Here is a 57,022-nt window from a genome sequence, read left to right as displayed (position 1 = left end):
AATCGTCGCATCCAGCGCCGAACACAAGGTCAGGCGCACTTCACCGACAAACTTCAGGACGAAGGTCCCGTCTTGCTCGGCGAATTGGATTCTTCCGGTACTCATCAAAGATTCCTGCTCAACACCAATAGGGCGATATCATCCGGCATCTCCCCTAGCGTGGCCAATCCAAAAACCTGCCGCAGGCCATCCAGGCTGCCGCCCGCCGACTTGACCTTCTGGGGCAAGGCGGCTTCTTTCTCTTTGAGTGTAGGCTCTGGAAGAAGGTCCAGGATGCCGTCGGACATCAGCGTCAGGCTGAACGTCGGCGGCAGCTCCAGGATGTGGTCTTCGTAGGTGGCTTCATTGAACAAGCCTACGGGTAGGCCACGCCCTTCCAGGTAACGCACACTGTCGGGAGTGTATAAAACAGGCATCGGCAGGTGGCCGCCGATGCTGTAGGTCAAAAGACCGGTTTCTTCATCAATCACGCCACCCACCATCGTCACGTGCTTGCCCAGCTTGCAGCTGATCAAGCCACGGTTGATGTGACCCAGTACCTCGGAGGGGGTGAACTCCGGCAAGGTGCCATTGCGCTTGGATTCGAACAACAGCCGTGTGGTCATGAACTTCAACAACACGGTGACAAAAGCAGAGGAAGCACCATGGCCGGAGACATCGGCCAGGTAGAACGCGACACGCCGCTCGTCTACTCGGAAATAGTCGACAAAATCACCCGACAGGTACAGCGACGGGATGATCTGGTGGGCAAACTGGAATTCGTCGATGGTCCAGGGGCTGACCGGCAGCATGTTCATCTGCACCTGGCGACCGGCGTTCTGGTCTTCCTGGAGCAGGTTAAGGCTGGCTTCGAGTTCGCGGTTGGCGGTTTCGAGCTTTTCGCGGTAGCGCTGGTTCTCGACCAGCAGGCGCGCACGATCCAAGGCGCGGCGCACAGAGTGCTCCAGTACCGCCAGGTCTTCGAGGGGCTTGATCAGGTAGTCGGCAGCGCCCAGACGCAAGGCCTCGACGGCATCGTTCATGACGCCGGCACCGGACACGACAATCACCGGCGTCTGCGGGGCAAGCTCGGTCACCTGGCGAATCAGCTCCAGGCCGCCCATCTGGGGCATGCGCAGGTCGCAGATCACGAGGTCGGGCTGGTCGCGCTCGAATACCTGGAGACCCTGTTGGCCATTACTGGCCTGCAGGACGCTGAAGCCACTGTCTTCCAAATAGGCCGCAAGGCTCGCGCGCACTACTTCGTCGTCATCGATTATCAGCAGCGTGGCACTGGTTTTTTGCATGTGGGCAAACGGCGCCAGAATTAGGTTGGCGTAGGTGGCTCGGCAATGGCCGGGCTCACGTACTGGATTCGCTTTCTAGCCTCTCTGTACTACAACGCAATGGGATTTTTCCCATGCACAACTGTAAAGCAGAGGTGCCCTTCTAAGGCGCAGACGGTACTCCCATCCGCCGGGGGTTTCAAGCTCATGCCGATGGTCGCCGGGCGTCTTTACATCGCAAATCACCGGGAGTTATAAGAACAGCCAAGACCACAACACAAAGTAAGGATGGAACCGATGGGCGAACACGAGCGCGACTACGCCGAAAAACGCGATTTCATCCGCATGCGGGTGGATGCCGAAGTATCTTTGCTCCACGAAGGCCAGGAGTTTGCCGGCGTTTGCGTGGACCTTTCCAGCTCCGGGATGCAGGTGCAGGCACCGCGCCAGTTCGCGGTGGGAGACCTGCTCACCGTGCGCATTGATTCAGAGCACGCGGCGCTCAAGGGCCTGGAGGCTGACACGGAAGTGGTCTGGACCAAAACCGTGGGCGACGAGCAACAACTCGGGCTTAGGATCCTGAAAATGCGCTGAAACCCGCGCACAAAACAGGCGACCGCCAGGGTCGCCTTTTTTTCATTTCAAAACATCACAGCTTAAAAGTCGTCGACGACCTTGCCATCCTTGACCTTGAACTCGCGGTTCTGCAGGTAGGCATTGCGGATAAAGGTGTACTTGTCGCCGGTGATCAGTTTCTCGCTGTCGAGCAGGCTGGCACGGGTGTCAACGATGTTCAGGCCCATGGTGCTGTTGCGCCAGCCGATATCGTTCATATAGCGGTACGGTTGGGTGTAGCTGTCCACGTATTTGGACGGTGCATCACGCAAGGTGCTCGGGCCCAGCAGCGGGATCATCACGTAGGGACCGCTGCCCACGCCCCAGTAACCGAGGGTCTGGCCAAAGTCTTCATCACTGCGTTGCAGCCCCATTTTGGTGCCGACGTCGATAAAGCCCAGCACGCCGAACGTGGTGTTAACCAGCAAGCGCGCAGTGTCGACCCCGGCATTGTGGGGTTTGAGCTGCAGCACGTTGTTGGCCAGGTTGCCGACGTCACCGATATTGCGGAAGAAGTTATGGATACCATCTTCGACAAATTGCGGGGTGATCCACTGATAGCCTTGGGCCAATGGCTTGAGGGCGTAGGTATCAACGGTGTCGTTGAAGGTGAAGATCGGGCGGTTGACGCTTTCCCATGGATCATCTTCCGATGCAGCCTGTGCAGCGAAAGGCGCCAGCAGGACAGTGGCACACACCGATAGCTGAGCGAAGTAGTGGCTCCAGCGCATAGCTTTTGCTCCTTGAATGGTCTGTCATGGGCGCTATGCCCTGAATAAGGCCGTCAGTATATGACGGAAGTACCCAATTAGGCAGCTGCCAGGAATCGTCCTAACACAAATGGACAATTTTCCTACAATTACCCCGCTGTCATCTGCTTGTCATCCTGCCCCGATAGCGTCACAGCTATTTCAGGGATGTCGACATGCCTCACGCCGAGATAGCCATCGCCAACGCGCCCGCCTTGACTGCTGTTCTGTTTGGCCTGAGTGGTTGCCTGGTGGACTTTGGTTCCCGGGCGCGCACCGATTCCCCCTCCCCGGACTCCCAAGCCACACCCGGCGCCCTGAAAATCCTGCGCAGCCTCAAGGAACAAGGCGTCCCCTGTGCCTGGCTGGATGAACTGCCGCCGTCGGTAACCACACCACTGGCCGCCGTACTGCCCAACTGGCTCAAGGCCGCATCCCCCTCCTCCATCCGCTGGCCCGCCCCTCATGCCTGCTGGCAAGCCTTGATGGAACTCAACATTGAACGCCTGGAAGGTTGCGTACTGGTCAGCGGCGAGCCGCGCCTGTTGCAATCGGGCCTGAATGCCGGCTTGTGGACCATTGGCCTGGCCTCCTGTGGTTCGCTGTGCGGCCTGGCGCCCGAGCAGTGGCAGGCGCTGAGCGACAAGGAACGCGAGCACAAGCGCGGCAAAGCCACCGTTGAGCTCTATGGCCTGGGGGTCCACTCGGTGATCGATCACCTCGGTGAACTCGGCACCTGCCTGGCCGACATCAGCCTGCGTCAGCTCAAAGGCGAGAAGCCCTGATCGAGATCATGCACAGTCGGCGCCCGTGGATTAATCTACAGGTCAGTCCGTAGACCTTTCACGGCGTGCCGTGGTCTATGCCAGTGCCTATCGATAAAAGGAAGAACGTCATGCCTGATCGCAAAAAACTGGAAGAACAGGTCGAGATCCTGCGCGGGCAGCTGGAACAGGAACCGCCGCTGTCGGAAGAAAAACGTGAAGCGCTGCAAGCCTTGATTGCCAAGTTTGAATTGCAACTTGAACTTGAACCGGCCACTCAGACGCCGAGTATTTCCGACGATGTGAGCCAAGCTGCCATAGAGTTCGACGCTGAGCACCCGGTGATTTCCGGGACACTGCGCAATATCATGATCACCTTGGGCAATATGGGGATCTGACCCGAGCCCAAGCCAGGCGCAGAACCAAAAGGTAGGAGAGGGCTCGCCCCCTCCCATCTTTGTTTACTGACGGGCCAGGCGCACGTTCTGGAACGCCACATCTTCAGTGCTGCGGTAAGGGTTGATATCCAACCCGCCGCGCCGCACGTAGCGCGCATACACCGTCAACTTTTCCGGCTTCAGCAAACGCTGCAGGTCAAGGAAGATGCGCTCCACGCACTGTTCATGGAAATCCGAGTGCTGGCGAAAGCTCACCAGGTATTCCAGCAAACTCCCGTGATCCAACGCCGAACCACGGTACTCCACCACCACGCTGCCCCAGTCGGGCTGGCTGGTCACCGGGCAGTTGGACTTGAGCAGGTGGCTGTGCACGCTCTCCTCGACAATGCGCGAGTCATCGCAACGCAGCAGCTCCGGGCGCGGGTGTTCGTAGTTGCTGACACTGATATCCAGATCGTCAACACACGTGCCCGGCAACGCCATCACGCCTTCGGCCTCAATGTCGGCCAAGCTGCGGATACGCACGGTAACAGGCTTGCCGGCGGCGGCGCTGAGGTCGGTGCGCAGGGTCGCTTCCAGGCTTTGCACATCGGCAAACGCTGTCTGGTTGAGCGAGTTGAGATACAGCTTGAACGACTTGGACTCGATGATGTTCGGCGAGTCGGCCGGGATGCTGAACTCACCGATGGCCACCACCGGCTTGCCCGACGGCAGCAGCCAGGACAACTCGAAGCAGTTCCAGAAGTCCACGCCCTTGTACGGCAGGGTCTCGGCGCTCAGGCCCAGCTCGGCCCACTTGGCGGCGCGTGGAATCGGGAACAGCAACGAAGGGGTGTAGGTGGAAATGTATTCACTGGACTTGCCCAGCGGCGAATGTTCGGCTGCGGGATGCATGGCGGAAAACCTGGCTAAATAAACCGCGCCAGTCTACCAGCCTTTGCCCCCGCCCTTAAGAAACGCCTTACTCAACGGTCAGCTTGCCGACCATGCCCGCCTGGTAATGCCCGGGGAGGTTGCAGGCAAACTCCAGGCCGGTGGCCTTGGTGAACGTCCAGGTCAGCTCAGCAGTCTTGCCGGGTTCCACCAGCACGCTGTTGGGATCGTCGTGTTTCATGCCGCCCATTTCACCGTGGCCCATGGCGCTGTGATCCATCTTGCCCATACCCGTGGAGGTGAGCATGCCGCTGGCCTGCATCTGCAGCATTTCCTTCTGGTGTTCGGCGTGCATCGCCGCGTCACCGAGGTTGAATTCATGCAGCAACTGGCCTTTGTTGACCAGTACAAAGCGCACCGTCTCACCGGCCTTGACGTCCAGGGATTTGGGCGAAAAGGAAATGTCCTGCAGCGTCACCTCCACGGTGCGTGTGGCCTTATCCGCCGGTGCCGGCTGGCCGAACGCGTAGGTATGGGCCGCATCCGCCATTGCATTGAAACTCAACGCCAACAGGCAGCCCGCCAACAACAGGGGTGTACGCAATGCCATCTCGATTCTCCAAAAAGTGTGCAACCTGCTTGGACAGCACTCTAAGAATGCGCCGCTGCCAGCCAGCTGACTGCTAGATTACAACTTTGTCAGGTTGCGCCCTTCCCCTGGCACCCAGGGTATAAAGCCCCTCGTGAACTGTTGCCAAGAGCCGCCCATGAAATTGCTGATCGTCGAAGACCAACCGAAAACCGGCCACTATCTGCGCCAAGGCCTGGCCGAGGCGGGCTTTACCACCGAACTGGTGGCCGACGGCACCAGCGGCCAGCACCTGGCGCTGACCGGCGATTATGACCTGTTGATCCTGGATGTGATGCTGCCCGGTCGCGACGGTTGGCAAATCCTGCAAGCAGTGCGCAGTGCCGGCCTGGAGATCCCGGTGCTGTTTCTGACCGCCCGGGATGCCGTGGAAGACCGGGTGCACGGCCTGGAACTGGGTGCCGACGATTACCTGGTCAAGCCCTTTGCCTTCTCCGAACTGCTGGCGCGGGTACGCAGCCTGTTGCGCCGTGGCAGCAGCACGCCGCAGGAAACCGCCCTGCAACTGGCCGACCTGCGCCTGGACCTGCTCCGCCGCCGCGTCGAACGGGACGGCCAGCGCATCGACCTCACCGCCAAGGAATTCTCCCTGCTGGAACTGCTGCTGCGCCGCCAGGGCGAAGTCCTGCCCAAGTCGCTGATTGCCTCCCAGGTGTGGGACATGAATTTCGACAGTGACACCAACATCATCGAAGTCGCGATCCGGCGCTTGCGCCTGAAAGTCGACGATCCTTTCCCCACCAAGCTGATCCATACCGTGCGCGGCATGGGTTATGTGCTGGAGGAGCGCAGCCATTGATCCAGCGTCTGTCCCTGGCCAGCCGCCTGGCCCTGCTGTTTGCGGCGTGCACCGCGGTGGTCTCGTTGTTCGCGGGCGTGCTGTTCAACCGTGCCAGCGAGGCGCACTTCATTGAGCTGGACCAACAGCAACTCGACAGCAAGCTGGTGGCGCTGCGCAGCACCTTGCAGGGCGTCGAATCACTGGACTCATTCGCTCAACGCGAAGCGCAGCTGCGAGCCGAACTCAATCGCCAGCCTGATCTGACATTGCGCATCACCGCCGCCGGCCAGCGCTGGCTGGACGATGCGCCAAGCGTCAGCCTGCCCGAGGCGCCTGGCCTGCACACCCTGCAGAACGCCGGCACCGACTACCGCGTCTACAACGCCCCCTTGAGGCCCGGCCAGCCCGCCTCACCGCAACTGACCCTGATGCTCGACATCACCCATCACCAGCACTTCCTGCAACGCATGCAACATTTGATCTGGCTCACCGTCGGCCTGTCGGCCCTGGCCACCGCGCTGCTGGGCGCCTGGGCTGCACGCAGTGGCTTGCGGCCGTTGCGGCGCATGGGCGAAGTGGCTGCCAGTGTATCGGCCCACTCCTTGACCCAACGCCTGCCTCAACAGCAAATGCCGGCGGAACTGGCCGAATTGGCCCAGGCCTTCAATGCCATGCTCGGGCGATTGGACGACGCCTTCCAACGCCTGTCGGCCTTCTCCGCCGACATTGCCCATGAACTGCGCACGCCCCTGTCGAACCTGCTGACCCAGACCCAGGTCATCCTGACCCAACCGCGCCCCCTGGAGGATTACCGCGAAGCGCTGCACAGCAACCTGGAAGAGCTGCAATGGATGGCGCAGTTGGTGAATGACATGCTGTACCTGGCCAAGGCGGACCACGGCTTGCTGGTGCCCAAGCGCGAGCCGTTGGTACTGGCGGATGAAGTGGAGACGTTGCTGGAGTTTTTCGCGTTGCTGGCAGAAGACGCACAGGTCTCGCTGGTACGCGAAGGCGGCGCGCAAACCGCCGGCGATTGCGGCATGCTGCGCCGGGCCCTGTCGAACCTGCTGGATAACGCCCTCAGGTTCACCCCGGCCGGCGGCCAAGTGCGCGTGCGGATGGTTGAAGGCGCACGGGGCGTGACACTGACGGTAGAAAACAGCGGGGAAGGTATTCCAGCGCACGTGTTGCCGAGGCTGTTCGACCGGTTCTACCGAGCCGACCCGGCGCGCCATGAGGGCAGCAGCGAGCATGCGGGGCTGGGATTGGCGATTACCCAGTCGATTGTGCGAGCCCATGGGGGGAGGATTTTTTGTGAATCCGCGGCGGGGTGGACAAGGTTTGTGATTGAGTTGCCCAGGGGAAATTGATGCAAGCCGGGCCGGCCCTATCGGGGGCTTGCCCCCGATAGCGGTCTTAAAGACTACGAATACCTAAGGGCATGCGCCGGCTCAATCTTCGCCGCCCGATACGCCGGGTAAATCGTCGCCAGGAAGCTCAACACAAACCCGGCCGTACAAATCAGCACCACATCGCCACTTTGCAGCTCGGAAGGCAGGTTGCTGACGAAGTACACATCCGAACTGAAGATATGCTGCCCGCTCACCCGTTCCAGCCAGCCCACCAGCTCACTCACGTTCAGCGCCGCAATCACCCCCAGCACACCGCCGATCAAGGTGCCGACAATGCCGATCACCGTGCCCTGCACCATGAAGATCGCCATGATCTGCCGTGGCGTGGCGCCGATGGTACGCAGGATCGCGATGTCCGCGCCCTTGTCGTTCACCACCATGATCAGCGTGGCGATGATGTTGAACGCCGCGACGGCGACGATCATCAGCAACAACAGGCCGATCATGGTCTTTTCCATCTTCATCGCGCTGAACAGGCTGCCCTGGGTGTGGGTCCAGTCATCGGGCTTGTAGCCGCTGCCGAGGCTGGCGGCGATGTCCGCCGAGACCTTGGGCGCTGCGTACAGGTCTTTCAACGCCAGGCGCACGCTCTGCACCTGGTTCGGCTGCCAATGCTGTATCTCGGCGGCGTCAGCCATGTGGATCAAGGCCATGGAGCCATCCAGCTCGGCGCCGACCTTGAAGATACCCACTACGTTCAGACGCTGCATGCGCGGGGTGATACCACCGGGTGCACTGCTGATCTCCGGGACGATCAGGGTCAATTTGTCGCCCACATTCAGGCGAAAACGCCGGGCGGTGATTTCGCCGACCACCACGCCGAACTCACCGGGCTTCAGGTCTTCCAGTTTGCCCTGCACGATATGCTGGGCCACGATCGACACCTTGCCTTCCTGGGCCGGGTCAACACCGCTGATCTCAATCGGCTGCATCGCGCCCTTGTAGGAGAACATGCCGTCCATCTGCGTGAACGGTACGGCGGCAGTCACTTGCGGATTTTTCATCGCCGCAGCGGCCAGCGGCTGCCAATCGTCGATCGGGTTCACCCCGACGATAGTGGCGTGGGGCACCATGCCAAGGATGCGCGAGCTCATTTCACGCTGGAAGCCGTTCATCACCGACAGCACCACGATCATCGCCAGCACGCCCAGGGCGAGGCCAATCATCGAGGTCATCGAGATGAACGAAACAAAACGGTTGCGGCGCTTGGCGCGGGTATAGCGCGTGCCGATGAAAATCGATAACGGTCTGAACATTCGCGGGCACCGTTGGAAAAATAGAAAACCCGGCGTCAGGCACCGGGCTTGAAACAGGTCAGATGGCGACCAGATGACCTTCCTGCAGGTGCAGCACGCGGTCCATCTGGCGGGCCATGCTCATGTCATGGGTCACCACCAGGAACGCGGTGCGCATCTGGGTGCTCAGTTCCAGCATCAAGTCCTTGATGCCCTGGGCGGTGTGGGAGTCGAGGTTGCCGGTGGGCTCGTCGAGCATCACCAGGCCCGGGTTGTTCACCAGGGCACGGGCAATCGCCACACGCTGGCGCTCACCGCCGGACAGTTCGGCCGGCTTGTGTTCCAGGCGATGGCCGAGGCCGACGCGCTCGAGCAACGCCTTGGCACGCTGGCGCGCTTCCGGGATCGCGGTCTTGCCGATCAACAGCGGCATGCACACGTTTTCCAGGGCGGTGAATTCCGGCAACAGGTGGTGGAACTGGTACACAAAGCCCAACGAGCGGTTGCGCAACTGGCCACGGGCCTTTTCATTCAGGGCCGACAGTTCTTCACCGGCCAGCCATACGCTGCCCTGGGACGGCGTATCGAGGCCGCCCAACAGGTTGAGCAAGGTACTTTTGCCGGAACCGGAACTGCCGACGATCGCCACGCGCTCGCCGGGATGCAGTTCCAGTTGCAGGTTGGACAGCACCACGACCGACTCCGGGCCTTCCTCGTAGGATTTGCCCAGGTTGCGGCAGCTCAGGATTGCTTTTTCACTCATGCCCGATTCACTCATAACGTAAGGCCTGTGCTGGCTGGGTACGTGCCGCGCGCCAGGCTGGATACAGGGTGGCAAGGAAACTCAGGACCAACGCGGCGCCGCCCACCATCAGCACGTCCTGGGCTTGCACCTGGGACGGCAGGTAATCGATGAAGTAGACGTCGGCGTTGAGGAACTTGTGGCCGATCACCTTTTCAAGCAAGGCGATGGCGGCACTGACGTTCAGCGCGGCCAAAATGCCTACCGCAGTGCCGATCAAGGTGCCGACCACGCCGATCACGGTGCCCTGCACCATGAAGATCGCCATGATCTGCCCCGGCGTGGCGCCGAGGGTGCGCAGGATGGCGATGTCGCCCTTCTTGTCATTCACCACCATCACCAGCGTGGAGATGATGTTGAAGGCCGCGACCGCGACGATCAGCAGCAACAGCAGGCCGATCATGGCTTTTTCCATGCGGATGGCCTGGTACAGGTTGCCGTGGGTGCGGGTCCAGTCGCGGGCGTAGTACTGGCTTTCACCCAGGTGCTGGGCGATTTCCCAGGCGCCACGCGGGGCATCGAACAGGTCGTTGAACTTCAGGCGCAGGCCTTGCACCTGGTCCGGCTGCCAGCGATGCAGGCGGGCCAGGTCGGTGAGGTTGGTCAGGCCGAGGTAGCCGTCGATCTCGCCGGCGCCGACGTGGAAGGTGCCGACCACGGTAAAGCGCTTCATGCGCGGGAACATGCCGGCCGGCGTCACGGTGACTTCCGGCGCGACGAAGGTCAGTTTGTCGCCGATGCCTACGCCGAGCTTGGCCGCCGCCTTGTCACCGATGACAATGCCAAAACTGCCGGGGGCCAGATCGTCGAGCTTGCCCTGCAACATGAACTTGTCGATGATCGAGACGTTGCGTTCCTGGGCCGGATCGATGGCATTGAGCAGGATTTTCTGCACCTTGCCGTCGTTGGTCAGCAGCCCCTGCATCTGGGTAAACGGCGCCACGGCCACTACCTTGGGGTTCTGCTTGACCTTGGCGGCCAGGCTTTGCCAGTCGCTGATGGGCGCATCGCCCTCGATGGTCGCGTGGGGCACCATGCCCAGCACGCGGGTGCGCATTTCATGATCGAAGCCGTTCATCACCGACAGCACCACGATCATCACGACCACACCAAGGGCGAGACCGATCATCGAGGTCAAGGAAATGAACGACACAAAATGATTGCGACGCTTTGCACGGGTATAACGCGTGCCAATAAATACGAAGAGAGGTCTGAACATGTCGGGGCTTGTTCGGAGGAAAAGAAGACGTCCCGGTGGCGGGGTCTGGTAAGCAGCTTTACACTCAGACCATTACCGTTACCTGGGGTTCGCCATGTCGACATTAGATGAAGAAGAGCGCCGCGAATACTACCGTATCGACGACATGATCGCACTCCAAATCAAAAGCCTGTCTGCCCCCGAAGCGGCGAGCAAGGAAGTGTTGCTGGATGATTCACCGCTGTTCAATCTGCTCAGTGAACTGCACCTGAGCGAATTTGAAGCCCAGCACCTGCTGCGCCAGCTCAGCGAGAAGGATCGCACCCTCGTCGCCTTTCTCCGCGTGCAGAACAAACGCCTGGATTTGCTCAGCCAAATCATGGCCCGCGGCCTGCTGGATGAGGTCGGCGCCCCGCAGCCGGTGATCATTTCCGAAGGCGGCATCGATTTCCAACACCCCTCCCCCCTGACGGTGGGTGCGCACCTGGCGGTCAAGCTGGTGCTGATGCCCCAGGCGCTCGGCCTGCTGCTGCGCGCGCGGGTCACCCATTGCGATTCCAAGGGCACAGGCTTCGACGTCGGCACGGAATTCGAAGCCATGACCGATGCCCAACGCCAGCTCCTGGCGCGCTACATCCTGCAGAAACAGGCGCAGGAACGGCGCCTGGCACGGGAACAGAGCGACGCCCAAGACACCTGAATTCGTATTTACCCTGCCAGACAACCTGGCGTAAAGGAGCAACTGTGACCCTGATCTACGGCCACCGCGGTGCCAAAGGCGAAGCACCGGAAAACACCCTGACCAGCTTCCAGGCGTGTCTCAAGCACGGTGTACGCCGCTGCGAACTGGATTTGCACCTGTCCATGGACGGCGAACTGATGGTCATCCACGACCCGACCCTCAAGCGCACCACCGACCGGCGCGGCAAAGTCGTCGAGTATTCGGCGGCAGACCTGGTGAAGATGGACGCGCGCAAAGGCGGCCCGGGCTGGGTCAAGCCTTGCCCGATTCCGCGCCTGGAAGAGCTGTTCGAACAGTGCGACTTCGATCACTGGCAACTGGAAGTCAAAAGCGCCTCGCGCACCCGCGCCGCGACCACCGTGCTGGCCATTCGTGAGATGGCCGTGCGTTTCGGCCTGATGGACAAGGTCACCGTGACCTCAAGCTCGCGGGAAGTGTTGAAGGCGGCGGTTGAACTCACCCCCGACCTGTCACGCGGGCTGGTCGCCGAATATGCGTGGCTCGACCCGCTGAAGGTCGCGCAAAACTACGGCTGTGAGATGCTGGCGTTGAACTGGACGTTGTGCACCCCCGAACGCCTGGAAAAAGCCCAGCGCCAGGGCCTGCACGTGTCCGTGTGGACAGTCAACGAACCTGCGCTGATGCGCAGGCTCGCCGACTTCGGCGTAGATAGCCTGATTACAGACTTTCCCGGTTTGGCCACTGCCACCCTCGAGAATTACTGAAATCGGTCTCCCCGGCCGGCTCAGGCCACCGGCCGGAGCCGCTCAAAAAAGCCGGTTGAGGCCGTCGTAGGCCGCTACCCGATAGGCTTCGGCCATGGTCGGGTAGTTGAACGTGGTGTTGACGAAATACTTGAGGGTATTTTGCTCACCCGGCTGGTTCATGATCGCCTGGCCGATGTGCACGATCTCCGAAGCCTGGTAGCCGAAGCAATGCACGCCGAGGACTTCCAGGGTTTCGCGGTGGAACAGGATCTTGAGCATGCCTTGCGGCTCACCGGCAATCTGCGCACGCGCCATGCTCTTGAAGAACGCCTTGCCCACTTCGTAAGGCACCTTAGCCTTGGTCAGTTCGTGCTCGTTCTTGCCGATCGAGCTGATCTCGGGAATCGTGTAGATCCCGGTCGGCACGTCGTTCACATAACGCCAGCTGCCGTTGTCGACAATGCTGCCGGCGGCCGAACGGCCCTGGTCATGCGCCGCACTGGCCAGGCTTGGCCAGCCGATCACGTCACCGGCACCGTAGATGTTGGTCACGCAGGTGCGATAGTTCTCGTCCACTTCGATCTGGCCACGGCTGTTGACCTTGACCCCGATGTTTTCCATGCCGAGCTTGTCGGTGTTGCCGGTACGGCCGTTGCACCAAAGCAAGGCATCGGCCTTGATCTTCTTGCCGGACTTGAGGTGCAGGATCACGCCGTTGTCCAGGCCTTCGACCCGCTCGTATTCTTCGTTGTGACGCACGGTGATGTTGTTGTTGCTGAAGTGGTAGCTCAACGCCTGGGAAATTTCCGAGTCGAGGAAGCTCAGCAACTGGTCGCGGTTGTCCACCAGCTCCACCAGCACGCCCAGGCCGCTGAAGATCGAGGCGTATTCACAGCCGATCACGCCGGCGCCGTAGATGATCAACTTGCGCGGGGTATGGCCCAGGCTGAGGATGGTGTCGCTATCGTAGATACGCGGGTGGTGGAAATCGATGTCCGCCGGGCGATACGGGCGCGAACCGGTGGCGATGATGATGTGCTTGGCCACCAGCTTCTCGACCACGCCGTTGGCGCACACCACTTCGACGGTTTGCTCGTCGGCGAAGCTGCCGGTGCCGAAGAACAGGTCGACACGGTTACGGGCGTAGTAGCCGGTGCGCGAAGCGACTTGCTTGGAGATGACCTTCTCGGCGCTTTTCAACACGTCCGGGAACGAGAACCAGCGCGGCTCACCAATGGCCCGGAACATCGGGTTGGTGTTGAACTGCATGATCTGGCGCACCGAGTGACGCAAAGCCTTGGACGGGATGGTACCCAGGTGGGTGCAGTTACCGCCGACCTGGCGACGGCTATCGACCATCGCCACCTTGCGCCCTGCCTTCGCGGCGTTCATCGCCGCACCTTCTCCAGCCGGGCCGGAACCCAGTACCACCACGTCGTAGTTGTAGACAGCCATGCGTACTCCTCAGAACAGGCCAGGCGCACGGTTGGACGCCTGGCTAAATCATGCCGCGGCCAGCGGTCATGAAGGACAATTTGGCTCAAGTGTGTGAACCGGGGCACAGTCTATATAAGGCTCAACGCCGCGCACATTAACCCTTGGTCGCGTCGTAGGCCAGTTTTGCCTTTACTACAGGAACAGGAAACGGGCATTACACTGCTGACACGCACCTTTGCAGGACGGGCCATTATGCGGCATGTCGTTTTCTGTTTAATGATGATTTTTTCGGTTGTGGTGCATGCAAGTGAGGCAGACCGGCTCCGGCAAGCCGATTTTCCTGCGCAAGCCCATGGACTGGCGCTGAAAAACCAGACGGTGTTCACCTACCTCTGGGCGGATGTGTACGCGGCTGCGCTGTATGCCCCGCAGACTGTGAGCGCCAGGCAGGCATGGGACTCGCAACAGCCGCTGCGCCTTGTGCTGTATTACTTTCGCGACATCGACCGCAACGATGTGATCAAGGCGGCGACGGCCACCTTGGAGCGCCAGCAAGCCAGCCCTCGCCTGAGGATTGAAGTCGACCAGTTGCACGCCAGCTTTCGTAACATCCGCAGCGGTGATCGCTACGCCCTGGACTTTCGCCCCGGCCGTGGCCTGAATCTGGAGATCAATGGGCAGGTGGTATTCAGCAGCCGCAATGACGCGCTGGCAAGGGCCTACCTGGGTATTTGGCTGGCGCCCAAGGGTTTGTCCGATGATTTGCGCGGCAAACTGCTGAAATGAGTATGCATCCTCTGAACGATCGCTATCGGGGGCAAGCCCTAATGCCAGTCAGTTAAGCGTACATCGCCTCCTGTAGGAGCGAGCTTGCTCGCGAAAAACGCCAACGATAACGCGTGCTTCCTGAATGAACGCGGCGCCTGTGAGTTTTTCGCGAGCAAGCTCGCTCCTACAAAAAGCCTCAACTGACTGGCATTAGCCCCCTCCCACATGTCGACTTGTGAATACATTCAAATGTGGGAGGGAGCCTGCTGCCGATGAGGCCCAGCTCGACAACACAAAACCCGCTGCCATGAAAAAGCCCCGAACCAGTCGGGGCTTTTTCATTCAGTGCTAAGGCTTAGCGCGGGAACGCAGGCGGGTTGACCCCGGCCATGTCTTCCATCACGCGAACCACCTGGCAGCTGTAGCCGAACTCGTTGTCGTACCAGACGTACAGCACAACGCGGTTGTCCTGGCTGATGGTCGCTTCCGCGTCCACCACACCGGCGTGGCGCGAGCCAACGAAGTCGGTGGACACCACTTCCTGGGAATTGACGAAGTCGATTTGCTTATGCAGGTCGGAGTGCAGCGCCATGTAGCGCAGGTACTCGTTCATCTCTTCGCGGGTAGCGGCTTTCTCAAGGTTCAGGTTGAGAATGGCCATCGACACGTTCGGCGTCGGCACACGGATCGCGTTACCGGTCAGCTTGCCGGCCAGCTCAGGCAAGGCCTTGGCAGCGGCGGTGGCGGCACCGGTCTCGGTGATGACCATGTTCAGCGCAGCGCTGCGACCACGGCGATCGCCCTTGTGGAAGTTGTCGATCAGGTTCTGGTCGTTGGTGTACGAGTGAACGGTTTCAACGTGGCCGTTGACGATGCCGAACTTGTCATTCACAGCCTTGAGCACCGGCACGATGGCGTTGGTGGTGCAGGAGGCGGCGGACACGATCTTGTCGTCAGCGGTGATTTCACCGTGGTTGATGCCGTGCACGATGTTCTTGAGCTTGCCTTTGCCAGGCGCGGTCAGCACGACGCGGTCGATACCCGGGCAGGCCAGGTGCTGGCCCAGGCCTTCGGCATCACGCCATACGCCGGTGTTGTCCACCAGCAGGGCGTCCTTGATGCCGTACTGGGTGTAATCCACCTCGGTCGGGTTCTTCGCGTAGATCACCTGGATCAGGTTACCGTTGGCGGTGATGGTGTTGTTTTCTTCGTCGATGGTGATGGTGCCGTTGAACGAACCGTGTACCGAATCGCGACGCAGCAGGCTGGCGCGTTTGGTCAAGTCGTTCTCGGCGCCTTTGCGCACCACGATGGCACGCAGGCGCAGGCCGTCGCCGCCACCGGTTTTTTCGATCAGGATGCGCGCCAGCAGGCGGCCGATACGACCGAAACCGTACAGGACAACGTCGGTGCCTTTGCGGGCAGCGGCGTTTTGCTGGCCCACCACATCGGCCATTTCTTCACGCACGAACTGCTCGGCGCTGCGGCCGGCACCTTCCTTGCGGAATTTGTAGGCCAGCTTGCCCAGGTCTACCGAAGCCGCGCCGAGCTTGAGCTCGCTCATGGCCTTGAGCAGGGGGAATGTTTCGTGGACGGAGAGTTCGCTGTCGTCGGCGGAACGATGGCGAGCAAAGCGATGCGCCTTGAGAATCGCGATGACTGATTGGTTGATCAGGCTGCGGCCATAGATCGAGCTCACCACATTGTTATTGCGGTACAGCTGACCGATAAGCGGGATCATCGCTTCTGCGAGTGCTTCACGGTCGATCCATTCACCAAGACACTGGTCGGGCTTCTGAGTCACGGGAACCTTCCACATGTAGGGGCTGAAAAAAGGGGCTACATTATGTCGTCCGACCGCCCGTTGAGCAATGCGCCAACCACAACAAAAAGCCCTTGCAAAAAAATACCACCCCGCTACAGGCCAGGAAACACGCGGGTTTCAGAAGGCCACCAATGGCGCAGTGCCGCCAACTTGTCCGTAACTCTCCGAAACATCCGTGCAAAACGGCACTACATAATGAGTCAAAAGGCTGCTTTGTTTGTCTTAGCCACTACATTTCCTACAAACCGTAATAGGCTCAGTCAGCAACTGACAGGCGGCACCTCGGGCCGTTACAATTACCGACTTTGTCGCAACGCTTGGAGCTCAACCTTCCGTGCCCGTTCTGCGTCTACCGCTTCTCCCTGCCGCGGCAGGTAAACAGCACTGGGGCAACCTGCCCGGTGCCGCCCTGAGCCTGGCCATTGCCGAGGCTGCCAGCGCAGCCAAGCGCTTTACCCTGCTGCTTACCGCCGACAGCCAAAGCGCCGAACGGTTGGAGCAGGAGCTGAGCTTCTTCGCCCCCGATTTGCCGGTGCTGCATTTTCCCGACTGGGAAACCCTGCCCTACGACCTGTTCTCGCCGCACCAGGACATCATCTCCCAGCGCATCGCCAGCCTGTACCGCCTGCCGGAACTGGCCCACGGTGTATTGGTGGTGCCGATCACCACCGCCCTGCACCGCCTGGCGCCGACCAAGTTCCTGCTGGGCAGCAGCCTGGTGCTGGATATCGGCCAGAAACTCGACGTGGAACAGATGCGCACGCGCCTCGAAGCCAGCGGCTACCGCTGTGTCGACACGGTGTATGAGCACGGTGAATTCGCCGTGCGTGGTGCGCTGATCGACCTGTTCCCCATGGGCAGCAAGTTGCCGTACCGCATCGACCTGTTCGATGACGAAATCGAGACCCTGCGCACCTTCGATCCGGAAAACCAGCGGTCCATCGACAAGGTCGAGTCGATCAAGCTGCTGCCGGCGCGGGAGTTCCCGCTGCAAAAGGACGCGGTCACGCGCTTCAAGGCGCGCTTCCGTGAACGCTTTGATGTGGACTTCCGCCGCTGCCCGATCTTCCAGGACTTGAGCAGCGGGATTACCCCGGCCGGTATCGAGTACTACCTGCCGCTGTTCTTCGACGAAACCTCGACCCTGTTCGACTACCTGCCCCAGGACACCCAGGTGTTCTCGTTGCCGGGCATCGAACAGGCGGCGGAAAACTTCTGGAACGACGTGCGCAACCGCTATGAAGAGCGCCGCGTCGATCCTTCCCGGCCTTTATTGCCGCCCGCCGAGCTGTTCCTGCCGGTGGAAGACTGCTTCGCCCGCCTGAAAAACTGGCCGCGCGTGGTCGCCAGCCAACAGGATGTGGATACCGGCAGCGGTCGCGAGCGTTTCCCGGCGGCGACGCTGCCGGACCTGGCGATCCAGGCCAAAGCCACGCAACCCCTGGAAGCACTCTCGAACTTCCTCGGCGACTTCCCCGGCCGCGTGCTGTTCACCGCAGAGTCCGCCGGGCGCCGTGAAGTGCTGCTGGAGCTGCTGGAACGCCTGAAGCTGCGGCCGAAAACCGTCGACAGCTGGCCGGATTTTGTCGCCAGCAAAGAGCGCCTGGCGATCACCATCGCGCCACTGGACGAAGGCCTGCTGCTGGATGACCCGGCGCTCGCGCTGATCGCCGAAAGCCCGCTGTTCGGCCAGCGCGTGATGCAGCGTCGCCGCCGTGAAAAACGCGCCGACGCCAACAACGATGCGGTGATCAAAAACCTCACGGAACTGCGCGAAGGCGCGCCGGTGGTGCATATCGACCACGGTGTCGGCCGCTACCTGGGCCTGCAGACCCTGGAGATCGACAACCAGGCCGCCGAATTCCTCACCATGGAATACGCCGAGGGCGCCAAGCTCTACGTGCCGGTGGCCAACCTGCACCTGATCGCCCGCTACACCGGCAGCGACGACGCCCTGGCGCCGTTGCACCGCCTGGGCTCCGAGACCTGGCAGAAAGCCAAGCGCAAGGCCGCCGAACAGGTGCGCGATGTCGCCGCCGAACTGCTCGACATCTATGCCCGTCGTGCGGCGCGCGAAGGGTATGCCTTCGCCGACCCGAAAGCCGACTACGCCACCTTCAGTGCCGGCTTCGCCTTCGAAGAAACCCCGGACCAGCAAACCACCATCGAAGCGGTGCGCGCCGACATGCTCGCGCCCAAGCCGATGGACCGCCTGGTGTGCGGCGACGTGGGCTTCGGCAAGACCGAAGTGGCCATGCGCGCGGCCTTTATTGCGGTACACGGCGGCAAGCAAGTGGCGATCCTGGTGCCGACTACCCTGCTCGCCCAACAACACTACAACAGCTTCCGCGACCGCTTTGCCGACTGGCCGGTGACCGTGGAAGTGATGAGCCGCTTCAAGTCCGCCAAGGAAGTGAATGCCGCCGTCGCCGACCTCGCCGAAGGCAAGATCGACATCGTGATCGGCACGCACAAGCTGCTGTCGGACGATGTAAAGATCAAGAACCTGGGCCTGGTGATCATCGACGAAGAACACCGCTTCGGTGTGCGTCAAAAAGAACAGCTCAAGGCCCTGCGCAGTGAAGTCGACATCCTTACCCTCACCGCCACGCCGATTCCGCGCACGCTGAACATGGCGGTGTCGGGCATGCGCGACCTGTCGATCATCGCCACGCCGCCGGCGCGGCGCCTGTCGGTGCGCACGTTCGTGATGGAGCAGAACAAAAGCACAGTCAAGGAAGCGCTGCTGCGCGAATTGCTGCGCGGCGGCCAGGTGTACTACCTGCACAACGACGTAAAAACCATCGAGAAATGCGCCGCCGACCTCGCCGAACTGGTGCCGGAAGCACGCATCGCCATCGGCCACGGGCAGATGCGCGAACGCGATCTCGAACAGGTGATGAGCGACTTCTATCACAAGCGCTTCAACGTGCTGATCGCCTCGACCATCATCGAGACCGGCATCGACGTGCCTAGCGCCAACACCATCATCATCGAGCGGGCGGACAAGTTCGGCCTGGCCCAGCTGCATCAACTGCGCGGCCGGGTTGGGCGCAGTCACCACCAGGCGTATGCCTACCTGCTGACGCCGCCCCGCCAGCAGATCACCGGGGACGCCGAAAAGCGCCTGGAAGCGATCGCCAACACCCAGGACCTGGGCGCCGGTTTTGTGCTGGCCACCAACGACCTGGAAATCCGCGGTGCCGGCGAACTGCTGGGCGATGGCCAGAGCGGGCAGATCCAGGCCGTCGGCTTCACCCTGTATATGGAGATGCTCGAACGCGCGGTGAAAGCCATCCGCAAGGGCGAGCAGCCAAACCTCGACCAGCCCCTGGGCGGCGGTCCGGAAATCAACCTGCGCTTGCCGGCGTTGATCCCCGAAGACTACCTGCCGGATGTGCATGCACGGTTGATCCTGTACAAGCGCATCGCCTCGGCCACCGACGAAGAGGGCCTCAAGGACCTGCAGGTGGAGATGATCGACCGCTTCGGCCTGCTGCCCGAGCCGACCAAGAACCTGGTGCGCCTGACCCTGCTCAAATTGCAGGCCGAGCAGCTTGGGATCAAGAAAGTCGACGCCGGGCCGCAAGGCGGGCGTATCGAGTTCGAAGCGCAGACACCGGTGGACCCACTGGTGCTGATCAAGCTGATCCAGGGCCAGCCCAATCGCTACAAGTTCGAAGGGGCTACGCTGTTCAAGTTCATGGTGCCGATGGAACGTGCCGAAGAACGCTTTAATACATTGGAGGCGTTGTTCGAGCGCCTCATCCCGAAATCTGCTTGAAGGACGCCCCAATGCGCCTGTTCCGCATTCTGAGCCTGTTGTTGGTGGTACTCGCGCCTTCGGCATTTGCCGACAGTCCGTACCAGGTGGAAATGATCCTGGTACGCCAGAACGCGGAGCCGGCGCTCAACAGCCGCGCGGCGCCGGAAAACTGGGATGCGGGCGCGCAGCGGTTGGGCGACAGGCTGAGCCCGCCGCGCCTGAACAATATCGTCGACAAACTCAACGCCGATAACAGCTTCACCGTGCTGGCGCACAAGGCCTGGGAACAGAACCTCGGCGAGCAGCCGGTCAGGATCGCGATCACCGACGGCCAGGAGCAGTTCGGCCAGTTCCCCATCGAGGGCGTGTTAAGCCTGCAACTGGGGCGTTTCACGGATATCGATGCGGACTTCTGGCTCAACACGTTCGACAGCAACGGCAGCGTGGTGGCCAGCGAACACCTGAGCCAGAAAGACGTGCGCACCAAGAACAACCAGCTCAACTACCTGGATGGCGGTCATCTGGCACTGCTGATCAAGATCACTTCGCTGACCGCCAAGCCACCCAGCGCACCCCCGCCCGACATTCAGGACTGATCCAGCGCCATGCCCCTGACGTCGCCGTTGACCAAACCCCTGGCCCCTTCATGGGCCAATCGCTTCAAAGAGCAAAGCCTGGAGCGCGGGCGGCGCTATGCCCTGGAGAACCGCGTGCGCATCGTCGAATCCGGCGACAGCACCATCGTCGCCAGTTGCGAAGGCTCGGGGGGCAACGTTTACCGGCAGACCATCTCCTTGCGCGAATCGGCCAAGGGCGCGCTGATCCTGGTGGACAGCCGCTGTACCTGCCCGGTGCACACCAACTGCAAACACATCGCGGCGGTGCTGCTCAAGGTCCAGGAAACCCTGGCCTACCCGGCGGCGGCCCAGGATGCCGAGTTGCTGGAAAAACTCCAGGCCGTGCTGGATAACCGTGCGGTGTTGCCGCAGGTGGTGATGGAGGATGTGGTGCCCGTGCCGCGCCTGTGGCTGGCCAGCGTCGAGTTCAGCGCATTTGAACCGCGCAACGGCAAGATGCAACGCTATATCCAGCACCGTGCGGCGTTGTCGTTCAACTACCTGGGCAACTATGTCAGCGGGCAAAAGAACGCCGATATCATCGTGCGCCAGGAAACCCACAGCCTGCGCATCAAGCGCCATCCCGAGCTGGAGCAGCCCTATCGCGAACAACTGCGCCTGCTCGGTTTCAAGATCGCCACGCGCCAGAGCAAGGCCTTGCCGGAAAGCGCCGGCGAGCTGTTCGAGATGGTTAATGACAGTGCCTGGCTGAACTTCACACTCAATGCCTCGCCGACCCTGCGGGCCGAGGGTTGGGAGTTGCAGATCGACGAAGACTTCGGGTTTGACCTGAGCGCGGTCGACGACTGGTACGCCACTGTCGATGAAGGCCCCGAGCGCGACTGGTTCGACCTGGAACTGGGGATTATCGTCAACGGTGAGCGCCTGAGCCTGCTGCCGATCCTGCTCAACCTGATGCGCTCCCACACCGAGATCCTCAACCCGGAAAAACTCGCGCGGCGCCGCGATGACGAGCTGATCCTGGTGAATATCCCCGGCCTGCCCAATGGCGGTCATGGCCCGCTGCAAGTGGCCCTGCCCTACGGCCGCCTGAAACCGGTACTGGCCACCCTCGGTGAGTTTTACCTGCAGGAGCCGGGCACCACCGCGCTGCGCCTGGCCAAGGCCGATGCGATTCGCCTCAACCCGCTGGAAGACCTGCCCCTGCAATGGGAGGGCGGCGAGAAGATCCGCAACTTTGCCCAGCGCCTGCGGGACATCAAGGACTTCACCTGTGTGGCACCCGAAGGCCTGAACGCGACCTTGCGGCCTTATCAACTGGAAGGGTTGAGCTGGATGCAGTCGCTGCGCCAGCTGGAGGTGGGCGGCATTCTTGCGGATGACATGGGCCTGGGCAAAACCCTGCAGACCCTGGCGCATATCCTCAGTGAAAAGATCGCCGGACGCCTGGACCGGCCGTGCATGGTGGTGATGCCCACCAGCCTGATCCCCAACTGGTTGGACGAAGCGGCGCACTTCACCCCGCAACTCAAGGTGCTGGCGCTGTACGGGGCCACGCGCAAAAAACACTTCGCCAGCCTGCAGGACTACGACCTGCTGTTGACCACCTACGCGCTGCTGCCCAAGGACATCGAGCACCTGGCCGCCCTGCCCTTGCATGTGCTGATCCTCGATGAAGCCCAGTACATCAAGAACCCTTCCAGCAAGGCTGCCCAGGCCGCGCGCGAGCTGAATGCCCGGCAGCGCCTGTGCCTGAGCGGCACACCGCTGGAAAATCACCTGGGCGAGTTGTGGTCGCTGTTCCACTTCCTGCTGCCGGGCTGGCTGGGCGACGTCAAAAGCTTCAACCGCGACTACCGCGTCCCCATCGAAAAGCGCGCCAGCGAAGTACGACTGCAGCACCTCAACGGTCGGATCAAACCCTTCCTGCTGCGCCGCACCAAGGAGCAGGTGGCCACGGAGCTGCCGCCCAAGACCGAGATCATTCACTGGGTCGACCTCAATGAGGCCCAGCGCGATGTGTACGAGACCATGCGCCTGGCCATGGACAAAAAGGTCCGCGACGAAATCACCCGCAAAGGCGTGGCGCGCAGCCAGATCATCATCCTTGAAGCACTGCTGAAGCTACGCCAGGTGTGCTGCGATCTGCGCCTGGTCAACGATGCGACCCTGCCCACCCGTGGCAGCAGCTCGGGCAAGCTCGACAGCCTGATGGAAATGCTCGAAGAGCTGTTTGAGGAAGGTCGCCGGATCCTGTTGTTTTCCCAGTTCACCTCGATGTTGAGCCTGATCGAAGTGGAGCTGAAAAAGCGCGGTGTCGCCTACGCCCTGTTGACGGGCCAGACCCGCGACCGGCGCACACCGGTGAAGGATTTCCAGAGCGGCAAGTTGCAGATTTTCCTTATCAGCCTGAAGGCCGGCGGTGTAGGGCTGAACCTGACCGAAGCCGATACCGTGATTCACTACGACCCTTGGTGGAACCCGGCCACGGAAAACCAGGCCACCGACCGCGCATACCGCATTGGCCAGGAGAAGCCGGTGTTCGTGTACAAGATGATCGCGCGGGGCACGGTGGAGGAGAAAATCCAGCACCTGCAAAAGGAAAAATCCGACCTGGCAGCGGGTGTGCTGGATGGGCGTACCACGGGGGATTGGCAGTTGGGCAACGACGATATCGAGGCGTTGTTTGCGCCGTTGCCCAATAAGCAGGAAAAGCGCTAGATCAGCTGTGCATCCCGCAAAGCGCCAAGTGCGGTGAGCCAGCGCGGATCCTGCTTGTAGTCAGTCGAAGCAATCGCCTGCCCACGCATACGCGCGATGCGGGCCGACGGCGTGACCTTCATGCGCTGCGCCGCACTCAGCGCCAGCTCAGCCGCCGCACGGTCGTTGCACACCAGCCCCATGTCGCAACCTGCGGTCAGCGCCGCCTCGATCCGACTGGCCGCGTCGCCGACCACATGGGCACCGGCCATCGACAGGTCATCGCTGAAAATCACCCCATCGAACTGCAACTCGCCGCGCAGGATGTCCTGCAACCAGCGGCGTGAGAAGCCGGCAGGCTGCGCATCCACCTGCGGGTAGATAACATGCGCCGGCATCACTGCCGCCAACTGCTTGCTCAGGCGTGCGAAAGGCACCAGGTCATTGGCGCGAATCTGTTCCAGGCTGCGTTCGTCATTGGGAATCGCGACGTGAGAGTCGGCCTCGGCCCAGCCATGGCCCGGGAAGTGCTTACCGGTGGCAGCCATGCCGGCGCTGTTCATGCCACGGATAAAGGCACCGGCAAGCACGGCGGCGCGCTCGGGATCGCCCTCGAAGGAACGGGTGCCGACCACGGCGCTGCGCTGGTAGTCCAGGTCCAGTACCGGGGCGAAGCTCAGGTCGAGGCCGACCGCCAGCACTTCAGTGGCCATGATCCAGCCGCACTGCTCGGCCAGGTACTCGGCGTTGGGGTTGTCCGCCAACGCGCGCATGGCCGGCAGGCGCACAAAGCCTTGGCGCAGGCGCTGTACGCGACCGCCTTCCTGGTCGACCGCCAGCAGCAGGTCCGGGCGCACCGCACGAATCGCCGCGCTCAATTCCCGCACCTGGCGCGGATGCTCGATATTGCGCGCAAAAATGATCAGGCCACCGACCTCAGGCTGGCGCAACAGGTGGCGATCCTCGGCCGTCAGCCAAGTACCGGCCACGTCGACCATCAAAGAACCTTGCAGGGCAGCAGTCATAAACCTTCCTTAAATAACGCACGCAACCCGTTGTCCTCACCAGGCGCAGTGAGGACAACAGGTTGCGAGTAAATAGCTGAATTCGGCATGGGCGGCTAGCTTAGCGGATGCAAGCGGCCGCGCACACCCGGAGCGGTCAAACCTTGGCGGCAGCTGGCGTGGATTTGCTGCGTGGGCGCAACTGGGCGGCAGCCATGGCCGAGTCGGTCACGCCGGTTTCAGCGCGCATACCGGCGGCAAGGAATGGCACCATCAGGCGCATGACCTGCTCAATGGAAGTGTTCACGCCGAAATCGGTCTCGGCAATCGCACGCAACGCCTTGATCCCGGACATGCTGAATGCGGCTGCACCGAGCATGAAGTGCACGCGCCAGAACAGTTCGATCGGCGGAATACGCGGGGCGGCTTCGTTGACCAGCAACATATAGCGGCGGAATACCTTGCCGTACATGTCTTCCAGGTAACGGCGCAAGTGGCCCTGGCTCTGGCTGAATGCCAGGCCCAACAGGCGCATGAAGATCGACAGGTCATTGCCGCTGCGTGGCTGAACCACCAGCGCCTGCTCCACGAGCATTTCCAGCAGGTCTTCCAGGGTCGGCTTGTGGTCGGCCTTGGCCTGGCGGCGCTCGAGTTCACGGTCGAGGCTGGCACAGAACGGCCCCAGGAAGCGCGAGAATACCGCCTGGATCAGGGCCTTTTTCGAGCCGAAATGGTAGTTCACCGCGGCGAGGTTGACCCCGGCCTTGCTGGTGATCAGCCGCAATGAAGTTTCAGCAAATCCTTTTTCCGCGAACAATTGCTCGGCAGCATCGAGAATGCGTTCAACGGTTTCCGACTGGGCCATGGATACTCCGCCTGACAAACACTTGTTTGAAACATACGTTTCAGGGTGTGTCTTGTCAAGCCTGCAAGTTCGCTTTCCGGCCGGGCAGTCATCTATTTCATCGCTATTTAATCACATACTCCCAGGTCTGTAGGCAGCGCTATCTCTGCCTTGTAGGACAGTTAACGAATGACCGTCCAGCGGAGGCGTAGAAAAGGATGATTGCCAAGCGCAGTCCACTGTATATAATCCCAGTCACTGTATAAAAAGACAGAGCGATCAACATGCTAAAACTGACGCCACGCCAAGCTGAGATTCTGGCTTTTATCAAGCGCTGCCTCGATGACAACGGCTACCCGCCGACACGAGCCGAAATTGCGCTGGAACTGGGGTTCAAGTCCCCCAACGCCGCCGAAGAACACCTCAAGGCCCTCGCTCGCAAAGGCGCGATCGAGATGACCCCCGGTGCTTCACGGGGTATTCGCATCCCTGGCTTCGAAGCCAAGGCCGACGAATCGACACTGCCGATCATCGGTCGCGTCGCCGCCGGCGCGCCCATCCTGGCGCAGCAGCACGTCGAGGAATCCTGCAACATCAACCCGAGCTTCTTCCACCCTCGCGCCGACTACCTGTTGCGGGTACATGGCATGAGCATGAAGGACGTGGGTATCTTCGATGGCGACCTGCTGGCCGTCCACACCACCCGAGAAGCCCGTAACGGCCAGATCGTCGTCGCCCGTATCGGCGATGAAGTCACCGTCAAACGCTTCAAGCGCGAAGGCAGCAAGGTCTGGCTCCTGGCCGAGAACCCTGAGTTCGCCCCGATTGAAGTGAACCTGAAAGATCAGGACCTGGTGATCGAAGGCCTGAGCGTCGGCGTCATTCGCCGCTAAAGGAGGCATCATGCAGCTCGTGCACACCCCCCAACACACACAACTGTCGCTGTTCGAGGCCTTTATGGCCCAACCCCTTGCGCCCATCCTCAAGGAAACGGTCGAGGCGCCCTGGAGCGCCGAACCTGAGGCGTTCAGTGAACTGTCGTTGCGCGGTGCGGCCGGGAGCTGCCTGAGCCTGCTGGCGCCGATCCTTCGTGAACTGAGCGAGGAACAGGATGCACGCTGGTTGACGCTGATCGCCCCGCCCGCCAGCCTGACCCAGGCCTGGCTGCGGGATGCCGGCCTTAATCGCGAGCGCATCCTGCTGCTGCAACCGCGCGGTGCGCAAAGTGCTCAGCAGTTGACCTGTGAAGCCTTGCGCCTGGGCCGTAGCCACACCGTGGTGAGCTGGCTCAACCCGCTGAATGCCACTGCCAAGGCACAGCTGATCAGCGCAGCGCGTACCGGCGATGCACAGAGCTTGAATATTCGATTGGGTTAATTCTGTGTGCCGCAGGCTATCCCTGTGGAGGGGGCCTGTTGTGGTGAGCGGGCTTGCCACAACAGCGAACCCACTTGCCACACTCAGTGAAGAACGCGCGGGCCGTCTTCTTTCTCGGGCTCGCCTTCTGCCAGGCGACCGGCCATCTGCACACCAACGCTCAACATGGCTTTTGCCACTTCCACGTGCTGGCCCTGCAGGAACACCTTGGCGTCCTCGGAAAAATCCAGGATAACCAGAGAACCTTCGTCCTCGGCCCGGCGCAGCTCGATTCGGCCGTCAGGCAACTCAACAATTTCCAGAAAGGACGTCGGCATAAAAGTCTGTTCTCCACGAAAGGCCGGGATTATATCAGTCATCCGCCCGGCCTCGCTGAGGATCTGAAGAGGTTTCTTTACGGCTTGATGAACGGTGCCATGTGAATCCGACCAACGTTCAGCACTCGTTCAAACCTTCACGAAAGCGCAATGCCATCTTTTTCAGCGCCTGACGCCAGCCTTCCAACTCTTCGCGACTCAGTGGCTCGGGCTCTTCCTCTTCCAGCGCCACCGCCACGATCAAGGGCTGGGTCACATCGCCCTTGGGCACATGGGGAACGCGGGGCGGCTGAAACATATCCGCATGAGCCTTAAGCAGACGCGCGACCCAGCTGTCAGGGCTCTGCGCCATTTCCACCAACTCGGCCAGCTCAGGGATCGCCATGCTTTCCAGCACCTCACGATTCATGATCATTTCCGCACGGGGCGAACCGGCCTGGGGCAAGCGGTAGAACCCGGCGATCTCATGACACAAGCCCAGTAACGCACCATACAGGTGGAACAACGCGGCTTCACGCCCGGCCTGGACCAGCGCAATCGCGTTCATCTCCTTCCCCTCCTCGGCACGGCCAAGGGCTTCCAGGGACAAACCCGCAAAATAAATTTTCTGATTGGTACGGGTATAGAGCTCGTTGGCCATAACGGCAATCTCCACAACGAATAAGCGTGATGCTGGCTATGTAGGAGCGAGCTTGCTCGCGAAAAACTTCAGAGCACCGTTCGGTGCCAGGTTTTTCGCGTAATCGTTAACAACCTTCGCGAGCGAGGACCAGGCGTCCTCCTCGTTCCCACAGCAAGCAAAAGCCGTCTATACAGACGGCTTCTAACGTTAACAGACTAGCGGGTCAAGCGCCCTGGCGCTTGTCCTCGACCTTCCACTTGCCACCGTCGTAGAACGCTTTCCAGCCGGTTGGCTTGCCGTCCACTTCGGTCTGCACGTACTGCTCCTTGGTCTTGCGGCTGTAGCGGATCACGGCTGGGCGACCATCCGGGTCCTTCTTCGGCGCGTCACACAGGAAGTGGTACTTCGGATCGATCTCGTCCTTGTGCGGCACGATCTCCAGCACCAACGGCGCTCGGGTCTCGCGATTTTTCGGGAACTGGCTGGCCGCCAGGAACAGGCCCGAGGCGCCGTCACGCAGGATGTAGGTGTCGTTGACCTTCTCGCACTTGAGTTCCGGCATCTTCACCGGGTCCATCTTCGGCGGCGCCGCGTCACCGCTTTTCAGCAGTTTGCGCGTGTTCTTGCAGGTCGGGTTGGTGCAACCGAAAAACTTGCCGAAGCGGCCGGTCTTGAGCTGCATCTCGCTGCCGCACTTGTCGCATTCCAGGCTCGGGCCTTCATAGCCCTTGATGCGGTAGCTGCCCTCTTCGATCTCGTAGCCGTCGCAATCCGGGTTGTTACCGCAGATGTGCAGCTTGTGCTTCTCGTCCAGCAGGTAGGCGTCCATCGCCGTGCTGCAGATGGGGCAGCGGTGCTTGCCACGCAGTACCAGCGACTCGGATTCACCCTCGTCGTCGGCGGCGATTTCATCACCCGGCACCAGGTTGACGGTGGCCTTGCAGCGTTCTTTCGGCGGCAGGCTGTAGCCCGAGCAACCGAGGAACACGCCGGTGGATGCGGTACGAATCTGCATCGGACGGCCACAGGTCAGGCACGGGATGTCGGTCATCACCGGCTGGTTGGCACGCATGCCGCTCTCGGGGCTTTCAGCCACTTCGAGTTTTTTCTTGAAGTCGCCGTAGAACTCGTCGAGCACGTTTTTCCAGTCGCGCTCGCCCTGGGCCACGTCATCGAGGTTCTCTTCCATACCGGCGGTAAAGCCGTAGTCCATCAGGTTGGAGAAGCTCTCGGACAGGCGCTCGGTAACGATATCGCCCATCTTTTCCGAATAGAAACGACGGTTGTGCAGCGCGACGTAGCCACGGTCCTGGATGGTGGAGATGATCGCCGCGTAGGTCGACGGACGACCGATACCGCGCTTCTCCATCTCTTTCACCAGGCTGGCTTCCGAATAACGCGCCGGCGGCTTGGTGAAGTGCTGGGACGGGTCGAGCTTGATCAGCTTCAGCGTGTCGCCCTGGGCCATGTCCGGCAGCACATCGTCATCGCCAGGCTTGGCGATCTGCGGCATCACACGGGTGTAGCCGTCGAACTTGAGGATACGGCCCTTGGCACGCAACTCGAAATCGCCCGCACCCACGCTGACAGTAGTGGACAGGTATTGCGCCGGCAGCATCTGGCAAGCCAGGAACTGGCGCCAGATCAGCTCGTAGAGGCGCTCAGCGTCGCGCTCCATGCCACTCAGCTTGCTTGGCTCGGTGTTGGCATCGGAAGGACGAATCGCTTCGTGAGCCTCCTGGGCGCCTTCTTTGCTGCTGTAGACGTTCGGCTTCTCCGGCAGGTACTTCTTGCCGAATTCGCTTTCAATATAGGTACGCGCCATCGCCACCGCGTCTTGCGACAGGTTGGTGGAGTCGGTACGCATATAAGTGATGTAGCCGGCTTCGTACAGACGCTGGGCCATCATCATGGTTTTCTTCACCCCGAAGCCCAGGCGGTTACTTGCGGCCTGTTGCAGGGTGGAGGTGATGAACGGCGCCGACGGCTTGCTGCTGGTCGGTTTGTCTTCACGCTTGACGATGCTGTAGCTGGAGGCCTTGAGCTTCTCCAGCGCGGCCATGGCCTGGGCTTCGTTCAGCGGCTTGAACGCCTCGCCTTTCTCACGGGCCACTTCGAAGCGCACGTTGGCGCCCTTGGCGGTGCCCAGGTCGGCGTGGACTTCCCAGTATTCCTCGGGGTTGAACGCACGGATCTCACGCTCGCGCTCCACCACCAGCTTGACCGCTACCGATTGCACACGGCCGGCGGACAGGCCACGGGCGATCTTGGCCCACAGCAGCGGCGAGACCATGTAACCCACCACGCGGTCGAGGAAACGACGGGCCTGCTGGGCGTTGACACGATCGATGTCCAGCTCGCCCGGCTTGGAGAAGGCTTCCTGGATCGCTTTCTTGGTGATTTCGTTAAACACCACACGCTTGTAGCGGCTGTCATCACCGCCGATGGCTTCCCGCAGGTGCCAGGCAATGGCTTCCCCTTCGCGGTCCAAGTCCGTTGCGAGATAGATGGTGTCGGCATCCTTGGCGAGCCGGCGCAGCTCTTCGATGACCTTTTCCTTGCCCGGAAGGATTTCGTACTTGGCCTTCCAGCCATGATCCGGGTCCACACCCATGCGCGAGACCAGCTGCTTGCGCGCTTTCTCTTTAGGCGTGAGCACCGGACCTTCGCCCGCAGCCGCCTTGCCGCGCTTGGCGGCAGGCTCCTTGCTGGCGCTAGCCGAACCGCTGGTGGGCAGGTCTCGGATATGGCCGATACTCGACTTCACCACGTACTCGTTGCCCAAGTACTTGTTGATGGTCTTGGCCTTAGCCGGGGATTCCACAATGACCAGCGATTTGCCCATGGATCGGAAAATTCCTGAATTCGAGAAGTGAAAGGCAGTTGGCGCCTGACGCGGCAACGCTATATATAGTGGCAACAAGGTGAGGTCAAGCGCAGCATTCTGCGCGACCTGCCGTTATTGCCCTGAAAAAAGACTGGGTTCGACCTGGACCAAAGCAAAGCGCGGGACCTGCTCGCCGTCAACTTCGACGGTCTCCAGGAACATGCTCAAGGGGCGCACCCAAAAGCCGTAATCGCCATACAGTGCTTGGTAGAACACCACTTCTTCTTCGGTCTCGGAATGCCGTGCCACGCTGAAAACGCGGTACTGCGGACCTTTATAATGTTGGTAGAGCCCTGGTTCGACTTTCATGCTCTGGCCCCCTTACAAAATTTGTTGAAAAAAATATTAAAAATTCCAAAAAACAAAAACCGGGGCACTGGGCCCCGGCTTCCGTCGACTCAACGCTTAGACGCGTTCGAAGACGGTGGAGATGCCTTGGCCGAGACCAATGCACATGGTTGCAACCCCAAGGTTACCGCCATTTTGCTTCATCACGTTAAGCAAAGTGCCGGAAATACGCGCACCGGAGCAACCGAATGGGTGGCCCAGGGCAATCGCACCGCCGTGCAGGTTAACCTTCTCGTTCATCTTGTCGAGCACTTTCAAATCTTTCAGCACCGGCAGGGCCTGTGCAGCGAAAGCTTCGTTGAGTTCGAAGAAGTCGATATCGGAGATGGTCAGGCCCGCGCGCTTCAAGGCTTTTTGTGTCGCCGGTACTGGACCATAGCCCATGATTGCCGGGTCCACACCCGCCACCGCCATCGAACGAATCACTGCCAGCGGCTGGATGCCGAGGTCCTGGGCACGCTGCGCCGACATCACGATCATGCACGAGGCACCGTCGGTGATTTGCGACGAAGTACCCGCCGTCACGGTGCCGCCCTTCGGATTGAAGGCAGGCTTGAGGGCCGCCAGGCTTTCCAGGGTGGTATCCGGACGAATGGTTTCGTCGTAGTCGAACAGCTTGAGGAAACCGTTCTCGTCGTAGCCGTTCATCGGGATGATTTCATCCTTGAACTTGCCTTCCACGGTCGCCTTGTGGGCGAGTTGGTGGGAACGCACGCCGAACGCGTCCTGGGCTTCACGGGTAATGCCGTGCATCTTGCCGAGCATTTCCGCGGTCAGGCCCATCATGCCCGAGGCTTTTGCCGCGTACAGCGACATGTGCGGGTTAGGATCGACGCCGTGCATCATGCTGACGTGGCCCATGTGCTCCACGCCACCAACCACGAATACATCACCGTTGCCGGTCATGATCGCCTGGGCGGCGGTATGCAGCGCACTCATGGACGAGCCACACAGGCGGCTGACGGTCTGGCCGGCTGCCGTGTGCGGGATCTGCGTCATCAGCGACGCCATGCGCGCGATGTTCCAGCCCTGCTCCAGGGTCTGGTTGACGCAGCCCCAGATCACGTCCTCGACTTCGTTCGGGTCGACCTTGACGTTGCGTTCCAGCAGCTTGCTGATCAGGTGCGCCGACATGTCTTCAGCGCGGGTGTTGCGGTGCATGCCGCCCTTGGAGCGGCCCATCGGCGTACGACCGAAGTCGACAATCACGACGTCTCTTGGATTCAAGCTCATAAATATTCTCGCTCTAGTCGTCTGGGCACTTAACCGAAGAAGCGCTGGCCGTTCTTGGCCATCTCACGCAGCTTCGCGGTCGGGTGGTACAGCGGGCCCAGATCAGCGTATTGATCAGCCAGGGCAACGAACTCGGCCACACCGATCGAGTCGATGTAACGCAGCGCACCACCACGGAATGGAGGGAAGCCAATACCGTACACCAGGCCCATATCGGCCTCGGCGGCGGTTTCAACGATGCCGTCTTCCAGGCAACGCACGGTTTCCAGGCACAGGGCGATCATCATCCAGTTGATGATGTCCTCATCCGACACCTCACGCTGTTCGTAGATGACCGGAGCCAGCACTTCGTGCACCGACGGGTCGGCCACTTTCTTCTGCTTGCCCTTCTTGTCCGCCTCGTAGGCGTAGAAACCCTTGCCGTTCTTCTGGCCCAGGCGCTTGGCCTCGTAGAGCGCGTCGATCGCCGAGCGGCGGTCGTCTTTCATGCGGTCCGGGAAGCCTTCAGCCATCACGTCACGACCGTGGTGGCCGGTGTCGATGCCGACCACGTCCATCAGGTACGCCGGGCCCATTGGCCAGCCGAATTTTTCCATGACCTTGTCGATGCGCACGAAGTCCACACCGGCACTCACCAGCTTGGCGAAACCACCGAAGTACGGGAACAGCACGCGGTTGACCAGGAAGCCCGGGCAGTCGTTGACCACGATCGGGTTCTTGCCCATTTTCTTGGCGTAGGCAACGGTGGTGGCAATCGCCAGCTCGCTGGACTTCTCGCCACGGATCACTTCCACCAGCGGCATCATGTGCACCGGGTTGAAGAAGTGCATGCCGACGAAGTTTTCCGGACGCTTGAGGGCCTTGGCCAGCAGCGAAATGGAAATGGTCGAGGTGTTCGAGGCCAGGATGGTGTCGTCTTTGACGTGGCCTTCAACTTCAGCCAGTACCGCCTGCTTGACCTTCGGATTCTCGACAACCGCTTCGACCACCAGGTCGACATGGCCGAAATCGCCGTAGGACAGCGTAGGACGAATACCGTTAAGCACTTCAGCCATCTTCGCCGCAGTCATACGACCTTTATCAACGCGGCCGACCAGCAGTTTGGCGGCTTCGGCCAGGCCCTGCTCGATACCGTGTTCGTTGATGTCCTTCATCAGGATCGGCGTGCCTTTGGACGCCGACTGATAGGCGATACCGCCGCCCATGATACCGGCGCCGAGCACGGCAGCCTGTTTCACGTCCTTGGCGATTTCGTCGTAGGCCTTGGCCTTTTTCTTCAGTTCCTGGTCGTTCAGGAACAGGCCGATCAGGCTCTGGGCCGCCGAGGTCTTGGCCAGCTTGACGAAGCCTGCTGCTTCCACTTCCAGGGCTTTGTCGCGACCGAAGTTCGCGGCCTTCTGGATGGTCTTGATCGCTTCAACCGGCGCCGGGTAGTTCGGGCCGGCCTGGCCAGCCACGAAACCCTTGGCGGTTTCGAACGACATCATTTGTTCGATGGCGTTGAGCTTGAGTTTTTCCAGCTTCGGCTGACGCTTGGCCTTGTAGTCAAATTCGCCGCTGATGGCGCCCTTGATCAGGTTCAACGCGGCTTCGGCCAGCTTGTCCGGAGCCACCACGGCGTCGACGGCACCGACTTTCAGTGCGTCTTCGGCACGGTTTTCCTTGCCGGCGGCAATCCACTCGATGGCGTTGTCGGCACCAATGATGCGCGGCAGGCGCACGGTGCCGCCGAAGCCTGGGTAGATGCCCAGCTTGACTTCAGGCAGGCCGATCTTGGCGGTGGCCGCCATGACGCGGAAGTCCGCCGCCAGGCACATTTCCAGGCCGCCGCCCAGCGCGATGCCATTGATCGCGGCAACGGTCGGTACGTTGAGGTCTTCGAAATCGCTGAAAATCTTGTTGGCTTCGAGGTTGCCAGCCACCAGCTCGGCATCGGGCAGCTTGAAGTTGTCGACGAATTCGGTGATGTCAGCGCCGACGATGAACACGTCCTTGCCGCTGGAGACGATCACACCTTTGATCGATGCATCAGCCTTGATGGTGTCTACGGCCTGACGCAGTTCGTTCAGGGTTAGACGGTTGAACTTGTTGACGGACTCACCCTTGAGGTCGAACTTCAGTTCGACGATGCCACTTTCAAGAGCCTTAACCGTGATGGCTTTACCTTCGTAAATCATCAACTGATCTCCACGATATGGAAGCTGAACAGTACACATTGGACGCTGGCCTATGCTTGGACATTGATAATTTCGTCAATGCTCAGGCCAATCCGCCAGGCACACCCGCCAATGCGATAGTCGGGTTTCTGTATGAGCGGTCTGACAGACAAACGCTCAATTCATACGCCCGTTTGATTTGGGTACGCCACCTTCATCCAATTCCGAGCAATTGTCAATCGCTCGAAAGGCTAGGAAAAACGCGACTTTCCAGTCATTTCAGAACCCCGGGGCCAGGCCCGCGATTCGTCAATATTCAACTATTCACGAAATCAATAATGAAAAAGATAGGGAAAACCGCTGTACAGAACGGGATATGCCGCTAGGCTAGCGACAACCGTAACGCGCCTGGATGAACATCCGACGCGGAAAACCCAGATTTACCGGCCTGCCTGGCCAACTCCAGCCCGATGATGCTTTCGGGCTTTTTATTGCCTGGCGTTTGGTATTTTTGTAGGAGCGAGCTTGCTCGCGAAAAATTCAAGGGCGCCGCGTATAACCTGAATACCCGCGTTATCGTTGACGATTTTCGCGAGCAAGCTCGCTCCTACAGAGAGCGGCAGAGGGCAGCATCAGGCCAGGGCCTTGAGCAATGTATCAATGGCGAGCAGGTCGCTCGCCTCGCCCTTCTCGCCCCAGTAAAGGGCGATCATTTGCTTGTCGGCCTCGACCTTGTAGACATTCGCCGGCAGCGTTGCAAAATGCGGCAACAACTTCTCGTCCACACACACTTCGCGCCACTGATTGACCCACACGCCAGGCTCCAGCTGCCAGTAGCTCCAAACGGCCGGCATACTGCCGCGCCGGGGTCGGCAGTACTGCGCACAGGGGCTCGGCGGCTCTTGCTTGAGCCAGTGCGGCCACTCCTGGGGCGCCAGTTGCATGGCCAGGCCGATGCGGCGTGCCTCCATGCGCAGGGCCATGCGCCCGCTCTGATGGCGTGATGGGCGCAGCCATGCCAGGGGGCTCAGAACCACGACAAGGATTGACACCACTATCCAGACCGTCATATGTGTACTCCCGATTTTTCTGATGAGCGGATTTGACCTGACGCAACCCTATCCGCTTGAAAGCAGCCATACTGAATCTATTGCAGTCCCCTGGAGGAACGCCCCATGTCCTACGAACATATTCTGGTCGCCGTAGACCTGACCGAAGAGTGCGATCCAGTGATCAAGCGCGCCCGAGCGTTTGCCGTTGCCAGTGGCGCAAAACTGTCACTGGTGCATATCGTCGAGCCCATGGCGATGGCCTTTGGCGGCGACGTGCCCATGGACCTTTCCCAATTGCAGCAACAACAGTTCGACCAGGCCAAGGAGCGCCTTGACCGCCTGATCGTCAAATACCCCGAAGTGACCAAGGAAAACTCCCACCTCACCTACGGCCAACCGCGCCAGGAAATCCACCACCTGGCCAAGGAGCAGCATTGCGACCTGATCGTGGTCGGCAGCCATGGCCGTCATGGTTTGGCGTTGCTGCTGGGTTCTACTGCCAATGATGTGCTGCACGGTGCGCCGTGCGATGTATTGGCCGTCAGACTGGTAAAAACCTCTTAAGGCCACATTTGAACCGCATTTCATATGAAAAAGCCCGGCGCCCATATTAGGGCGCCGGGCTTTTTTATTGCACGAAGGTCACTCAGGCATCCAGCTCGGCCCAACGCTCGACCAGCACTTCCAGCTCCTGGTTCAACGTCTCCAGGGAGGCGATGACCTTGGCGGTTTCCGCTGCCGGACGCAGGTAGAAACCCGCGTCAGCCATTTCCGCTTCTACTGCGGCGATCTGCTGTTCCTTGGCGTCGATATCACCCGGCAAGGCTTCCAGCTCACGCTGCAGCTTGTAGCTGAGTTTCTTCTTGGCCGCCGGTGCCGCTTCCTGGGCCGGTGCAGCCGCTTCCACCGGAGCCACCACAGCGGAGGTCAGGTCGGCCTTGCCGGACTTGCTCTCGGTCACGCCCAACAGGCGCGGCGAGCCGCCCTGACGCAGCCAGTCCTGGTAACCACCGACGTATTCGCGCACCTTGCCTTCACCTTCGAAGACCAGGGTGCTGGTGACCACGTTGTCGAGGAATGCCCGGTCGTGGCTGACCATCAGCACAGTGCCGTTGAAGGTCAGCAGGACCTCTTCCAGCAGCTCGAGGGTTTCCACGTCGAGGTCGTTGGTCGGTTCGTCGAGCACCAGCAGGTTGGCCGGCTTGCTGAACAACTTGGCCAGCAGCAGGCGCGCACGCTCGCCACCGGACAAGGCCTTCACGGGCGTACGCGCACGTTGCGGGCTGAACAGGAAATCACCCAGGTAGCTGAGTACGTGGCGGCTCTGGCCGTCGATATCGATAAAGTCGCGGCCTTCGGCGACGTTGTCGATCACGGTCTTTTCCAGGTCCAACTGATGGCGCAACTGGTCGAAGTAGGCCACGTCGATGCGCGTGCCCTCTTCCACCGTGCCGCTGGTCGGTTGCAGACCATTGAGCATCAGCTTGAGCAAGGTGGTCTTGCCGGTACCGTTGGCACCCAACAGGCCGATACGGTCGCCGCGTTGCAGGACCATGGAGAAGTCCTTGATCAGGAACGGGCCATCCGGGTGATGGAAGCTGACGTTCTCGAGCACCATGACCTGCTTGCCCGACTTATCGGCGGTATCCAGCTGGATATTGGCCTTGCCGGTGCGCTCGCGACGTTCGCTGCGCTCGACGCGCAGGGCCTTGAGGGCACGCACGCGGCCTTCGTTACGGGTACGGCGCGCCTTGATGCCCTGGCGGATCCAGACTTCTTCCTGGGCCAGTTTCTTGTCGAACAGGGCGTTGGCGGTTTCTTCGGCGGACAGCGCAGCTTCCTTGTGCACCAGGAAGCTGGCGTAGTCGCCGTTCCAGTCGATCAGGCCGCCACGATCCAGCTCAAGGATGCGCGTCGCCAGGTTTTGCAGGAAGGAGCGGTCGTGCGTGATAAACAGCACGGCGCCCTGGAAATCCTTGAGGGCTTCTTCCAGCCAGGCGATGGCGCCGATGTCCAGGTGGTTGGTTGGCTCGTCAAGCAGCAGCAGGTCGGGCTCGGACACCAGGGCCTGGGCCAGCAGCACACGACGACGCCAGCCGCCGGACAACTCGGCGAGGGTCTTGTCGGCCGGCAGCTGCAGGCGGCTCAAGGTGCTGTCCACCAGTTGCTGCAGGCGCCAGCCGTCACGGGCTTCGAGGTCCTGCTGGACGTGCATCAGCTTGTCCAGGTCGGCTTCGGTGACGCAGTTCTGGGCCAGGTGATGGTATTGCGCAAGCAACTCACCGACACCGTCCAGGCCTTCGGCAACCACGTCGAACACAGTCCGTCCGTCGGCAACCGGCAATTCCTGCGGCAATTCGCCAATCTTGAGGCCTGGGGAGCGCCAGACAGAGCCGTCATCGGGCTTCTGGTCGCCCTTTACCAGCTTCATCATGCTGGACTTGCCGGTGCCGTTGCGGCCGATGATGCACACCCGCTCACCACGGGCGATCTGCCAGGACACCTTGTCCAACAACGGCATAGCGCCGAAAGCAAGGGACACATCGCTGAATTTGAGCAGGGTCATACGCTTCTCCAAAAACTGGGCGCGCATTCTACCTGACTTGAGGGTGGGATGCGGCCAGCATTTTCGCTACCGACACGTTCTGTAGGACATTTCCGGAGAACTTGAACGAACCACCCGGCAAAGCTTTCGCCGGCCGCTGGCAAAAGGCTAAGCTAGGGGCAATCAGTGTCGGCGGTGCCGGTGCTAGTCGTGATTTCTCTGCACGGACGTCTCATGCGCAGTCGCCTTTTCAACTTTTTATCTTGTCTGCTTTTTTCCGCCACCGCCGTTCAATCCGCCCAGGCCGTGGACCTCACCACCCAACGTCAATATTACGATGAAGCCAAACGCGCCCTGGCCAAGGGCGATACCGGCCCCTACATGCAATACAGCCAGGCCCTGGCCGACTACCCGCTGACGCCTTACCTGGCCTACGACGAACTGACCGCCCGGCTGAAGACCGCCAGCAACGAGGAAATCGAACAATTCCTTGCCAAAAACGGCGACCTGCCCCAGGCCAACTGGATGAAACTGCGTTGGTTGCGCTGGTTGGCCGAGCGTGGCGACTGGCAGACCTTTGAAAAGTACTACGACCCCAAGCTTAATTTCGTCGAGCTGGACTGCCTGCACGGTCAGTTCCAACTGACCCACAACTTGAAGGCTGAAGGCTACAAAACCACGGAAAAACTCTGGATGACCGGCAAATCCCAGCCGGCCGCCTGTGATGCCACCTTCAGCCAATGGGCCGCCGACGGCCAACTCACTGAACAAAAAATCTGGGACCGCGCCAAACTCGCCGCCGAAGCACGCAATTACCCGCTGGCCAACAGCCTGGTAAAAACCCTGCCGACCCTGGGCGCCCAGGGCCGCCTGATGGTGGACGTAGCACAGAAGCCCGACATGCTCGGCGACCCGTCGCGCTTCCTGCCGGCCACCGAGGCGATGTCTGACGCCGTCGGCCTGGGCCTGCGCCGCCTGGCACGCCAGGATCCGGACAAGGCCATGGCCCTGCTCGACGGTTACGCCAGCAGCATGCACTTCTCCCGTGACGAAAAAGTGGCAATCGCCCGTGAAATCGGCCTGACCCTGGCCAAGCGCTTCGACCCGCGAGCGCTTGAGGTGATGACCAAGTACGACCCCGAGTTGCGCGACAACACCGTGTCCGAATGGCGCCTGCGCCTGCTGTTGCGCCTGGCCCGCTGGGAAGATGCCTACCAACTGACGCGCAAACTCCCGCAGGATTTGGCCACCACCAACCGCTGGCGCTACTGGCAGGCCCGCAGCCTGGAACTGGCCGAGCCGAAAAACCCGCAAGCCCTGGTGCTGTACAAGAATCTCGCGCAGGAACGTGACTTCTATGGCTTCCTGGCCGCCGATCGCTCCAAGGCTCCGTACCAGTTGAAGAACAAGCCGCTGCTGATGAGCCAGGCGCTGGTCAACAAAGTGCGTAACACCCCGGGGGTGCGCCGTGCCCTTGAGTTCTACGCCCGTGGCCAGATCGTGGATGGCCGCCGCGAGTGGTACCACGTCAGCCGCCATTTCAACCGTGACGAAATGGTCGCCCAGGCCAAGCTGGCCTACGACATGAAGTGGTACTTCCCAGCGATCCGCACCATCAGCCAGGCCCAGTACTGGGATGACCTGGACATCCGCTTCCCGATGGCCCACCGCGACACCCTGGTGCGCGAAGCCAAGGTCCGTGGCCTGCATTCCAGCTGGGTATTCGCCATCACCCGCCAGGAAAGCGCATTCATGGACGACGCCCGCTCCGGGGTCGGCGCCAGCGGCCTGATGCAACTGATGCCCGGCACCGCCAAGGACACTGCGCGCAAGTTCAGCATCCCCCTAGCCTCACCCGCCCAGGTGCTGGACCCGGACAAAAACATCCAGCTCGGCGCGGCTTACCTGAGCCAGGTGCACAGTCAGTTCAACGGCAACCGTGTCCTCGCCTCCGCCGCCTACAACGCCGGTCCCGGCCGCGTGCGCCAGTGGCTACGTGGCGCCGACCACCTGAGTTTCGACGTCTGGGTGGAAAGCATCCCGTTCGACGAAACCCGCCAGTATGTGCAGAACGTGCTGTCTTATTCGGTGATCTACGGGCAGAAGCTCAACTCGCCACAGCCGTTGGTGGACTGGCATGAGCGCTACTTTGATGATCAATAAGGTTTGAAGCAGAAATGAAAATGCCCGCATTGAGAGATGCGGGCATTTTTTATGCGCACCGCAACTCAGTGTTCGCTGCTCTCCTCAACCCCATCACTGAACTGCAACGCCGCCAATCGCGCATATAACGGATTGCTCGCAATCAACTGCTGATGCGTGCCCACCGCCACCAGCCTGCCCTGATCCATCACCGCGATACGGTCAGCGTTCTTCACCGTCGCCAGTCGATGGGCGATAACCAGCGTGGTACGCCCTTGCATCAATTGCGGCAACGCTTGCTGGATCAGGTGTTCACTCTGGGCATCCAGGGCACTGGTGGCTTCGTCCAGCAGCAGGATCGGCGCGTCCACCAGCAACGCACGAGCAATCGCCAATCGTTGGCGCTGGCCGCCGGAGAGGCCCATGCCGCCGTCGCCGAGGTGGGTCTGGTAGCCGTCGGGCATTTGCAGGATGAAATCGTGGGCATGGGCGATGCGGGCGGCGGCTTCGACTTGCTCGCGCGTGGCCGCTGGGTTGCCGTAGCGGATGTTCTCCTCGACGCTGCCGAAGAACAGCGCCGGGCTCTGGGACACCAGGGCGAAGTGGCGACGCAGGTCCAGGGGGTCCAGATCGGTCAGCGCCTGGCCTTCAATCAGGATGCGGCCTTGCTGGGGATCGTAGAAGCGCAGCAACAGGTCGAAAAGCGTCGACTTGCCCGCGCCGGACGGCCCCACCAGTGCCAGGGTTTCGCCGGGGTTGATGCTCAGGTTCAGGCCGTCGATGGCGTAGCTGTCCGGCCGTGAAGGGTAGGAAAAGCGCAGGTCCTGCAGCTCCATACGGCCGCTGACGCGCTCGGGCAACTGCACTTTACCCGTGGCCGGCGCCTGGATCTCGTTGCTCGACTGCAACAGCTCACCAATGCGCTCCGCTGCACCGGCGGCACGTTGCAGTTCACCGAGGACTTCGCTCAGGGTACCGACGGCGCTGCCGACGATCAGGCTGTAGAACACGAACGCAGCCAGCTCGCCGCCGGAAATGCGCCCGCTGATCACATCCATGCCGCCGACCCACAGCATCACGCCCACCGCACCCAGCACCAGCATGATCACCAGGGTAATCAACCAGGCGCGCTGGGCGATGCGTTTGCGTGCGGTGGTGAACGCCTCTTCCACGGTCACGGCAAAGCGTTGCTCGTCCTGGACCTGGTGGTTATAGGCTTGCACGGTCTTGATCTGGCCAAGGGTCTCGGACACGTAGCTGCCCACATCAGCAATACGGTCCTGGCTCAGGCGCGACAGGCTGCGCACGCGACGGCCGAAGATCAGGATCGGCGCCAGCACCAGCGGCAGCGCCACCACCACGATGCTGGTGAGCTTGGGGTTGGTGATGAACAACAGCACGATGCCGCCGATCACCATCAAGGCATTGCGCAGGAACAGCGACAACGACGAGCCGATCACCGATTGCAGCAAGGTGGTGTCGGTGGTCAGCCGCGATTGGATTTCCGAGCTGCGGTTGTTCTCGTAGAAACCTGGGTGCAGGTAGATCAGGTGGTTGAAGACCTGCCGGCGAATATCCGCCACCACCCGCTCACCGATCCACGACACCAGGTAAAACCGCGCAAACGTGCCCACGGCCAAGCCCAGCACCAGCACCATGAACAGGCCGATGGACTGGTTGAGCAGGTGCGGCGATTGGGTCATGAAGCCCTGGTCCACCAGCAGGCGAATGCCCTGCCCCATGGACAAGGTGATGCCGGCGGTGACGATCAGCGCGACCAGAGCACCGAGGGCCTGCCAGCGGTAGGGCGCGATGAAACGACTGGCCAGGCGAATTGCACGGCGTTGACGGACTGAGAGCATGGAGGGCATCACCTGATCGGAAAGGGTTGGTACCTGCCTGCTTACATGGGGGGAACTTGCGCGAATAACAATGAGTCAGGTTAATTATGCCCGCCGATGCTGGCCCCTAGAGGCTATCGGTCTAACACCCGGCTGGAAATCCACAGCGGTTTCTGGTGGACTGGGTGTTCGAACCGGTGATCTCGTAAGGAGTTGTAACAGCGCGGTCACTCGGGGGTTATACAGTAGGTACACAACCTGATGAGGAGACAGGCCATGACCTTGCAAAACAGCAGCGATGCCAAGATTGAAGTGATCCGCCAACCGCAGCACTTGCCTTGCTCCGTGATCGACGCCCAGGGCCGCGAAGTGCAGATTACCGAAGAGATGATCCAGCAAGCGTGCCGCGAGCTGGAACAGCGACTGGTCAAGCCTGCCCAGCAAGGCTGAAGGGCCTACGCTCTTTCAAACCCGGCCCCGGTGGCCGGGTTTTTTATTCGGTGTTTAAACGGTTGCCGCGCCCAATGCGGACACGATGCGCGCCAACACCGCTGACTCCCCATTCACAATGCGCACCTTCAAGCCGTCGATTTCACGACGCTCCGGATAATGCTTGCGCAGCACGTCGAACGCCTTGCGTTGTTCTTCGACGGTACCCACCAGGCTGCGGCGGAAATCCGCATCATCACGGCGCGGGTCGTACACGCTGCGGCACAACGTCGCCAGCGCCCAGGCCGGATCGGTCGATGCGTTCAAGTGCACTTCGGCCAGCCACGGTTGCGGCAACAAGTCGCCCAACTGAATGCTCGGCTCCTGGCCCAGGTGCCCGCAGAACGCCTGATAGATCTGCGCCGTACCGCGCTGCTTGCCGTCCAGGCTGTAACCGGCGATATGCGGGGTGGCCAACACACACAGGTCGGCCAGGTCGACGTCCACCTCGGGCTCGCCTTCCCAAACGTCCAGCACCGCTTGCAGGTCTTCACGCGCCAGCAGCACATCGCGCAGGGCCGCGTTGTCCACCACCGGGCCACGGCTGGCGTTGATCAGCCAGGTGCCGGGCTTGAGGCGGTTGAGGCGGTCGCGATCAAACAGGTGCCAGGTGGAACCATTGCCGGACTTGGTCAGCGGCGTGTGCAGGCTGATCACATCGCATTGCTCGATGATCTGCTCGAGGCTGACGTAATCGCCGTCTTCGGCGATCTGCCGCGGCGGGTCGCAGACCAGCACGTTCCAGCCCAGGCCCTTGAGCACTTCGATCAGCCGCCCGCCCACTTCACCGGCGCCGACCACGCCATAGGTACGCTGATTGAGGTCGGCGCCTTCGATCTCGGCCAGGGTTTGCAGGCTGCCCAGCACATAGTCCACCACGCCACGCGCATTGCAGCCGGGGGCGCTGGACCACTGGATACCGGCCTGCTTGAAGTAATCGAGGTCGAGGTGGTCGGTGCCGATGGTGCAGGTGCCGACAAAACGCACCTGCGTGCCGTCCAGCAGGGCGCGGTTGACGTTGGTCACCGAGCGCACCAGCAGCACATCGGCCTGTTCGACGGTGGCGCGGTCGATGGAACGGCCGGACACTCGGCGAATCTGGCCAAATCCTTGGAAGAACTCATCGAGCAGCGGGATATTTTCGTCGGCAACAATCAGCATGGCAGGCTCCTTTGGCGGATCAGCAGTGTACAGGGATGCGATCTTCAATGTGGGAGGGGGCTGGCAGGTCGCTTACAAATCCCTAACACAGGTTTTTTCCTGACCGTTACGTCAAGGCGTAGAATCCGCGGCCTTGCACCCTCTTGACTGGACTTGCGTACGTGAACACTGCCACTGCCCCCCTCACCCGCCCCGCCCGCATCAGCCGGGAAGTGGGTGGCCTGCTGACGCTCGCGCTGCCGATCATGATCGGCCAACTGGCAACCACGGCCATGAGCTTCGTCGATGCGGTGATGGCCGGGCGCGTCAGCCCCCAGGACCTGGCGGCGGTGGGCCTGGGCAATTCGATCTGGATTCCGGTGTACCTGCTGATGACCGGTACGCTGCTGGCCACCACGCCGAAAGTCGCCCAGCGCTACGGTGCGGGCCACTACGGCGAAATCGGGCCATTGGTGCGTCAGTCACTGTGGCTGGCGGTGGTGGTCGGCATCATCGGCGCACTGCTGTTGCTTTGCGCCGAGCCGATCCTGCATGCCATGAAGGTCGAGCCGGACCTTATCGCCCCCACCATGGGCTACCTGCATGGCATCGCCGCCGGGATGCCGGCCATCGCCCTCTACTACGTGCTGCGCTGTTTCAGTGATGGCCTGGGCCGCACCCTGCCCAGCATGGCCATGGGCCTGTGCGGGCTGGCGCTGAATATTCCACTGAACTACATCTTCATCTACGGCCACCTGGGCGTGCCGGCCATGGGCGGCGTGGGCTGCGGCTGGGCCACGGCCATTGCGATGTGGGTGATGATGCTCGGCATGGCCGCCTGGACCCGCTGGGGGGCGGCCTACCAGAGCAGCGAACTGTTCAAGCGCTTCGACTGGCCGCAGTGGTCGGTGATCAAGCGCGTACTGGGGATTGGCCTGCCGATCGGCATCGCGATCTTTGCTGAATCGAGCATCTTTGCCGTCATCGCCCTGCTGCTCGGCAGCCTGGGCGCCACCGTTGTGTCGGGGCACCAGATCGCGCTGAACGTCAGCTCACTGGTGTTCATGATCCCCTACTCCCTGAGCATGGCCGTCACCGTGCGCGTCGGCCAGGCCCTGGGGCGTGGCGAGGCGCGTGAAGCACGCTTCGCCGCCGGGGTCGGCATGGGCACGGCGCTGGCGTACGCCTGTCTGTCGTGCAGCCTGATGCTGGTGTTTCGCGAGCAGATTGCGGCGATCTACACCCCGGACCCCATCGTCATACACCTGGCCTCGACGCTGATCGTGTTTTCAGCGCTGTTTCAGTTCAGTGACTCGATCCAGGTCACCGCCGCCGGCGCCCTGCGGGGCTACCAGGACACCCGTGTCACCATGGTGCTGACCCTGTTTGCCTATTGGGGCGTGGGGCTGCCGGTGGGGTACGCCCTGGGGCTGAGCAACTGGCTGGGCGAACCCAGCGGCCCGAGCGGTTTGTGGCAAGGGCTGATCGTGGGCTTGAGCTGTGCGGCGGGGATGCTGCTGGTGCGCCTGGCGCGCAGTGCACGCCGGCGCATTCGCGCCAACAAGGCATAAGCACAACGCGTACCCCTATAGGAGCGAGCTTGCTCGCGAAAAACCCGAGAGCGCCGCGTTACTTCAGGATACCCGCATCATCGTTAACGCCCTTCGCGAGCAAGCTCGCTCCTACAGGGACCGGTGTTAGTCGAGTTTTTTGCGGATCCAGTACAGATAGGTACCGGCCTGCTCCTGTTGATCCACCAGTTCATGGTCAAGGAACACGCAGAACTTGGGGATATCGCGGCGCGTCGACGGGTCGGTCGCGATCACCTTGAGCAAGCCGCCGGGCGGCAGGTCGCGGATGTGCTGGTGCAGCATCATCACCGGCTCAGGGCAGTTGAGGCCCGTTGCGTCGAGGGTGCCATCCACGGCGGTGTCGAAAATATCGCTCATTGTCTACTCCTGAAACCGGCGCTCAGTTTAGCGGGCCTTGGTTTTCTTCACATCCACCAGCCGACGCAGGTGGCAGGTCACTTCTTCACGGTCGTGATACAGCTGCTTGCAGCCGATCTCCACCCGAATGCCGCGCGCCTTGAAACCGTCCTCGATACGTTCCAGCAGGCGCTTGACCTCGGCGTAACGCTGTTTCATCGGCAACTTCAGGTTCACCACCGCCTCGCGGCAATACCCTTCGCCGATCCAGGTCTCAAGCAGCGCCGCGTTGCGCGCCGGCTTTTCGACGATGTCGCACACCATCCAGTCCACCGGCTGCTTGGGCACGAAAGTAAAGCCGTCGGCCATCAGGTGCTGCACCAGGCCGGTGTCCATCAGGCTTTCGGCCATGGGGCCGTTGTCGATGGCGGTCACCAGCATGCCACGGTTGACCAGTTGCCAGGTCCAGCCGCCAGGGGCCGCCCCCAGATCGACACCGGTCATGTCGCCATGCAGGCGCTCGTCCCATTGGTCGCGGGGGATAAAGTGGTGCCAGGCCTCTTCCAGCTTCAGGGTCGAGCGGCTGGGCGCGTCCCGAGGGAATTTCAACCGCGGGATGCCCATCGGCCACATCGCCGAGTTATTCGACTCGGCCAGGCCCATGAACACTTCGCGGCCGCTTTTGAAGGTCAGCAGCAGGCGCGGCTTGCTCGGGTCGTCCACCAGCTTGCCGGCGTTCAACAAGGCTTTGCGCAGGTGCACTTCGAATTTCTTGCAGAAGTTCGAGAGTTCCTTGCCGTCATTGGTGTCGACCATCTCCAGCCACAGGCTGCCGCACACCGGGAATTCACGCAGGTGAGCGAGGATCACGCTGATACGGTCGGTTTCCGGCAGGTCGATAAACACCCCGCGCGCCCACTGCCGCGGGAAGATCAGCTCGGCAAAGCGCTGGCCGTGCATCAGGCGCTGGGCGCCGTCTTCTTCGGTGCAGACAAATTCGGCGCAGGCGCTGCCGGTCTTGGCCTTGGCGTAGCCGGAAACGTTCAGGCGCGCGGCGTGTTCCGCGATCTCGGAACAGACTTCGCCCTCAAACCCCGGGCGGCAGTGCATAAAAAGGGTGTTCATCGACTCTCCTGGTGACTCAACTGACGTTGCGCTATCGCAATGCCTGTCATGAAAACGCGCGCATGATAGCCGAGTTCGGAACCTTGGTTCTGTCCATAGAGTCCAGTAATTAGCCAGCTACTGAAAACAGCGCTAGTTTGAAAGCTCTGTTCGTCCCGTCAGGTCCGTAGCCGTGCGGACCATAAGGAGTCATGTAATGTCATCCCTTGATAGCCTGAGAACCCTTAAAACTTTAGAAATCGACGACAAGACCTACCACTATTTCAGCCTGCCCGAGGCCGCCAAGAGCCTGGGTGACCTGGATAAGCTGCCGATGTCCCTCAAGGTGCTGCTGGAGAACCTGCTGCGCTGGGAAGACAACAAGACCGTCACCGGCGCCGACCTCAAGGCCATTGCCGCCTGGCTCAAAGAGCGCCAGTCCGACCGCGAGATCCAGTACCGCCCCGCCCGCGTCCTGATGCAGGACTTTACCGGCGTACCCGCCGTGGTCGACCTGGCCGCCATGCGCGCCGCCGTGGCCAAGGCCGGCGGCGACCCGCAGCGCATCAACCCGCTCTCGCCCGTGGACCTGGTGATCGACCACTCGGTGATGGTCGACAAGTTCGGCAACGCCGACGCCTTCGAGCAGAACGTCGACATCGAAATGCAGCGCAACGGCGAACGCTACGCCTTCCTGCGCTGGGGACAGAGCGCCTTCGACAACTTCAGTGTGGTACCGCCGGGCACCGGCATCTGCCACCAGGTCAACCTCGAATACCTGGGCCGCACCGTGTGGACCAAGGACGAGGACGGCCGCACCTACGCCTTCCCAGACACCCTGGTGGGCACCGACTCCCACACCACCATGATCAACGGCCTCGGCGTGCTCGGCTGGGGCGTGGGCGGGATCGAAGCGGAAGCAGCGATGCTCGGCCAGCCGGTGTCGATGCTGATCCCGGAAGTGATCGGCTTCAAGCTCACCGGCAAATTGAAAGAAGGCATCACCGCCACCGACCTGGTGCTGACCGTCACCCAGATGCTGCGCAAGAAAGGCGTGGTGGGTAAATTCGTCGAGTTCTACGGCGACGGCCTGGCCGACCTGCCCCTGGCGGACCGCGCGACCATCGCCAACATGGCCCCGGAATACGGCGCCACCTGCGGCTTTTTCCCGGTGGATGAGGTGACGCTGGACTACCTACGCCTGTCCGGTCGCCCGGCTGCAACCGTGAAGCTGGTCGAGGCCTACACCAAGGCCCAGGGCCTGTGGCGCCACGCTGGTCAGGAACCGGTGTTCACCGACAGCCTGGCCCTCGACATGGGCAGCGTCGAAGCCAGCCTCGCCGGGCCGAAACGCCCACAGGACCGTGTGTCCCTGCCCAATGTCGGCCAGGCGTTCAGCGACTTCCTCGACCTGCAGTTCAAACCCACCACCAAGGAAGAAGGCCGCCTGGAAAGTGAAGGCGGCGGCGGTGTGGCCGTGGGCAACGCCGACCTGGTGGGCGAAACCGACTATGAATACGAAGGCCAGACCTATCGCCTGAAAAACGGCGCCGTGGTGATCGCCGCCATCACCTCCTGTACCAACACGTCCAACCCCAGCGTGATGATGGCCGCCGGGCTGGTGGCGAAAAAAGCCGTGGAGAAAGGCCTCACGCGCAAACCCTGGGTGAAAACCTCCCTGGCGCCTGGCTCCAAAGTGGTCACCGACTACTACAAGGCCGCGGGCCTCACCCAGTATCTGGATAAAATTGGCTTCGACCTCGTGGGCTATGGCTGCACCACCTGCATCGGCAACTCCGGGCCGTTGCCCGAGCCGATTGAAAAAGCCATCCAGAAGGCCGACCTCGCCGTAGCGTCGGTGCTGTCCGGCAACCGCAACTTTGAAGGCCGCGTGCACCCCCTGGTGAAAACCAACTGGCTGGCCTCGCCGCCGCTGGTGGTGGCCTACGCTTTGGCGGGGACCGTACGCATCGATATCAGCAGCGAACCGCTGGGTAACGATCAACAGGGTAATCCGGTGTATTTGAAGGACATCTGGCCGAGCAGCCAGGAGATCGCCGACGCCGTTGCGCAGGTCAGCACCGGAATGTTCCACAAGGAATACGCCGAGGTGTTTGCCGGTGACGAACAGTGGCAAGCCATTGAAGTGCCACAGGCCGCGACCTATGTGTGGCAGAAAGACTCCACCTACATCCAGCACCCGCCATTCTTCGACGACATCGCCGGGCCTCTGCCGGTGATCAAAGACGTCAAGGGCGCCCACGTACTGGCGTTGCTGGGGGACTCGGTGACCACCGACCACATTTCCCCCGCCGGCAACATCAAGACCGACAGCCCCGCCGGCCGCTACCTGCGCGAGCAAGGCGTGGAGCCGCGTGACTTCAACTCCTACGGCTCACGTCGGGGCAACCATGAAGTGATGATGCGCGGCACCTTCGCCAATATACGCATTCGCAACGAAATGCTTGGCGGCGAGGAAGGCGGCAATACGCTGTACATCCCCACCGGCGAGAAAATGCCGATCTACGATGCGGCCATGAAGTACCAGGCCTCGGGCACACCGCTGGTGGTGATCGCCGGTCAGGAGTACGGCACCGGCTCCAGCCGCGACTGGGCCGCCAAGGGCACCAACCTGCTGGGGGTCAAGGCGGTGATCGCCGAGAGTTTCGAGCGGATTCACCGTTCCAACCTGGTGGGCATGGGCGTGCTGCCGCTGCAGTTCAAGCTGGATCAGAACCGCAAGGCGCTGAAGCTTACGGGCAAGGAGAAGATCGATATTCTCGGCCTGACCGAGGTAGAGATCGTGCCGCGGATGAACCTGACGCTGGTGATTACCCGCGAGGATGGCAGCAGCGAGAAGGTCGAGGTGCTGTGCCGGATCGATACCTTGAATGAAGTGGAGTACTTCAAGTCGGGGGGGATTCTGCACTATGTGCTGCGGCAGTTGATTGCCTCTTAAGGCGATCTCAAAAGCAATGGAGATCAAATGTGGGAGGGGGCTTGCCCCCTCCCACATTTTGACCGCGTCTAACGCTTCAGATCAGCCGAACAACCACTTCCACAGCAGTACCAGCACCACTACCGCCAGCACCGGCCGCGCAATGCGGTAAGCCTTCGGATGCTTGCGCTTCCACTGCTTGACCACGCCGCTGAACTTGTCGCTGAAGGTCTTGCTCCAGGCATACGCCTGGTTGATGCCGCCGACGCGCTCGTCATCCAGGTTCTGCGGTGCGGTGGCGCGGCCCAACTGCTTGCTGACCCAGCGGTTGACGCGGGTCATCAGGCGGTTGCTCAGCGGACGCTCGATGTCGCAGAACAGGATCACGCGGGTCTTCTCGGTTTCGTTCTTCACCCAGTGCACATAGGTTTCGTCGAACATCACGTCTTCACCGTCGCGCCAGGCATACACCTGGCCGTCGACGAAGATGCGGCAGTCGTCGGAGTTCGGCGTGGACAAGCCCAGGTGATAACGCAGGGAACCGGCAAACGGGTCACGGTGCGGGTTGAGGTGGCTGCCGCCCGGCAACAGCGCGAACATCGCGCCCTTGACGTTGGGGATGCTGCTCACCAAGGCCACGGTTTTCGGGCACAGCACCTCGGCCGATGGCAGGGGTTTGTCGTACCACTTGAGGTAGAAACGCTTCCAGCCCTTCTTGAAGAACGAACCGAAACCGGCGTCGTTGTTCTTTTCGGCGGCGCGGATGTAACCCTCGTCGAACAGGTGCATGGCCTCTTCGCGGATCACCTCCCAGTTGTCCTTGAGCACGTCCAGTTCCGGGAACTTGCTGCGGTCCAGGTACGGCTTGGACGGCACGGCCGAAAACAGGTACATCAAGGCGTTATAGGGGGCGAACAGCGCCGAATGGTTGACGAACTGGCGCAACATCGGCAAACGGGCCTTGCCGCGCAGGTGCACATACAGCGTGCTGCCGATAAACAGCAACAACACCGACAGTTTGGCGGCCAAAGAAAAGGTCATGCAGCAACTCCTGGAAATAAGCGCCTGGCCAACAGCCTCCCGGCGACGGGAGACCAGACGTGACAGCCGGCCATGATAAACAGTTGGGCCATTATGCAGAAGGCCCAGGCTGACCGGCTGACATAAATCAAGCCTGGTTTTCCTGCTCGGTAAACAAATCGCTGAACAGCATGCTCGACAGGTAGCGTTCACCGGAGTCCGGCAGGATCACCACAATGGTCTTGCCCTGCATTTCCGGCTTCTCGGCCAGGCGTACGGCCACGGCCATGGCGGCACCGCAGGAGATACCGCACAGGATGCCCTCTTCCTGCATCAGGCGCAGGGCCATGGCCTTGGATTCCTCGTCGGTCACCAGTTCCACGCGGTCGACCATCGACAGGTCGAGGTTTTTCGGCACGAACCCGGCGCCAATCCCCTGGATCTTGTGGGGGCTGGGCTTGATCTCTGCACCGGCCAGGGCCTGGGTGATCACCGGCGACACCATCGGCTCGACAGCCACCGACAGGATCGGCTTGCCTGCAGTGTTCTTGATGTAGCGCGACACACCGGTGATGGTGCCCCCCGTGCCCACGCCCGCCACCAGCACGTCCACGGCGCCATCGGTGTCGTTCCAGATTTCCGGGCCGGTGGTTTTTTCGTGGATGGCCGGGTTGGCCGGGTTTTCGAACTGGGCCGGCATAAAGTAGGTGGCCGGGTCACTGGCAACGATTTCGCCGGCCTTGTCGATGGCACCCTTCATGCCCTTGGCCGGCTCGGTCAGGACCAATTCGGCGCCGAGGGCCTTGAGCACCTTGCGGCGTTCGATACTCATGGACGCCGGCATGGTCAGCAGCAACTTGTAGCCACGGGCGGCGGCGACAAAGGCCAGGCCGATGCCGGTATTGCCGGAAGTCGGTTCCACGATGGTCATGCCCGGCTTGAGCTTGCCGGTGCTTTCGGCGTCCCAGATCATGTTTGCGCCAATGCGGCACTTCACCGAATAACCCGGGTTACGCCCCTCGATCTTGGCCAGGATGGTCACGCCACGCGGTGCGATACGGTTGATCTGAACCAGGGGCGTGTTACCGATGGAGTGCGCGTTGTCTGCAAAAATGCGGCTCATGGCGGGTCCTATTAGGCGGTTTTCAGAAAGGCTCCAAGGGTATGCCTCGTGCTGCAAAGCGTCCAGTCGAAGGAACGTTGCACCTGCCGCAGGGGTCCACCGCACCAGTATGGACAGAGGACTCTCCCCATGAAACGTCGCTACAGCTGGCCACTATGGACCATTGCCGGATTGCTGGTGGTCCTGGTCGCCGTGAGCATCGCGCTCCCTTACCTGGTGCGTAACTACCTGAATGACAAGCTCGCCGACATGGGCGATTACCGCGGCCAGGTGACCGACGTGGACCTCGCGCTGTGGCGGGGTGCGTACCGGATCAACGGCCTGGAGATCGTCAAGGTCGACGGCAAGGTGCCCGTCCCGTTCGTCAAGGCGCCGCTGATCGACCTGGCGGTGAGCTGGCACTCTCTTTGGTACGACCACGCGGTGGTGGCCAAAGTGCTGTTTATCCAGCCCGAGGTTAACTTCGTCGACGGCGGCGCCAACAAACAAGCCTCCCAGACCGGTAAGGGTACCGACTGGCGCGAGCAGTTGAGTAAGTTGGCCCCCATCACCCTCGACGAAGTACGCATCGAAGACGGCAAGATCGCCTTCCACAACTTCAGCTCCAAGCCCGTGGTGAAGATCGACGCGACCGACGTCAACGCCAGCTTCTACAACCTGACCAATGTGGTCGACGTCAAAGGCCGGCGCGACGCGCGCTTCGACGGCAAGGCCCTGCTGCAAGGCCAGGCCCCGCTGGAAGCCACCGCCACCTTCGACCCGCTGAGCAATTTCGAGAACTTCGAGTTTCGCTTCCGCGCCAGGGACTTGCAGCTCAAGCGCATGAACGACTTCGCCGCCGCCTATGGCAAGTTCGACTTCAAGGCCGGCACCGGGGACGTGGTGATCGAAGCCCAGGCGGAAAAAGGTCAATTGACCGGGTACATCAAGCCGCTGCTGCGCGACGTGGAAGTCTTCGACTGGCAGCAGGACGTGGAGAACAAGGACAAGAACATCTTTCGTTCGATCTGGGAGGCCGTGGTGGGCGCCAGCGAGACCGTATTGAAAAACCAGGCAAAGAACCAGTTCGCCACCCGCGTGGAACTCAGTGGCAGCGTGCACCAGCAAAATGTCAGCGCGTTCTCCGCATTTTTGGCGATTTTGCGTAATGGTTTTATCCAGGCGTTCAATGCGCGCTATGAGCAGCCCAAGCCCAGCGCAGATTAAAATGTGGGAGGGGGCTTGCTCCCGATGGCAATGTTTCAGCCAACAGATTCATTGGCTGATCCGCCGTCATCGGGAGCAAGCCCCCTCCCACATTGGTCATTCAGAGACTGAATAACCCGTCTGCGTTCACAGTCGCCGGGGCCGCGAGGTATAGTCCGGGCATTGATGAATTCGAGGAATGACCGATGAAGTTCGAAGGCACCCAGGCCTACGTTGCCACTGATGACCTGAAACTGGCCGTCAACGCTGCCATCACCCTGGAGCGTCCGCTGCTGGTCAAGGGTGAGCCCGGCACCGGCAAGACCATGCTCGCCGAACAACTGGCCGAGTCCTTCGGCGCCAGGCTGATTACCTGGCACATCAAGTCCACTACCAAGGCCCACCAGGGCCTGTACGAGTACGACGCGGTCAGCCGCCTGCGCGACTCGCAACTGGGAGTGGACAAGGTGCACGACGTGCGCAACTACCTGAAGAAGGGCAAGCTCTGGGAAGCATTCGAGTCCGAGGAGCGGGTGATCCTGCTGATCGATGAAATCGACAAGGCCGACATCGAGTTCCCCAACGACCTGCTGCAAGAGCTCGACAAGATGGAGTTCTACGTCTACGAAATCGACGAGACCATCAAGGCCAGGAAGCGCCCGATCATCATCATTACCTCCAACAACGAAAAAGAGCTGCCGGACGCGTTCCTGCGCCGCTGCTTCTTCCACTACATCGCCTTCCCCGACCGCACCACCCTGCAAAAAATCGTCGATGTGCACTACCCGGACATCAAGAAGGAGCTGGTCAGCGAGGCGCTGGACGTGTTTTTCGACGTGCGCAAAGTCCCCGGCCTGAAGAAAAAACCGTCCACCTCCGAGCTGGTTGACTGGCTCAAGTTGCTGATGGCCGACAATATCGGCGAAGCGGTGCTGCGCGAGCGCGACCCCACCAAGGCCATCCCGCCTCTGGCCGGTGCCTTGGTCAAGAACGAGCAAGACGTGCAGTTGCTCGAACGCCTGGCATTCATGAGCCGTCGCGGTAATCGATAATGTTGCTCAACCTGTTCAATGAAATGCGCGCAGCCAAGGTCCCGGTGTCGGTGCGCGAGCTGCTCGACCTGATCAACGCGCTGAAACAGCGCGTGACCTTTGCCGACATGGACGAGTTCTACTACTTGGCCCGGGCGATCCTGGTCAAGGACGAACGGCATTTCGACAAGTTCGACCGCGCCTTCAGCGCCTACTTCAATGGCCTGGAAAAGCTCGACGACCACCTGCAGGCGCTGATCCCCGAAGACTGGCTGCGCAAGGAATTCGAGCGCTCGCTGAGCGATGAAGAGCGCGCACAGATCCAGTCCTTGGGCGGCCTCGACAAGCTGATCGAGGCATTCAAGAAACGCCTGGAAGAACAGAAGGAACGCCACGCCGGCGGCAACAAATGGATCGGCACCGGCGGTACCAGCCCGTTTGGCTCCGGCGGCTACAACCCCGAAGGCATTCGCGTCGGCGACGCCGGCAAACGCCAGGGCAAGGCGGTAAAAGTCTGGGACCAGCGCGAATACAAGAACCTCGATGACCAGGTGGAACTGGGCACCCGCAATATCAAGATCGCCCTGCGCCGCCTGCGCAAGTTCGCCCGCCAGGGTGCGGCCGAAGAGTTGGACATCGACGGCACCATCGACCACACCGCTCGCGATGCCGGGCTGCTGAATATCCAGATGCGCCCGGAACGGCGCAACACCATCAAGCTGCTGTTGCTGTTCGATATCGGCGGCTCGATGGATGCCCACGTGAAGATCTGCGAAGAACTGTTCTCGGCCTGCAAGACCGAGTTCAAGCACCTGGAGTACTTCTACTTCCACAACTTCGTGTACGAGTCGGTGTGGAAGAACAACCAGCGCCGCACCTCCGAGCGCACCTCCACCCAGGACCTGCTGCACAAGTACGGTGCCGATTACAAAGTGATCTTTATCGGCGATGCGTCGATGGCGCCCTATGAAATCACCCAGGCCGGCGGCAGCGTCGAGCATTGGAATGAAGAGCCGGGGTATGTGTGGATGCAGCGCTTCATGGCCAAGTACAAGAAACTGATCTGGATTAACCCGTATCCCAAGGATACCTGGGGTTATACGGCCTCGACGGGGATTGTGCGGGAGTTGGTGGAGGATCAGATGTACCCGCTGACGTTGCGCGGGCTTGAGGAAGGGATGCGCTTCCTTTCGAAATAAACGCCGGTCCCAATCATGTAGGAAATCTAATGTGGGAGGGGCGGTGCGTCGCACCGCCCCTCCCACATTTTAAATTGCGGTGTTATGTAAAGCGGCGCAAATACTCGACATGCTGCCGATGCGCCGTTTCCTGCACCACCGGCGCCAACCTCACCTTTTCTCCCGGCAAACACTGCGCCAGCCGCGCCAGCGCCAATGGCGTCAACGCCCCTAGACGCGGGTACCCGCCAATGGTCTGGCGATCATTGAGCAACACAATCGGCTGCCCATCCGGCGGCACTTGGATGCCACCCAACGGGATCCCTTCGGAAATCAGCGAGGGCCCCTGGTACTGCAACGGCGTACCGAGCAAGCGCATGCCCATACGGTCGGCGCGGCTGTCCAGGGCCCAGTCGGTGTTGAAGGCATCGAACAGGCTCTGGCCGCTGAACAGGCCAATTTGGGCGCCGACGATCACCTCCAGCGGCACCTTGGCCGGCAACGCCTGTTCGCTCAGCACTTTCATCGCACCGCCGGTACCGGAATAGGCCAAGCGCCCGCCTTCGGCCAAGGCCTTGCCGAAACCGTCCGGCCCGCCCAGCGCCTCACGTACCACCGTGGCGCAGCTGCCCAGCACATCCGGCGCATCAAACCCGCCGGGCGCCGCCAGGTAAGCCCGCGCGCCGCTGAACGGCTGGGTGAAGCGCAGGCGCTGGCCCTTTTGCAGGATAAAACTGCGCCCGGGGCTGAGGGCGCGCTCGTCGATATACGCGCCCAGATCCGCACCGGCCAACGCCAGCAGGCAATACTCCTCGGCCTGCACAGTAAAGCCGCCGAGGGTGATTTCCACCACCGGCGCGTCCAGCGCATTGCCCAGCAGCCAGTTGGCCCAGGACATCGACACCCAATCCAGCGCGCCGCCCTGGGTCACGCCCAGGTGACGCACGCCAAAACGACCGGCGTCCTGCAACAGGCACAGCGGCGTGCTGGCCTCGATGATCAAGCGGCTCATGCCTGCGCCTCCAACGGCGTGTCATCGCCACCCAGATTGATAAATTCGGCGTGGCTGACTGACTCAAAGCGTACCGTGTCGCCAGGCTGCATCAGGCTGTAGCCGTCGCGCTCGCGATCAAACAGCTTGGCCGGGGTACGGCCAATGAGATTCCAGCCACCGGGGGACACCACCGGATAGGCAGCGGTCTGTCGCTCGGCGATACCGACACTGCCGGCCGCCACGCGCTGGCGCGGGGTGCTCAGGCGCGGTGTGGCGAGGATTTCATCCACCAGCCCCATAAAGGCAAAACCGGGGGCGAAGCCGAGGGCGAATACCTGGTATTCGTGGGCGCTGTGGCGGCGGATCACGTCGTCGACGGCCAGGCCACTGCGCTGGGCGAGCAATGTCAGTTCAGGGCCGACACTCAGGTCGTACCACACCGGCAGCACATGGCACTGGCCGCTGCCCTGGGCCTGGGGTTGCAGGTCGGTCAGGGCCTGGTCGATCAATTCCCGCGCCTGGGCCGGGCTCAACGCTGTGAGGTCGTAATGCACCATCAAGGTGGTGTAGGACGGCACCAGATCCACCAAGGCTGCGCCAAAACCGCTGCGCAAGCGATGGGTGGCGGCGAGCATCCACGGCATATTGGCTTCGGCGATCACCTCGAACAGACGCACCATCAGGCAGTCGATCGCCACCACTTCAATCCGCGGCTTCATGCTGGCTTCAATGCCTCGCGGATACGCTTTACGGCGGCGACCGAGCTGGCATTGTCGCCATGCACGCACAGGGTATTGGCGCGCAATAGCAGCGGGCTGCCGTCGCTGGCGGTCAGGGGTTGACCACGGGAAAGGGTCAAGGACTGTTGGACGATGACCTCTGGATCATGGTGCACCGCCCCTGGCAATTGACGGGAAACCAGATGGCCGTTGGCGTCGTAGGCACGGTCGGCAAAGGCCTCGAACCACAGGATCACCCCGTATTCGTCGCCCAGTGCCTGGGCCGCGCTGTTGTCGCGGGTCGCCAACAGCATCAGCGGCAGGTCGCCATACGCGGCCACGGCCTCGATCACCGCACGCAGTTGCGCCGGGTTGGCCATCATGTCGTTGTACATCGCGCCATGGGGCTTGACGTAACTGACACGCCCGCCCTGGGCGCGGCAGATGCCGTCGAGGGCGCCGATCTGGTAATGCAGCAGGTCCTGGATTTCCTGGGGGGTGTAGGCCATGGAGCGGCGGCCGAAGCCTTGCAGGTCCTGGT

General features: G+C 61.3%; 50 protein-coding genes (2 of these 50 only partly in view). 21 read left to right on the top strand and 29 right to left on the bottom strand.

Annotation, left to right across the window (positions count from 1 at the left end; genetic code table 11):
- Both rssC and rssB read right to left on the bottom strand, forming a co-directional pair.
- Positions 1-105, bottom strand: the beginning of a protein-coding gene (rssC, locus tag F6S08_RS09045) for an anti-sigma factor antagonist RssC (RefSeq protein WP_010212025.1). It extends 378 nt beyond the left edge of the window; only the first 105 of its 483 coding nucleotides appear in the window; its start codon is at positions 103-105; its stop codon lies beyond the left edge, outside the window.
- Positions 105-1,286, bottom strand: coding sequence for a two-component system response regulator RssB (rssB, locus tag F6S08_RS09040; RefSeq protein ID WP_027604216.1), 1,182 nt, complete (start codon positions 1,284-1,286; stop codon positions 105-107). Before rssB ends, rssC begins: the two co-directional genes overlap by 1 nt.
- Positions 1,287-1,562: 276 nt before the next feature.
- Between rssB and F6S08_RS09035 the strand changes: the two genes are divergently transcribed.
- A complete protein-coding gene (locus F6S08_RS09035) occupies positions 1,563-1,859 on the top strand; it encodes a PilZ domain-containing protein (RefSeq protein ID WP_065947405.1) in 297 nt (98 codons plus the stop codon).
- A 62-nt stretch (positions 1,860-1,921) separates the two neighbouring features.
- Here F6S08_RS09035 and F6S08_RS09030 read toward each other — a convergent pair whose 3' ends face one another.
- On the bottom strand, positions 1,922-2,611 hold the full coding sequence (locus tag F6S08_RS09030; protein ID WP_027604219.1) for a VacJ family lipoprotein: 690 nt from the start codon (positions 2,609-2,611) through the stop codon (positions 1,922-1,924).
- Between the two features lie 194 nt (positions 2,612-2,805).
- Between F6S08_RS09030 and F6S08_RS09025 the strand changes: the two genes are divergently transcribed.
- Both F6S08_RS09025 and F6S08_RS09020 read left to right on the top strand, forming a co-directional pair.
- Positions 2,806-3,414 carry a phosphatase gene (locus tag F6S08_RS09025; protein WP_065928146.1) on the top strand — a complete coding sequence of 203 codons (609 nt, stop codon included), beginning with the start codon at positions 2,806-2,808 and terminating at the stop codon, positions 3,412-3,414.
- Between the two features lie 110 nt (positions 3,415-3,524).
- Positions 3,525-3,791 carry a DUF4404 family protein gene (locus F6S08_RS09020; RefSeq protein WP_065928147.1) on the top strand — a complete coding sequence of 89 codons (267 nt, stop codon included), beginning with the start codon at positions 3,525-3,527 and terminating at the stop codon, positions 3,789-3,791.
- A 63-nt stretch (positions 3,792-3,854) separates the two neighbouring features.
- On the opposite strand, the gene queF is transcribed toward F6S08_RS09020, so the two are convergent.
- A complete protein-coding gene (queF, locus tag F6S08_RS09015) occupies positions 3,855-4,685 on the bottom strand; it encodes an NADPH-dependent 7-cyano-7-deazaguanine reductase QueF (RefSeq protein WP_074844504.1) in 831 nt (276 codons plus the stop codon).
- A 67-nt stretch (positions 4,686-4,752) separates the two neighbouring features.
- Positions 4,753-5,274: a plastocyanin/azurin family copper-binding protein gene (locus tag F6S08_RS09010; RefSeq protein ID WP_065928149.1), complete on the bottom strand. Its 522-nt coding sequence runs from the start codon at positions 5,272-5,274 to the stop codon at positions 4,753-4,755.
- Positions 5,275-5,431: 157 nt separating this feature from the next.
- Between F6S08_RS09010 and F6S08_RS09005 the strand changes: the two genes are divergently transcribed.
- The gene (locus tag F6S08_RS09005; RefSeq protein WP_027604224.1) at positions 5,432-6,112 is read left to right on the top strand and encodes a heavy metal response regulator transcription factor; all 681 of its coding nucleotides are present in this window, start codon (positions 5,432-5,434) and stop codon (positions 6,110-6,112) included.
- Positions 6,109-7,464 carry a heavy metal sensor histidine kinase gene (locus tag F6S08_RS09000; RefSeq protein ID WP_065947402.1) on the top strand — a complete coding sequence of 452 codons (1,356 nt, stop codon included), beginning with the start codon at positions 6,109-6,111 and terminating at the stop codon, positions 7,462-7,464. Before F6S08_RS09005 ends, F6S08_RS09000 begins: the two co-directional genes overlap by 4 nt.
- A 53-nt stretch (positions 7,465-7,517) precedes the next feature.
- Here the strand turns inward: F6S08_RS09000 and F6S08_RS08995 are convergent, their stop codons facing one another.
- From F6S08_RS08995 to F6S08_RS08985, 3 genes are read right to left on the bottom strand one after another with little or no spacing between them, the layout of a single operon-like run.
- Positions 7,518-8,762 carry a lipoprotein-releasing ABC transporter permease subunit gene (locus F6S08_RS08995; RefSeq protein WP_065928151.1) on the bottom strand — a complete coding sequence of 415 codons (1,245 nt, stop codon included), beginning with the start codon at positions 8,760-8,762 and terminating at the stop codon, positions 7,518-7,520.
- Between the two features lie 58 nt (positions 8,763-8,820).
- Entirely contained in the window at positions 8,821-9,504 is a 684-nt protein-coding gene (gene lolD / locus F6S08_RS08990) for a lipoprotein-releasing ABC transporter ATP-binding protein LolD (RefSeq protein ID WP_024074097.1), read from the bottom strand.
- Between the two features lie 7 nt (positions 9,505-9,511).
- Positions 9,512-10,762 (bottom strand): lipoprotein-releasing ABC transporter permease subunit, encoded by a 1,251-nt coding sequence (locus F6S08_RS08985; protein ID WP_027604228.1) that lies wholly within the window; start codon positions 10,760-10,762, stop codon positions 9,512-9,514.
- A 94-nt stretch (positions 10,763-10,856) separates the two neighbouring features.
- Between F6S08_RS08985 and F6S08_RS08980 the strand changes: the two genes are divergently transcribed.
- On the top strand, positions 10,857-11,441 hold the full coding sequence (locus F6S08_RS08980) for a PilZ domain-containing protein (protein ID WP_065928153.1): 585 nt from the start codon (positions 10,857-10,859) through the stop codon (positions 11,439-11,441).
- A 44-nt stretch (positions 11,442-11,485) separates the two neighbouring features.
- Positions 11,486-12,208 (top strand): glycerophosphodiester phosphodiesterase, encoded by a 723-nt coding sequence (locus F6S08_RS08975; RefSeq protein ID WP_027604230.1) that lies wholly within the window; start codon positions 11,486-11,488, stop codon positions 12,206-12,208.
- Between the two features lie 42 nt (positions 12,209-12,250).
- Here F6S08_RS08975 and sthA read toward each other — a convergent pair whose 3' ends face one another.
- Positions 12,251-13,645 carry a Si-specific NAD(P)(+) transhydrogenase gene (gene sthA / locus F6S08_RS08970; protein WP_005786183.1) on the bottom strand — a complete coding sequence of 465 codons (1,395 nt, stop codon included), beginning with the start codon at positions 13,643-13,645 and terminating at the stop codon, positions 12,251-12,253.
- A gap of 234 nt (positions 13,646-13,879) precedes the next feature.
- Here sthA and F6S08_RS08965 point away from each other — a divergent pair, with 234 nt between their 5' ends.
- On the top strand, positions 13,880-14,413 hold the full coding sequence (locus F6S08_RS08965; protein ID WP_065928154.1) for a chalcone isomerase family protein: 534 nt from the start codon (positions 13,880-13,882) through the stop codon (positions 14,411-14,413).
- Positions 14,414-14,750: 337 nt separating this feature from the next.
- Here F6S08_RS08965 and F6S08_RS08960 read toward each other — a convergent pair whose 3' ends face one another.
- Positions 14,751-16,214: a glyceraldehyde-3-phosphate dehydrogenase gene (locus F6S08_RS08960; protein WP_074844503.1), complete on the bottom strand. Its 1,464-nt coding sequence runs from the start codon at positions 16,212-16,214 to the stop codon at positions 14,751-14,753.
- A 340-nt stretch (positions 16,215-16,554) separates the two neighbouring features.
- Between F6S08_RS08960 and mfd the strand changes: the two genes are divergently transcribed.
- Genes mfd through F6S08_RS08945 form a run of 3 tightly spaced genes read left to right on the top strand, consistent with a single transcriptional unit; the run spans position 16,555 to position 23,285 of the window.
- Positions 16,555-20,004 carry a transcription-repair coupling factor gene (mfd, locus tag F6S08_RS08955; RefSeq protein WP_027604233.1) on the top strand — a complete coding sequence of 1,150 codons (3,450 nt, stop codon included), beginning with the start codon at positions 16,555-16,557 and terminating at the stop codon, positions 20,002-20,004.
- A gap of 11 nt (positions 20,005-20,015) precedes the next feature.
- Complete coding sequence (locus tag F6S08_RS08950) at positions 20,016-20,582, top strand: CsiV family protein (RefSeq protein ID WP_065928156.1); 567 nt, start codon at positions 20,016-20,018, stop codon at positions 20,580-20,582.
- A 9-nt stretch (positions 20,583-20,591) separates the two neighbouring features.
- Positions 20,592-23,285, top strand: a complete 2,694-nt coding sequence (locus tag F6S08_RS08945) for a DEAD/DEAH box helicase (protein WP_065947400.1) — start codon at positions 20,592-20,594, stop codon at positions 23,283-23,285.
- On the opposite strand, the gene nagZ is transcribed toward F6S08_RS08945, so the two are convergent.
- Together nagZ and F6S08_RS08935 are read right to left on the bottom strand one after the other, a co-directional pair.
- Positions 23,282-24,289, bottom strand: a complete 1,008-nt coding sequence (gene nagZ, locus F6S08_RS08940) for a beta-N-acetylhexosaminidase (RefSeq protein WP_065947399.1) — start codon at positions 24,287-24,289, stop codon at positions 23,282-23,284. The genes F6S08_RS08945 and nagZ overlap by 4 nt on opposite strands.
- A gap of 136 nt (positions 24,290-24,425) precedes the next feature.
- Complete coding sequence (locus tag F6S08_RS08935; protein WP_027604237.1) at positions 24,426-25,133, bottom strand: TetR/AcrR family transcriptional regulator; 708 nt, start codon at positions 25,131-25,133, stop codon at positions 24,426-24,428.
- A 263-nt stretch (positions 25,134-25,396) separates the two neighbouring features.
- Here F6S08_RS08935 and lexA point away from each other — a divergent pair, with 263 nt between their 5' ends.
- Entirely contained in the window at positions 25,397-26,005 is a 609-nt protein-coding gene (gene lexA, locus F6S08_RS08930; RefSeq protein WP_315871531.1) for a transcriptional repressor LexA, read from the top strand.
- A gap of 10 nt (positions 26,006-26,015) precedes the next feature.
- Positions 26,016-26,489: an SOS-induced cell division inhibitor SulA gene (gene sulA, locus F6S08_RS08925; RefSeq protein WP_027604238.1), complete on the top strand. Its 474-nt coding sequence runs from the start codon at positions 26,016-26,018 to the stop codon at positions 26,487-26,489.
- A gap of 83 nt (positions 26,490-26,572) precedes the next feature.
- Here the strand turns inward: sulA and F6S08_RS08920 are convergent, their stop codons facing one another.
- From F6S08_RS08920 to F6S08_RS08890, 7 genes are all read right to left on the bottom strand, one after another.
- Positions 26,573-26,806, bottom strand: coding sequence for a hypothetical protein (locus F6S08_RS08920; protein ID WP_010212068.1), 234 nt, complete (start codon positions 26,804-26,806; stop codon positions 26,573-26,575).
- 118 nt (positions 26,807-26,924) lie between these two features.
- On the bottom strand, positions 26,925-27,446 hold the full coding sequence (locus F6S08_RS08915; protein WP_027604239.1) for a DUF6586 family protein: 522 nt from the start codon (positions 27,444-27,446) through the stop codon (positions 26,925-26,927).
- A gap of 205 nt (positions 27,447-27,651) precedes the next feature.
- Positions 27,652-30,273, bottom strand: a complete 2,622-nt coding sequence (topA, locus tag F6S08_RS08910) for a type I DNA topoisomerase (RefSeq protein WP_065928159.1) — start codon at positions 30,271-30,273, stop codon at positions 27,652-27,654.
- Positions 30,274-30,387: 114 nt separating this feature from the next.
- On the bottom strand, positions 30,388-30,624 hold the full coding sequence (locus F6S08_RS08905) for a DUF1653 domain-containing protein (protein WP_027604241.1): 237 nt from the start codon (positions 30,622-30,624) through the stop codon (positions 30,388-30,390).
- A 96-nt stretch (positions 30,625-30,720) separates the two neighbouring features.
- Positions 30,721-31,896, bottom strand: coding sequence for an acetyl-CoA C-acyltransferase FadA (gene fadA / locus F6S08_RS08900; RefSeq protein ID WP_026136849.1), 1,176 nt, complete (start codon positions 31,894-31,896; stop codon positions 30,721-30,723).
- A gap of 29 nt (positions 31,897-31,925) precedes the next feature.
- Positions 31,926-34,073 (bottom strand): fatty acid oxidation complex subunit alpha FadB, encoded by a 2,148-nt coding sequence (gene fadB, locus F6S08_RS08895; protein WP_065947397.1) that lies wholly within the window; start codon positions 34,071-34,073, stop codon positions 31,926-31,928.
- 611 nt (positions 34,074-34,684) lie between these two features.
- Positions 34,685-35,122, bottom strand: a complete 438-nt coding sequence (locus F6S08_RS08890; RefSeq protein ID WP_027604243.1) for a hypothetical protein — start codon at positions 35,120-35,122, stop codon at positions 34,685-34,687.
- 105 nt (positions 35,123-35,227) lie between these two features.
- On the opposite strand from F6S08_RS08890, the gene F6S08_RS08885 reads away from it, so the two are divergent.
- Entirely contained in the window at positions 35,228-35,668 is a 441-nt protein-coding gene (locus tag F6S08_RS08885; protein WP_027604244.1) for a universal stress protein, read from the top strand.
- Positions 35,669-35,750: 82 nt separating this feature from the next.
- Here F6S08_RS08885 and F6S08_RS08880 read toward each other — a convergent pair whose 3' ends face one another.
- A complete protein-coding gene (locus F6S08_RS08880) occupies positions 35,751-37,670 on the bottom strand; it encodes an ATP-binding cassette domain-containing protein (protein WP_315871530.1) in 1,920 nt (639 codons plus the stop codon).
- Positions 37,671-37,883: 213 nt separating this feature from the next.
- On the opposite strand from F6S08_RS08880, the gene F6S08_RS08875 reads away from it, so the two are divergent.
- Positions 37,884-39,812: a transglycosylase SLT domain-containing protein gene (locus F6S08_RS08875; protein ID WP_065928162.1), complete on the top strand. Its 1,929-nt coding sequence runs from the start codon at positions 37,884-37,886 to the stop codon at positions 39,810-39,812.
- Positions 39,813-39,877: 65 nt separating this feature from the next.
- On the opposite strand, the gene F6S08_RS08870 is transcribed toward F6S08_RS08875, so the two are convergent.
- The gene (locus tag F6S08_RS08870) at positions 39,878-41,662 is read right to left on the bottom strand and encodes an ABC transporter transmembrane domain-containing protein (RefSeq protein WP_161985709.1); all 1,785 of its coding nucleotides are present in this window, start codon (positions 41,660-41,662) and stop codon (positions 39,878-39,880) included.
- Between the two features lie 246 nt (positions 41,663-41,908).
- Here F6S08_RS08870 and F6S08_RS08865 point away from each other — a divergent pair, with 246 nt between their 5' ends.
- Positions 41,909-42,082 (top strand): PA1571 family protein, encoded by a 174-nt coding sequence (locus F6S08_RS08865; protein ID WP_027604248.1) that lies wholly within the window; start codon positions 41,909-41,911, stop codon positions 42,080-42,082.
- Between the two features lie 54 nt (positions 42,083-42,136).
- Here F6S08_RS08865 and pdxB read toward each other — a convergent pair whose 3' ends face one another.
- Complete coding sequence (pdxB, locus tag F6S08_RS08860; RefSeq protein WP_315871529.1) at positions 42,137-43,282, bottom strand: 4-phosphoerythronate dehydrogenase PdxB; 1,146 nt, start codon at positions 43,280-43,282, stop codon at positions 42,137-42,139.
- A gap of 161 nt (positions 43,283-43,443) precedes the next feature.
- On the opposite strand from pdxB, the gene F6S08_RS08855 reads away from it, so the two are divergent.
- Positions 43,444-44,832, top strand: a complete 1,389-nt coding sequence (locus tag F6S08_RS08855) for an MATE family efflux transporter (RefSeq protein ID WP_065928165.1) — start codon at positions 43,444-43,446, stop codon at positions 44,830-44,832.
- A 126-nt stretch (positions 44,833-44,958) separates the two neighbouring features.
- Here F6S08_RS08855 and tusA read toward each other — a convergent pair whose 3' ends face one another.
- Together tusA and rlmM are read right to left on the bottom strand one after the other, a co-directional pair.
- Positions 44,959-45,210 carry a sulfurtransferase TusA gene (gene tusA / locus F6S08_RS08850; RefSeq protein ID WP_065928166.1) on the bottom strand — a complete coding sequence of 84 codons (252 nt, stop codon included), beginning with the start codon at positions 45,208-45,210 and terminating at the stop codon, positions 44,959-44,961.
- A 27-nt stretch (positions 45,211-45,237) separates the two neighbouring features.
- The gene (gene rlmM, locus F6S08_RS08845; RefSeq protein WP_046490414.1) at positions 45,238-46,314 is read right to left on the bottom strand and encodes a 23S rRNA (cytidine(2498)-2'-O)-methyltransferase RlmM; all 1,077 of its coding nucleotides are present in this window, start codon (positions 46,312-46,314) and stop codon (positions 45,238-45,240) included.
- A gap of 196 nt (positions 46,315-46,510) precedes the next feature.
- On the opposite strand from rlmM, the gene acnA reads away from it, so the two are divergent.
- Positions 46,511-49,252: an aconitate hydratase AcnA gene (gene acnA / locus F6S08_RS08840; protein WP_315871528.1), complete on the top strand. Its 2,742-nt coding sequence runs from the start codon at positions 46,511-46,513 to the stop codon at positions 49,250-49,252.
- 81 nt (positions 49,253-49,333) lie between these two features.
- Here acnA and F6S08_RS08835 read toward each other — a convergent pair whose 3' ends face one another.
- Both F6S08_RS08835 and cysK read right to left on the bottom strand, forming a co-directional pair.
- Complete coding sequence (locus F6S08_RS08835; protein ID WP_065928168.1) at positions 49,334-50,272, bottom strand: aspartyl/asparaginyl beta-hydroxylase domain-containing protein; 939 nt, start codon at positions 50,270-50,272, stop codon at positions 49,334-49,336.
- Positions 50,273-50,399: 127 nt separating this feature from the next.
- On the bottom strand, positions 50,400-51,374 hold the full coding sequence (gene cysK / locus F6S08_RS08830; protein ID WP_065928169.1) for a cysteine synthase A: 975 nt from the start codon (positions 51,372-51,374) through the stop codon (positions 50,400-50,402).
- Between the two features lie 129 nt (positions 51,375-51,503).
- On the opposite strand from cysK, the gene F6S08_RS08825 reads away from it, so the two are divergent.
- The 3 genes from F6S08_RS08825 to F6S08_RS08815 all read left to right on the top strand — a co-directional run bounded on the left by F6S08_RS08825 (position 51,504) and on the right by F6S08_RS08815 (position 54,789).
- Complete coding sequence (locus F6S08_RS08825; RefSeq protein WP_065928170.1) at positions 51,504-52,580, top strand: DUF748 domain-containing protein; 1,077 nt, start codon at positions 51,504-51,506, stop codon at positions 52,578-52,580.
- A 185-nt stretch (positions 52,581-52,765) separates the two neighbouring features.
- Positions 52,766-53,611: an AAA family ATPase gene (locus F6S08_RS08820; RefSeq protein WP_027604257.1), complete on the top strand. Its 846-nt coding sequence runs from the start codon at positions 52,766-52,768 to the stop codon at positions 53,609-53,611.
- A complete protein-coding gene (locus tag F6S08_RS08815) occupies positions 53,611-54,789 on the top strand; it encodes a vWA domain-containing protein (protein WP_024074064.1) in 1,179 nt (392 codons plus the stop codon). Before F6S08_RS08820 ends, F6S08_RS08815 begins: the two co-directional genes overlap by 1 nt.
- A gap of 82 nt (positions 54,790-54,871) precedes the next feature.
- Here the strand turns inward: F6S08_RS08815 and F6S08_RS08810 are convergent, their stop codons facing one another.
- The 3 genes in view from F6S08_RS08810 to F6S08_RS08800 are tightly spaced (each overlapping or abutting the next) and all read right to left on the bottom strand, a layout consistent with a single transcriptional unit that may run on beyond the window.
- The gene (locus F6S08_RS08810; RefSeq protein ID WP_074844478.1) at positions 54,872-55,780 is read right to left on the bottom strand and encodes a biotin-dependent carboxyltransferase family protein; all 909 of its coding nucleotides are present in this window, start codon (positions 55,778-55,780) and stop codon (positions 54,872-54,874) included.
- Positions 55,777-56,481, bottom strand: coding sequence for a 5-oxoprolinase subunit PxpB (gene pxpB / locus F6S08_RS08805; protein WP_065928172.1), 705 nt, complete (start codon positions 56,479-56,481; stop codon positions 55,777-55,779). Before pxpB ends, F6S08_RS08810 begins: the two co-directional genes overlap by 4 nt.
- Positions 56,478-57,022: the 3' portion of a 5-oxoprolinase subunit PxpA gene (locus F6S08_RS08800; RefSeq protein WP_065928173.1), read on the bottom strand. 196 nt of this gene lie beyond the right edge of the window; the window shows 545 of its 741 coding nt (coding positions 197-741); its start codon lies off the right edge, out of view; it ends in the stop codon at positions 56,478-56,480. The genes pxpB and F6S08_RS08800 overlap by 4 nt, the downstream gene beginning before the upstream one ends.

The sequence above is a fragment of the Pseudomonas sp. JV449 genome (assembly GCF_032424295.1).
Taxonomy (GTDB): domain Bacteria; phylum Pseudomonadota; class Gammaproteobacteria; order Pseudomonadales; family Pseudomonadaceae; genus Aquipseudomonas; species Aquipseudomonas marginalis.
The sequence above is the reverse complement of the archived record's forward strand: the minus strand, read 5'-3'. Positions and strand labels throughout refer to the sequence as shown.

Excerpts from the sequence above, each read along its gene's own strand:
- F6S08_RS08985 (WP_027604228.1), bottom strand. The coding sequence starts at position 10,762 with ATGTTCAGACCTCTCTTCGTATTTATTGGCACGCGTTATACCCGTGCA.
- F6S08_RS08960 (WP_074844503.1), bottom strand. The coding sequence starts at position 16,214 with ATGTGGAAGGTTCCCGTGACTCAGAAGCCCGACCAGTGTCTTGGTGAA.
- F6S08_RS09020 (WP_065928147.1), top strand. The coding sequence starts at position 3,525 with ATGCCTGATCGCAAAAAACTGGAAGAACAGGTCGAGATCCTGCGCGGG.
- F6S08_RS09005 (WP_027604224.1), top strand. The coding sequence starts at position 5,432 with ATGAAATTGCTGATCGTCGAAGACCAACCGAAAACCGGCCACTATCTG.
- F6S08_RS08980 (WP_065928153.1), top strand. The coding sequence starts at position 10,857 with ATGTCGACATTAGATGAAGAAGAGCGCCGCGAATACTACCGTATCGAC.
- F6S08_RS08935 (WP_027604237.1), bottom strand. The coding sequence starts at position 25,133 with ATGGCCCAGTCGGAAACCGTTGAACGCATTCTCGATGCTGCCGAGCAA.
- sulA (WP_027604238.1), top strand. The coding sequence starts at position 26,016 with ATGCAGCTCGTGCACACCCCCCAACACACACAACTGTCGCTGTTCGAG.
- rlmM (WP_046490414.1), bottom strand. The coding sequence starts at position 46,314 with ATGAACACCCTTTTTATGCACTGCCGCCCGGGGTTTGAGGGCGAAGTC.
- F6S08_RS08880 (WP_315871530.1), bottom strand. The coding sequence starts at position 37,670 with ATGACCCTGCTCAAATTCAGCGATGTGTCCCTTGCTTTCGGCGCTATG.
- F6S08_RS09010 (WP_065928149.1), bottom strand. The coding sequence starts at position 5,274 with ATGGCATTGCGTACACCCCTGTTGTTGGCGGGCTGCCTGTTGGCGTTG.
- F6S08_RS08870 (WP_161985709.1), bottom strand. The coding sequence starts at position 41,662 with ATGCCCTCCATGCTCTCAGTCCGTCAACGCCGTGCAATTCGCCTGGCC.
- cysK (WP_065928169.1), bottom strand. The coding sequence starts at position 51,374 with ATGAGCCGCATTTTTGCAGACAACGCGCACTCCATCGGTAACACGCCC.
- F6S08_RS08965 (WP_065928154.1), top strand. The coding sequence starts at position 13,880 with ATGCGGCATGTCGTTTTCTGTTTAATGATGATTTTTTCGGTTGTGGTG.
- F6S08_RS08950 (WP_065928156.1), top strand. The coding sequence starts at position 20,016 with ATGCGCCTGTTCCGCATTCTGAGCCTGTTGTTGGTGGTACTCGCGCCT.
- F6S08_RS08865 (WP_027604248.1), top strand. The coding sequence starts at position 41,909 with ATGACCTTGCAAAACAGCAGCGATGCCAAGATTGAAGTGATCCGCCAA.
- F6S08_RS08995 (WP_065928151.1), bottom strand. The coding sequence starts at position 8,762 with ATGTTCAGACCGTTATCGATTTTCATCGGCACGCGCTATACCCGCGCC.
- tusA (WP_065928166.1), bottom strand. The coding sequence starts at position 45,210 with ATGAGCGATATTTTCGACACCGCCGTGGATGGCACCCTCGACGCAACG.
- rssB (WP_027604216.1), bottom strand. The coding sequence starts at position 1,286 with ATGCAAAAAACCAGTGCCACGCTGCTGATAATCGATGACGACGAAGTA.
- F6S08_RS08835 (WP_065928168.1), bottom strand. The coding sequence starts at position 50,272 with ATGACCTTTTCTTTGGCCGCCAAACTGTCGGTGTTGTTGCTGTTTATC.
- acnA (WP_315871528.1), top strand. The coding sequence starts at position 46,511 with ATGTCATCCCTTGATAGCCTGAGAACCCTTAAAACTTTAGAAATCGAC.
- nagZ (WP_065947399.1), bottom strand. The coding sequence starts at position 24,289 with ATGACTGCTGCCCTGCAAGGTTCTTTGATGGTCGACGTGGCCGGTACT.
- F6S08_RS08825 (WP_065928170.1), top strand. The coding sequence starts at position 51,504 with ATGAAACGTCGCTACAGCTGGCCACTATGGACCATTGCCGGATTGCTG.
- F6S08_RS08820 (WP_027604257.1), top strand. The coding sequence starts at position 52,766 with ATGAAGTTCGAAGGCACCCAGGCCTACGTTGCCACTGATGACCTGAAA.
- F6S08_RS08885 (WP_027604244.1), top strand. The coding sequence starts at position 35,228 with ATGTCCTACGAACATATTCTGGTCGCCGTAGACCTGACCGAAGAGTGC.
- F6S08_RS09030 (WP_027604219.1), bottom strand. The coding sequence starts at position 2,611 with ATGCGCTGGAGCCACTACTTCGCTCAGCTATCGGTGTGTGCCACTGTC.
- pxpB (WP_065928172.1), bottom strand. The coding sequence starts at position 56,481 with ATGAAGCCGCGGATTGAAGTGGTGGCGATCGACTGCCTGATGGTGCGT.
- F6S08_RS08920 (WP_010212068.1), bottom strand. The coding sequence starts at position 26,806 with ATGCCGACGTCCTTTCTGGAAATTGTTGAGTTGCCTGACGGCCGAATC.
- lexA (WP_315871531.1), top strand. The coding sequence starts at position 25,397 with ATGCTAAAACTGACGCCACGCCAAGCTGAGATTCTGGCTTTTATCAAG.
- topA (WP_065928159.1), bottom strand. The coding sequence starts at position 30,273 with ATGGGCAAATCGCTGGTCATTGTGGAATCCCCGGCTAAGGCCAAGACC.
- queF (WP_074844504.1), bottom strand. The coding sequence starts at position 4,685 with ATGCATCCCGCAGCCGAACATTCGCCGCTGGGCAAGTCCAGTGAATAC.
- F6S08_RS08890 (WP_027604243.1), bottom strand. The coding sequence starts at position 35,122 with ATGACGGTCTGGATAGTGGTGTCAATCCTTGTCGTGGTTCTGAGCCCC.
- F6S08_RS09035 (WP_065947405.1), top strand. The coding sequence starts at position 1,563 with ATGGGCGAACACGAGCGCGACTACGCCGAAAAACGCGATTTCATCCGC.
- F6S08_RS08875 (WP_065928162.1), top strand. The coding sequence starts at position 37,884 with ATGCGCAGTCGCCTTTTCAACTTTTTATCTTGTCTGCTTTTTTCCGCC.
- fadB (WP_065947397.1), bottom strand. The coding sequence starts at position 34,073 with ATGATTTACGAAGGTAAAGCCATCACGGTTAAGGCTCTTGAAAGTGGC.
- pdxB (WP_315871529.1), bottom strand. The coding sequence starts at position 43,282 with ATGCTGATTGTTGCCGACGAAAATATCCCGCTGCTCGATGAGTTCTTC.
- fadA (WP_026136849.1), bottom strand. The coding sequence starts at position 31,896 with ATGAGCTTGAATCCAAGAGACGTCGTGATTGTCGACTTCGGTCGTACG.
- F6S08_RS08815 (WP_024074064.1), top strand. The coding sequence starts at position 53,611 with ATGTTGCTCAACCTGTTCAATGAAATGCGCGCAGCCAAGGTCCCGGTG.
- sthA (WP_005786183.1), bottom strand. The coding sequence starts at position 13,645 with ATGGCTGTCTACAACTACGACGTGGTGGTACTGGGTTCCGGCCCGGCT.
- F6S08_RS08945 (WP_065947400.1), top strand. The coding sequence starts at position 20,592 with ATGCCCCTGACGTCGCCGTTGACCAAACCCCTGGCCCCTTCATGGGCC.
- F6S08_RS08810 (WP_074844478.1), bottom strand. The coding sequence starts at position 55,780 with ATGAGCCGCTTGATCATCGAGGCCAGCACGCCGCTGTGCCTGTTGCAG.
- F6S08_RS08905 (WP_027604241.1), bottom strand. The coding sequence starts at position 30,624 with ATGAAAGTCGAACCAGGGCTCTACCAACATTATAAAGGTCCGCAGTAC.
- F6S08_RS08915 (WP_027604239.1), bottom strand. The coding sequence starts at position 27,446 with ATGGCCAACGAGCTCTATACCCGTACCAATCAGAAAATTTATTTTGCG.
- F6S08_RS09025 (WP_065928146.1), top strand. The coding sequence starts at position 2,806 with ATGCCTCACGCCGAGATAGCCATCGCCAACGCGCCCGCCTTGACTGCT.
- lolD (WP_024074097.1), bottom strand. The coding sequence starts at position 9,504 with ATGAGTGAAAAAGCAATCCTGAGCTGCCGCAACCTGGGCAAATCCTAC.